General features: G+C 68.2%; 55 protein-coding genes and 1 riboswitch (2 of these 56 only partly in view). Of the genes, 26 read left to right on the top strand and 29 right to left on the bottom strand.

Annotation, left to right across the window (positions count from 1 at the left end; genetic code table 11):
- The 3 genes in view from L5G32_RS00935 to L5G32_RS00945 are tightly spaced (each overlapping or abutting the next) and all read left to right on the top strand, a layout consistent with a single transcriptional unit that may run on beyond the window.
- A protein-coding gene (locus L5G32_RS00935) for a condensation domain-containing protein (RefSeq protein ID WP_237009136.1) crosses the window boundary here: on the top strand, positions 1-976 show its 3' portion. The gene continues 449 nt to the left of window position 1, outside the view; the window shows 976 of its 1425 coding nt (coding positions 450-1425); its start codon lies off the left edge, out of view; the stop codon is at positions 974-976.
- Positions 976-3234, top strand: coding sequence for a penicillin acylase family protein (locus tag L5G32_RS00940; RefSeq protein ID WP_237009137.1), 2259 nt, complete (start codon positions 976-978; stop codon positions 3232-3234). The genes L5G32_RS00935 and L5G32_RS00940 overlap by 1 nt, the downstream gene beginning before the upstream one ends.
- Positions 3231-4628 (top strand): condensation domain-containing protein, encoded by a 1398-nt coding sequence (locus L5G32_RS00945; protein WP_237009138.1) that lies wholly within the window; start codon positions 3231-3233, stop codon positions 4626-4628. The genes L5G32_RS00940 and L5G32_RS00945 overlap by 4 nt, the downstream gene beginning before the upstream one ends.
- Before the next feature lie 7 nt (positions 4629-4635).
- Here L5G32_RS00945 and L5G32_RS00950 read toward each other — a convergent pair whose 3' ends face one another.
- The 7 genes from L5G32_RS00950 to L5G32_RS00980 form a co-directional block, all read right to left on the bottom strand.
- Complete coding sequence (locus L5G32_RS00950; RefSeq protein ID WP_237009139.1) at positions 4636-5574, bottom strand: PfkB family carbohydrate kinase; 939 nt, start codon at positions 5572-5574, stop codon at positions 4636-4638.
- Between the two features lie 245 nt (positions 5575-5819).
- Positions 5820-7073 carry a wax ester/triacylglycerol synthase domain-containing protein gene (locus L5G32_RS00955; RefSeq protein WP_237009140.1) on the bottom strand — a complete coding sequence of 418 codons (1254 nt, stop codon included), beginning with the start codon at positions 7071-7073 and terminating at the stop codon, positions 5820-5822.
- A complete protein-coding gene (locus L5G32_RS00960; protein ID WP_237009141.1) occupies positions 7070-7318 on the bottom strand; it encodes an acyl carrier protein in 249 nt (82 codons plus the stop codon). Before L5G32_RS00960 ends, L5G32_RS00955 begins: the two co-directional genes overlap by 4 nt.
- 12 nt (positions 7319-7330) lie before the next feature.
- Positions 7331-8143 (bottom strand): ABC transporter permease, encoded by an 813-nt coding sequence (locus L5G32_RS00965; protein ID WP_237009142.1) that lies wholly within the window; start codon positions 8141-8143, stop codon positions 7331-7333.
- The gene (locus tag L5G32_RS00970) at positions 8140-8946 is read right to left on the bottom strand and encodes an ABC transporter permease (protein ID WP_237009143.1); all 807 of its coding nucleotides are present in this window, start codon (positions 8944-8946) and stop codon (positions 8140-8142) included. Before L5G32_RS00970 ends, L5G32_RS00965 begins: the two co-directional genes overlap by 4 nt.
- Positions 8943-9932 (bottom strand): ATP-binding cassette domain-containing protein, encoded by a 990-nt coding sequence (locus tag L5G32_RS00975; protein WP_237009144.1) that lies wholly within the window; start codon positions 9930-9932, stop codon positions 8943-8945. Before L5G32_RS00975 ends, L5G32_RS00970 begins: the two co-directional genes overlap by 4 nt.
- 242 nt (positions 9933-10174) lie before the next feature.
- Entirely contained in the window at positions 10175-10612 is a 438-nt protein-coding gene (locus tag L5G32_RS00980) for a type II toxin-antitoxin system Rv0910 family toxin (RefSeq protein WP_237009145.1), read from the bottom strand.
- On the opposite strand from L5G32_RS00980, the gene L5G32_RS00985 reads away from it, so the two are divergent.
- A complete protein-coding gene (locus tag L5G32_RS00985; RefSeq protein WP_237009146.1) occupies positions 10590-11201 on the top strand; it encodes a DNA-3-methyladenine glycosylase in 612 nt (203 codons plus the stop codon). The two genes, L5G32_RS00980 and L5G32_RS00985, sit on opposite strands and share 23 nt — an antisense overlap.
- A gap of 67 nt (positions 11202-11268) precedes the next feature.
- Here L5G32_RS00985 and L5G32_RS00990 read toward each other — a convergent pair whose 3' ends face one another.
- Genes L5G32_RS00990 through L5G32_RS01000 form a run of 3 tightly spaced genes read right to left on the bottom strand, consistent with a single transcriptional unit; the run spans position 11269 to position 15220 of the window.
- A complete protein-coding gene (locus L5G32_RS00990; protein ID WP_237009147.1) occupies positions 11269-11502 on the bottom strand; it encodes an antitoxin in 234 nt (77 codons plus the stop codon).
- 14 nt (positions 11503-11516) lie between these two features.
- Positions 11517-14147 carry an HAD-IC family P-type ATPase gene (locus L5G32_RS00995; protein WP_237009148.1) on the bottom strand — a complete coding sequence of 877 codons (2631 nt, stop codon included), beginning with the start codon at positions 14145-14147 and terminating at the stop codon, positions 11517-11519.
- Complete coding sequence (locus L5G32_RS01000; protein WP_308192001.1) at positions 14144-15220, bottom strand: MBL fold metallo-hydrolase; 1077 nt, start codon at positions 15218-15220, stop codon at positions 14144-14146. Before L5G32_RS01000 ends, L5G32_RS00995 begins: the two co-directional genes overlap by 4 nt.
- A 160-nt stretch (positions 15221-15380) precedes the next feature.
- Between L5G32_RS01000 and L5G32_RS01005 the strand changes: the two genes are divergently transcribed.
- Positions 15381-16610, top strand: a complete 1230-nt coding sequence (locus tag L5G32_RS01005; RefSeq protein ID WP_237009610.1) for an alanine racemase — start codon at positions 15381-15383, stop codon at positions 16608-16610.
- The gene (locus tag L5G32_RS01010; RefSeq protein WP_372491598.1) at positions 16607-17911 is read left to right on the top strand and encodes a D-arabinono-1,4-lactone oxidase; all 1305 of its coding nucleotides are present in this window, start codon (positions 16607-16609) and stop codon (positions 17909-17911) included. The genes L5G32_RS01005 and L5G32_RS01010 overlap by 4 nt, the downstream gene beginning before the upstream one ends.
- A gap of 23 nt (positions 17912-17934) precedes the next feature.
- On the opposite strand, the gene L5G32_RS01015 is transcribed toward L5G32_RS01010, so the two are convergent.
- Positions 17935-18666: an enoyl-CoA hydratase gene (locus L5G32_RS01015; protein WP_237009150.1), complete on the bottom strand. Its 732-nt coding sequence runs from the start codon at positions 18664-18666 to the stop codon at positions 17935-17937.
- Between the two features lie 33 nt (positions 18667-18699).
- Positions 18700-19476 carry a TetR/AcrR family transcriptional regulator gene (locus L5G32_RS01020; RefSeq protein WP_237009151.1) on the bottom strand — a complete coding sequence of 259 codons (777 nt, stop codon included), beginning with the start codon at positions 19474-19476 and terminating at the stop codon, positions 18700-18702.
- A gap of 68 nt (positions 19477-19544) precedes the next feature.
- Between L5G32_RS01020 and L5G32_RS01025 the strand changes: the two genes are divergently transcribed.
- Positions 19545-20432, top strand: a complete 888-nt coding sequence (locus L5G32_RS01025; protein ID WP_237009152.1) for an ATP-binding cassette domain-containing protein — start codon at positions 19545-19547, stop codon at positions 20430-20432.
- Positions 20432-21208, top strand: a complete 777-nt coding sequence (locus L5G32_RS01030) for an ABC transporter permease (RefSeq protein WP_237009153.1) — start codon at positions 20432-20434, stop codon at positions 21206-21208. Before L5G32_RS01025 ends, L5G32_RS01030 begins: the two co-directional genes overlap by 1 nt.
- A gap of 60 nt (positions 21209-21268) precedes the next feature.
- Here L5G32_RS01030 and L5G32_RS01035 read toward each other — a convergent pair whose 3' ends face one another.
- Both L5G32_RS01035 and L5G32_RS01040 read right to left on the bottom strand, forming a co-directional pair.
- The gene (locus L5G32_RS01035) at positions 21269-21634 is read right to left on the bottom strand and encodes an FKBP-type peptidyl-prolyl cis-trans isomerase (RefSeq protein ID WP_237009154.1); all 366 of its coding nucleotides are present in this window, start codon (positions 21632-21634) and stop codon (positions 21269-21271) included.
- Positions 21635-21638: 4 nt separating this feature from the next.
- A complete protein-coding gene (locus L5G32_RS01040) occupies positions 21639-22949 on the bottom strand; it encodes a citrate synthase (protein WP_237009155.1) in 1311 nt (436 codons plus the stop codon).
- 170 nt (positions 22950-23119) lie between these two features.
- On the opposite strand from L5G32_RS01040, the gene L5G32_RS01045 reads away from it, so the two are divergent.
- The 3 genes from L5G32_RS01045 to L5G32_RS01055 all read left to right on the top strand — a co-directional run bounded on the left by L5G32_RS01045 (position 23120) and on the right by L5G32_RS01055 (position 26040).
- Complete coding sequence (locus L5G32_RS01045) at positions 23120-23797, top strand: 5-oxoprolinase subunit B family protein (RefSeq protein ID WP_237009156.1); 678 nt, start codon at positions 23120-23122, stop codon at positions 23795-23797.
- On the top strand, positions 23794-24678 hold the full coding sequence (locus tag L5G32_RS01050; RefSeq protein WP_237009157.1) for a 5-oxoprolinase subunit C family protein: 885 nt from the start codon (positions 23794-23796) through the stop codon (positions 24676-24678). Before L5G32_RS01045 ends, L5G32_RS01050 begins: the two co-directional genes overlap by 4 nt.
- 357 nt (positions 24679-25035) lie before the next feature.
- Positions 25036-26040, top strand: a complete 1005-nt coding sequence (locus L5G32_RS01055) for an oxygenase MpaB family protein (RefSeq protein WP_237009158.1) — start codon at positions 25036-25038, stop codon at positions 26038-26040.
- Positions 26041-26045: 5 nt separating this feature from the next.
- Here the strand turns inward: L5G32_RS01055 and L5G32_RS01060 are convergent, their stop codons facing one another.
- Together L5G32_RS01060 and pdxH are read right to left on the bottom strand one after the other, a co-directional pair.
- Positions 26046-27335 (bottom strand): MFS transporter, encoded by a 1290-nt coding sequence (locus L5G32_RS01060; RefSeq protein ID WP_237009611.1) that lies wholly within the window; start codon positions 27333-27335, stop codon positions 26046-26048.
- Positions 27336-27354: 19 nt separating this feature from the next.
- A complete protein-coding gene (gene pdxH / locus L5G32_RS01065) occupies positions 27355-28014 on the bottom strand; it encodes a pyridoxamine 5'-phosphate oxidase (RefSeq protein WP_237009612.1) in 660 nt (219 codons plus the stop codon).
- 143 nt (positions 28015-28157) lie between these two features.
- Between pdxH and L5G32_RS01070 the strand changes: the two genes are divergently transcribed.
- From L5G32_RS01070 to L5G32_RS01085, 4 genes are all read left to right on the top strand, one after another.
- A complete protein-coding gene (locus tag L5G32_RS01070) occupies positions 28158-28523 on the top strand; it encodes a DUF6054 family protein (RefSeq protein ID WP_237009159.1) in 366 nt (121 codons plus the stop codon).
- A gap of 91 nt (positions 28524-28614) precedes the next feature.
- A complete protein-coding gene (serC, locus tag L5G32_RS01075; protein WP_237009160.1) occupies positions 28615-29751 on the top strand; it encodes a phosphoserine transaminase in 1137 nt (378 codons plus the stop codon).
- A 134-nt stretch (positions 29752-29885) separates the two neighbouring features.
- Positions 29886-30752 carry a septation protein SepH gene (sepH, locus tag L5G32_RS01080; protein WP_237009161.1) on the top strand — a complete coding sequence of 289 codons (867 nt, stop codon included), beginning with the start codon at positions 29886-29888 and terminating at the stop codon, positions 30750-30752.
- On the top strand, positions 30753-31628 hold the full coding sequence (locus tag L5G32_RS01085; RefSeq protein WP_237009162.1) for a DUF6928 family protein: 876 nt from the start codon (positions 30753-30755) through the stop codon (positions 31626-31628).
- A 20-nt stretch (positions 31629-31648) separates the two neighbouring features.
- On the opposite strand, the gene L5G32_RS01090 is transcribed toward L5G32_RS01085, so the two are convergent.
- Positions 31649-32503, bottom strand: coding sequence for a TrmH family RNA methyltransferase (locus L5G32_RS01090; protein ID WP_237009163.1), 855 nt, complete (start codon positions 32501-32503; stop codon positions 31649-31651).
- Positions 32504-32573: 70 nt separating this feature from the next.
- Between L5G32_RS01090 and L5G32_RS01095 the strand changes: the two genes are divergently transcribed.
- The gene (locus L5G32_RS01095; RefSeq protein ID WP_237009613.1) at positions 32574-33776 is read left to right on the top strand and encodes a GNAT family N-acetyltransferase; all 1203 of its coding nucleotides are present in this window, start codon (positions 32574-32576) and stop codon (positions 33774-33776) included.
- A 160-nt stretch (positions 33777-33936) separates the two neighbouring features.
- Here the strand turns inward: L5G32_RS01095 and L5G32_RS01100 are convergent, their stop codons facing one another.
- Entirely contained in the window at positions 33937-35394 is a 1458-nt protein-coding gene (locus L5G32_RS01100; RefSeq protein WP_237009164.1) for an NCS2 family permease, read from the bottom strand.
- A gap of 79 nt (positions 35395-35473) precedes the next feature.
- Between L5G32_RS01100 and L5G32_RS01105 the strand changes: the two genes are divergently transcribed.
- Positions 35474-35722 carry a DUF2530 domain-containing protein gene (locus L5G32_RS01105; RefSeq protein WP_237009165.1) on the top strand — a complete coding sequence of 83 codons (249 nt, stop codon included), beginning with the start codon at positions 35474-35476 and terminating at the stop codon, positions 35720-35722.
- Here the strand turns inward: L5G32_RS01105 and L5G32_RS01110 are convergent.
- From L5G32_RS01110 to L5G32_RS01125, 4 genes are all read right to left on the bottom strand, one after another.
- A complete protein-coding gene (locus L5G32_RS01110; protein WP_237009166.1) occupies positions 35704-36300 on the bottom strand; it encodes a phosphatase PAP2 family protein in 597 nt (198 codons plus the stop codon). The genes L5G32_RS01105 and L5G32_RS01110 overlap by 19 nt on opposite strands.
- Positions 36301-36313: 13 nt before the next feature.
- The gene (locus L5G32_RS01115) at positions 36314-37453 is read right to left on the bottom strand and encodes an acyl-CoA dehydrogenase family protein (protein WP_237009167.1); all 1140 of its coding nucleotides are present in this window, start codon (positions 37451-37453) and stop codon (positions 36314-36316) included.
- 74 nt (positions 37454-37527) lie between these two features.
- On the bottom strand, positions 37528-40317 hold the full coding sequence (locus tag L5G32_RS01120) for a sacsin N-terminal ATP-binding-like domain-containing protein (protein ID WP_237009168.1): 2790 nt from the start codon (positions 40315-40317) through the stop codon (positions 37528-37530).
- The gene (locus L5G32_RS01125; protein WP_237009169.1) at positions 40298-41083 is read right to left on the bottom strand and encodes a DUF3027 domain-containing protein; all 786 of its coding nucleotides are present in this window, start codon (positions 41081-41083) and stop codon (positions 40298-40300) included. The genes L5G32_RS01120 and L5G32_RS01125 overlap by 20 nt, the downstream gene beginning before the upstream one ends.
- 89 nt (positions 41084-41172) lie before the next feature.
- Between L5G32_RS01125 and L5G32_RS01130 the strand changes: the two genes are divergently transcribed.
- Together L5G32_RS01130 and L5G32_RS01135 are read left to right on the top strand one after the other, a co-directional pair.
- Entirely contained in the window at positions 41173-43038 is a 1866-nt protein-coding gene (locus L5G32_RS01130; RefSeq protein WP_237009170.1) for an MFS transporter, read from the top strand.
- A gap of 29 nt (positions 43039-43067) precedes the next feature.
- Positions 43068-43664, top strand: coding sequence for a DUF2771 family protein (locus tag L5G32_RS01135; RefSeq protein ID WP_237009171.1), 597 nt, complete (start codon positions 43068-43070; stop codon positions 43662-43664).
- Between the two features lie 72 nt (positions 43665-43736).
- Here L5G32_RS01135 and L5G32_RS01140 read toward each other — a convergent pair whose 3' ends face one another.
- A complete protein-coding gene (locus L5G32_RS01140) occupies positions 43737-44159 on the bottom strand; it encodes a cold-shock protein (RefSeq protein WP_237009614.1) in 423 nt (140 codons plus the stop codon).
- A gap of 121 nt (positions 44160-44280) precedes the next feature.
- Between L5G32_RS01140 and L5G32_RS01145 the strand changes: the two genes are divergently transcribed.
- The 3 genes from L5G32_RS01145 (at position 44281) to L5G32_RS01155 (ending at position 46089) form a co-directional block, all read left to right on the top strand.
- Positions 44281-44490, top strand: coding sequence for a hypothetical protein (locus L5G32_RS01145; RefSeq protein ID WP_237009172.1), 210 nt, complete (start codon positions 44281-44283; stop codon positions 44488-44490).
- On the top strand, positions 44487-45002 hold the full coding sequence (locus tag L5G32_RS01150; protein WP_237009173.1) for a flavin reductase family protein: 516 nt from the start codon (positions 44487-44489) through the stop codon (positions 45000-45002). Before L5G32_RS01145 ends, L5G32_RS01150 begins: the two co-directional genes overlap by 4 nt.
- Before the next feature lie 252 nt (positions 45003-45254).
- Positions 45255-45461, top strand: a riboswitch (cyclic di-AMP (ydaO/yuaA leader).
- Between the two features lie 4 nt (positions 45462-45465).
- On the top strand, positions 45466-46089 hold the full coding sequence (locus L5G32_RS01155) for a transglycosylase family protein (protein WP_237009174.1): 624 nt from the start codon (positions 45466-45468) through the stop codon (positions 46087-46089).
- A 144-nt stretch (positions 46090-46233) separates the two neighbouring features.
- On the opposite strand, the gene L5G32_RS01160 is transcribed toward L5G32_RS01155, so the two are convergent.
- Complete coding sequence (locus L5G32_RS01160) at positions 46234-46422, bottom strand: hypothetical protein (protein WP_237009175.1); 189 nt, start codon at positions 46420-46422, stop codon at positions 46234-46236.
- Positions 46423-46491: 69 nt separating this feature from the next.
- On the opposite strand from L5G32_RS01160, the gene L5G32_RS01165 reads away from it, so the two are divergent.
- From L5G32_RS01165 to L5G32_RS01175, 3 genes are all read left to right on the top strand, one after another.
- On the top strand, positions 46492-48837 hold the full coding sequence (locus L5G32_RS01165; protein ID WP_237009176.1) for a helicase-associated domain-containing protein: 2346 nt from the start codon (positions 46492-46494) through the stop codon (positions 48835-48837).
- A gap of 64 nt (positions 48838-48901) precedes the next feature.
- Positions 48902-50539 carry a DNA repair helicase XPB gene (locus L5G32_RS01170; protein ID WP_237009177.1) on the top strand — a complete coding sequence of 546 codons (1638 nt, stop codon included), beginning with the start codon at positions 48902-48904 and terminating at the stop codon, positions 50537-50539.
- A 4-nt stretch (positions 50540-50543) separates the two neighbouring features.
- Positions 50544-51698 carry a pyridoxal phosphate-dependent aminotransferase gene (locus L5G32_RS01175; RefSeq protein WP_237009178.1) on the top strand — a complete coding sequence of 385 codons (1155 nt, stop codon included), beginning with the start codon at positions 50544-50546 and terminating at the stop codon, positions 51696-51698.
- 7 nt (positions 51699-51705) lie between these two features.
- Here L5G32_RS01175 and L5G32_RS01180 read toward each other — a convergent pair whose 3' ends face one another.
- From L5G32_RS01180 to L5G32_RS01195, 4 genes are all read right to left on the bottom strand, one after another.
- Complete coding sequence (locus L5G32_RS01180) at positions 51706-52335, bottom strand: alpha-ketoglutarate-dependent dioxygenase AlkB (protein ID WP_237009179.1); 630 nt, start codon at positions 52333-52335, stop codon at positions 51706-51708.
- 33 nt (positions 52336-52368) lie between these two features.
- Positions 52369-53250: an oxidoreductase gene (locus tag L5G32_RS01185; protein WP_237009180.1), complete on the bottom strand. Its 882-nt coding sequence runs from the start codon at positions 53248-53250 to the stop codon at positions 52369-52371.
- 14 nt (positions 53251-53264) lie between these two features.
- Complete coding sequence (locus L5G32_RS01190; protein WP_237009181.1) at positions 53265-54986, bottom strand: adenylate/guanylate cyclase domain-containing protein; 1722 nt, start codon at positions 54984-54986, stop codon at positions 53265-53267.
- Positions 54987-55083: 97 nt separating this feature from the next.
- Positions 55084-55632: a YceI family protein gene (locus L5G32_RS01195; protein WP_237009182.1), complete on the bottom strand. Its 549-nt coding sequence runs from the start codon at positions 55630-55632 to the stop codon at positions 55084-55086.
- A gap of 137 nt (positions 55633-55769) precedes the next feature.
- Between L5G32_RS01195 and L5G32_RS01200 the strand changes: the two genes are divergently transcribed.
- Positions 55770-56372: an NUDIX hydrolase gene (locus tag L5G32_RS01200; RefSeq protein ID WP_237009183.1), complete on the top strand. Its 603-nt coding sequence runs from the start codon at positions 55770-55772 to the stop codon at positions 56370-56372.
- A 25-nt stretch (positions 56373-56397) separates the two neighbouring features.
- Here the strand turns inward: L5G32_RS01200 and L5G32_RS01205 are convergent, their stop codons facing one another.
- Positions 56398-56957 carry the end of a Pumilio-family RNA binding repeat-containing protein gene (locus L5G32_RS01205; protein ID WP_237009184.1) on the bottom strand. The gene runs 2149 nt beyond the window's last position, so 560 of the gene's 2709 nt are visible here — the last part of the coding sequence; its start codon lies off the right edge, out of view — the gene reads right to left on this strand; the stop codon is at positions 56398-56400.

Consider the following 56957-nt stretch of genomic DNA (forward strand, 5'->3'; position numbering starts at 1 on the left):
GACGTTCGTGACGCTGCCGCAGTCCGACGGCCAGTCACGGCTGGCGGTCGTGGTCGCGATGCAGCACATCGTGTGGGACGGGATGACGTTGCCCGCGATGGCGCGCGACGTCGCACGGTTCTACGAGGCCGCGCGCGAAACTCCGGGCAAAGCGCTTGCGGTGGAAGCGTTGTCGCCGCAGGTCGCCGATTTCGCCGAGTGGGAACGAGACCGGTTCGACGACGCCGATCACGGCGCCGACGTCGCGTTCTGGGAGGACCAGTTCCGCGGTGACGTCGCCACCGCGGCGCTCCCCTACGACCGACGGCCCGAGCACTCGTCGGAAGTGAGTGCCCGCGCCGACCGAACGCTGAGCCCGGCAGCGGAGAAGAACCTGCGAGTGATGGCCTCAACGCTCAAGACGCCACCGTTCTCGGTGTTCCTCGCCGCGTACTACCTCGCGTTGCGTCGACTGTCGGGGCATGACGACGTGGTGGTCGGCAGCACCGTCGCGAACCGCGAGGAGCAGGGCGCCGAAGCGCTGATCGGCAACTTCAGCAATTCGATCGCACTGCGGATCCGCGGCAGCGACGACGACACGTTCGGCGGCCTCGTACGGCACGTCCGCGGCGTGACCGATGCGGCGTTCGAGCACCGCACGTTCCCGTTCGACGAGATCGTCGAGATCGCACGTCGCGTCACCGGCGACGAGAACGCGCATCCCTTCGACTCGCTCGTCCTGTTCCTCGATCAGAAGATCGACGGCATCCACCTGCCCGGCACGACGATGACGTGGGAGCTCGCCGACAAGGGACGGGTCGCGCTGCCGCTGACGGTCGAGGCGTTCATGCACCCCGACCACACCGAGGTGCAGATCGGCTACCAGGTGGACCTGTTCGACGCCTCAACCGTGCAGACACTCCACGATCACCTCGACGACGTACTGGCGACGATATCCGTCGACGCACCCCTGGCCGAACGACATCCGAGAGACTGATGACGACAATCCTCCGTGACGACCACGGCATCCCCCACATTCGCGCGGCATCGGCCGAGGAGACGATCTTCGGGCAGGGCTACGCGACCGGCATCGACCGCGCTTGGCAGATCGAGTTCCTGCGACTGCGCGCGGAAGGTCGGACGGCAGAAGTGTTCGGGGCCCCGTGCGTCGGCTGGGACACGTTCGCGCGGCGGGCCCAGATCGACCGCGCCGCCCGCCGGATCCACGATGCGTCGTCCGAGCGCACGCGAATGTTGCTGCGCGCCTATGCCGATGGCGTGACCCGCTCGCACGACGCGGCGGAGGCCGTCGAGCTGACCGAGTTCGACCACCGCCCGACCGCGTGGAGTCCGTGGACGCCGATCTCGGTGTTCATCGTCCAGCATCTGATGTTCGGCCGGTTCGCGACCAAGTTGTGGCGCCTGCACGCGCGTCGGATGCTCGGTCCGGACGCGCTCGCCCTGCTCGACACCGAATGGGCGGACAAGGGACGAGACCGCGTCCCCGACTTGCCGTCCGAGGAGTTCATGGAGGAGATTCTGCGGCAGATGCCGGTGACCGCAGAGGTCGGCGTCGAACCCGACGTTCCTGCTCTCGGCGATGCGATCTCCGGCAGCAATGCGTGGGGCGTCGCGGCGTCGGGCACCGACACCGGTGCGCCGTTGATCGCCGGCGATCCGCACCGGTTCATCGAGATCCCGGGTGTCTACCAGCAGTGCCACCTGGCGTGCGACGAGTTCGACGTCGTCGGCTTCGCGTTCGCCGGTGTACCCGGCCTTCCGCACTTCGCGCACGCGTCGTCCGTGGCATGGGGCATCACCAACGCGATGGCCGACTACCAGGACGTCTACGTCGAGAAGGTGAGCCGCGTCGACGACCTGATCACCGCGGTGACCCCGGACGGGCAGACCGCGTGCGACGCCTGGATCGAGAAGATCGCGGTCCGCGGCGGCGACGCCGTCGACGTGGAGATCATCGAGACCGAGAACGGGTCGGTGGTCTTCGGCGGTCCCGACGACCTGTGGGCCGTCAGTCTGCGCACGCCGATGCTGTCCGACGCGACGTCCACGTTCGACGCCGTGCTCGACTTGTTGTTCGCGTCGTCGATCGACGACGTCGAGCAGGCGTTGAACGGGTGGGTGGAGCCGCCGAACCGGATCGTCGTCGGCGACTCGTCTGGCAGTCTGCGCCACCACACGATCGGGCGTTATCCGGTGCGCGCCAACGAGAACTACTGGCTGCCGGTGCCCGGGTGGGACGAGAAGTATCGGTGGCGCGGCTACGCCGGGACGTCGCTACCTGGGCGCGATGCCGACGACGCTTCGAACTTCGATCCTGAGGTGGCCGGCCACACGGTCATCGCGAACCAGCGGATCGCCGACTGCCCGCCGATGCAGCCGATCACCACCGAGTGCGCCCCGAATGCGCGAGCGAAGCGGATCGACGAGCTGTTGTCGGCCGACGGAGAGGTCTCGGCAGACCGCTGTGCCGAAATCCACCGGGACGTCGCGAACGACCATGTCCGCGGTCTCATCGAACTACTGGCCGGGCTGACGGACCTGACCGACGAGGCCGCCGCACTCCGTGCGCGGCTGGTCTCATGGGACGCTCTGATGAGTTCCGACAGCGTCGAGGCGTTCCTGTTCGCCGAGTTCCGCAGCAGACTCGTCACCGCGGTCACCGACGACGACGCACTCACTCCGCTCAGCGCGCCGAACGGGTTCCCGCTGTGGATGACTCCCTACTTCGTCGCGGGGACGCGCATCGCTGCTGGACTCGACGCGGTGCTCGCCGGGGCGCCACGGCTCGGGATCGACGTACAGGCCGTCGCCGCCCGCGTCCTCGACGAGGTCGCTGTCAAGGCTGCGGAGACCACGACGGCGTGGGGCGACGTCCACGTGCTCGCTCCCCTGCACGGCATGGACTTCGCCGGAGTCACGGCGTCGTACCCGGAACTGTCGACGCTGGTGCGGCCCGAGCAGGTTCCGCTCGCCGGCGACGCCGAGTGCGTGCTCGCCAACGCGAGCGCGGTCGGCTTCTCGCACGTGTGCCGTCTCGGCTCCGTCGCGCGGTACGTGTGGGATGTCGCCGATCGAGACGCTAGTCGGTGGATCGTTCCCCTTGGGGCGCACGGAGACCCGTCGTCCGACCACTTTCAAGACCAGACGTCGACGTGGGCGCGCGGCGACCTCATCGACGTCGTATCCGACTGGGACGTGCTCGCACGCACCGCTGCGGTAGAGGAGATCTCGTGAGCATTCTGAACGACGCCCAACGCGACCTGATGCGTCAGCGGCTGGCCGCGGCAGGCATCGACGCCCCCGCGGAGACCGCCGCGGTCGCGCCGGAACCGGTGGCCGCCGACGGCTCACTGGGCATCGCCGAACGCCGCATGTGGAAGATCTACGAGATCGACCCCGAATCCGACTCGCACAACTTCGCGGTGCACCTGACGTTCGGGGCACCGTACACACTCGAGCAGATCGTCGCGTCAACGGCGAAGATCATCGCCTCGTCGGAGGTCGTGTGCTCGGTGATCGAGGTGTCCGACGACGGACCGCGGCGTCGACCCGCACGACGCGAGGGCCGGTGGACCGTGCCCGGACGGGTCTGGGAGTTCGGTGACATCGTCGCGGACGTCGACGCCTCCGCACAGGTCGTCGCGCAGGCACCGTTCGAGTTGACTCGCGAACAGCCGTGGCGCGTGCGCATCCGCACACTCGACGACGGCACGGTCTCGATGATCCTGGTGATCCACCACATCGGCGGCGACGAGACGATCCTCCCGCCGGTGCTGACGGCACTCGTGTCGGGGAACGCCGCATCGTGGTCGGGCGGCGGCACCGCGGTCGACGCGGCGACGCGCACCGGGGTGCACGCGGACGCTGCGGTGAAGCATGCGCGGGCGACGTGGGCCGCGGAGGGCATCGGCTACCCGCTGTCCGGGCAGTTGCCTGCCACCAGCCCCGAGGAGAGTTGGGTCTCGGTGATGGGCGAAGGCCGCGGCGCGCTCCTGCACCGACGACTGGACGACGCCGTCGTGGCGCGTCTGATCGCGTTCGCGCGGGACGTCGACGCGACGCCGAACTCGCTGTTCGTCGCGGTGTCGGCGTTGACGGTGTACGCGGTGACGGGCGCCGACGACTTCGTGGTCCTGGTTCCTGCCGACAACCGGGCGCCCGCCGAAACCGTCGACCGAGTCGGCTACAGCGGGAACATCGTGCCCATGCGGTTCCGGTTCGACTCGTCGGCCACGGCAGGCGACGCCGTCCGGTCCGCGGTGACGACGGTGTTCGAGGCGATGGAGCATTCGTCCGTCGACTACGGCACGCTTCTCACCGCGCTGCGCGGTGCAGGCGGACGCTTCCCCGTCGCCGAGATCATGACGCTAGTCAAGAACGCCCCGCTGCGCGGCGTCCCGGTTCCCGACGGGGCACACGTCACGTGCGAGACGGTGTTCAAGGACGTCGTGCACTACCCGCTGAGCATCTCGTTCGAGTTCGACGAGCACGACGCAGTGCACCTGGAACTCGAGTACCGGACGGATGTGCTCGACGAGGCGTACGCTGAACGGGTCGCCGACGTCGTCGAGTCGTTGGCGGCGACGCTGCCCGAGTCGGCGGACGTCGTCCTCTCGCGGTTGCCCTGACCGCGTCTCAAAGTTCGGTGGACCGCGGCGGGTCAGCGCCGGGACGCGCCACGGTGACCGCCGCCGCGCGCGCCGCGTAAGTGAGCACATCGGTCCAGGCGTCGTCGGACATCGATCGCACCCCGTCGACGGTCAGATCGTGCTCGGCGTCGAGGCGCGCGAGTAGGGCTCCGAGGACGGTGTCGCCCGCGCCGATGGTGTCGACGACCTCGGCTTTCACGCCGGGGACTCGAACGACGGCGTCCGCAGTCACGGCCGCGATGCCGTCGGCGCCGAGCGTCACGAGCGCGACGTCGACGCCCGCGTCGATCCACGACCGCACCGTCGGCAGGACGTCGTCGAACGACGAGGTGTCGGGAAGGTCGGCGAGCCACACGATGTCGTCGATCGACGATTTGAGGATCGTGGTGTGCGCCAGACGTTTCCGAAACTTGGTGCGGTAAGCGGCAGGGTCGTCGATGAGTGCGGCACGGATGTTGGGGTCCATGACGGTGACACGTCCGGCGGCGGCCTCGCGTTCGAGCACCGCGTCGTAGACGGACGCGCCGGGTTCGAGCACCATCGACACGGTGCCGAGCACGACGGCGCTGACCTCGTCGGACAGCGGTCCGGGATCGGCGACGAGTCGGTCCGCAGTCCCGTTGACGTAGAAGCCGTACCGCACCGCGCCGGGATCGGAGGTGTCGGCGACAGCGAGGGTCGTCAGTTCGTCGCCGCGCTGCACGAGGTCGAGGTCAACACCTTCGTCGCGGAGGCGGTCGACGAGTTCCCCACCGAAACCGTCCGTCGAGATCCGCGACAGAAAACCGGTGCGCGCGCCGAGTCTGGCGGCGGCGATCGCCGCGTTGAAGGGCCCGCCGCCGAGCGCGGGGCGCAGAGCTGGCCGCCCGTCCTCCGCGGTCACCGGCACCAGGTCGACCAGAGCTTCGCCACCCACAATGATCATGTGTAATACCCTTCTGCTGCTGGTCGAGCCGTTCTAACGCTGATCGAGCCCTTCGACTCCGCTCAGGAGAACCAGAGTCGAGATCCCGGCTCACCCAGCCTAACGGCGAGCACGGCACGCCGTCGCCACGGGCGAATCCTCGCGTGAGTGGTACCGCTCCGGGCATAGGGACCGAAATACGTCGGCTTTCAGCCCCAGCGGTACCACTCACGCGCGAAGTGCTCGACCAGCACGATGGGGAGCTGTCAGCTCGCCCCGATCACCTCGGTCAGCACGTCGACGAAACGCGCCGGATAGCCGGGAAGGGCCGCAGGGTCGGCGACGATGCCCAAGGTCGTGCGATTCCCGAGGACCAGTCCGGTCACCGAGAACGAGTAGCCGATGAGCGGCGACATCGCGGTCGACTCGACGATGTCGCGGCCGAGCATCGAGCGCACCCGGGTGAAACCCGGGTTGATGCCGATGTGGATGTCCGGACTCATCCGCTTCATCGATTCGGCGACGATCGTGCGCATGTCCGACCACTCGATCGGCGGGGCGCCGTCGACGGCGGCTAACGCGAGACCGAGGTTCTCATCATTGATGAGAGTCAGTTCGGCACGAGCACGCGCGATCTGAGCGTCGAAGTCAGGTTCGTCGCCAGGCAGGTTGAGCAACGACACGGCGACAGCGTTGCCGGTGTGGCGGAACTCCGGGTCGAGCGTCACCGGCAGCGTGACGCGGATGTTCGAGGCCTGCGGTCCGTAGGGCACGGGCGGAGCGATGCTGACGGCGCGTCCGATCGCTGCGACGAGGAACTCGTGGACCGATGCGCCGTGCGCGCGTGCGGTACGGCGCAGATCGCGGGTCGACGCCGAGAACGCAGCGGTCTCGCGGCGCCCGGACGAGGTGAGCGTCGGCCACGCGCGGCCGTCCTCACCGTCCGTCCATTGCTTCTCGAACGCCGCCCGAGCCTTCGCCAGCACATCGTCGTCGGGGGTGCCGACGCGGAATCGCGGACTAGTCGCGAAGCGGTCGAAACTCGCCAGATCGTCGTCGGATCCGTCGGCGAGCAATGCCGAGAACGCGGCGCCCGCGATGCCGTCCGACAGGCTGTGATGCACCTTCAACAGCACGTATTGGGCGGCAGGCGCGCTCAGCAGCGTCAGGTGCCAGTATGGCCGCGGCTGCGGCAACGGTTCGGAGAGGAGGGTCGCCACCTGCTCGTGGACGTCGCCGTCGACGTGTACCTCGGTGACGTGCGCGGGCACATCCACCTCGTCGGCGACGACGATCTCGGGTGCTTCGTCGCGTCCGCCGCGGACCCCGATACGGAACAGCTCGTACCGGCCCACTCGCTGCGCGACGCGCTCACGCACCGCGTCAAGGGTGAGCGTCGCACCGTCGCCCAGAGTGAGGAGCATGCCCCAATGGGCGGGCGCCCCGGGACCGTCCGAGTGCAGGTAGGTGAAGTCCGACGGCCCGAACTCGGCAACGCCGGGTTCTACGGCGGCAGTCATTGGGTGACGCTCATCTTCAAGCGGATGGCCTCTTCGAGGTCGCCGACAGTCTTGGCATCGTAGATCTCGCGTTCGGCGAGCTTCACACCGAGCTTCTCCTCGATCGCGACGACACCGATGGCGAACGCCACCGAGTCCATACCGAGATCGTCTATCAGCGACGACTCCTCGGTGACGCCGTCGAGCGACAGGTCGAGGTCCTCGTCGAGGATCTCCTTCAGCGACTCGCGTACCCGGTCAGACATTGACTACTCCTTCTAGTTGGATCCCTCAGAGGCCCGGCGGTACCCACGTACGGCCAACGGCCCGAAGACAGCGAGCAGACCGACGGTCCACACGATCGTCGCGGTGAGCGGCCCGGCGACCGGTCCGCCTTCGGTCAGGCCGCGGATCGCGTCGATCGCGGGGCTCATCGGCTGGTTGCGGACCACCGGCTGCAGCCAACTCGGATACTCCGAGATCGGCGCGAAACCGCTGTTGAAGAACAGCAGGAACAGGAAGACTCCGCCGAGGAACTGCACCGACTGCGTCCCCGACGCGACGGTCGCGAGTGCGATGACGGGGGCGGCGACGCCGACCGCGAAGATCATCGGCACCGCCCACGCACCAAGCGCCGACAGCAACCCCTGCTCGAACCCGAAGCCCATCGTCATCGCGACGAGGAACAGGACGACGGTGGCGAGTCCGGTGCGGACGGCTTCCGCGGCGAGTCGGCCGGCAATGAATCCCGATCGCGACACGGGGAGGGTCCATATCCGGGACAGCAGCCCGCTGTCGCGCTCGTGAATCAGTGTCATCGCGGTCGCGACCGTCCCGTAGAGGGCCGCGACCAGCGCGACGAGGCCGGTGTTCCCGTAGATGCTGTCGCCTGAGCCGAGGGCCGTCACCGACTTGCCGAATACGAGTTGGAACATCAGCAGCATGAACGTCGGGAACGCCACCGACTGCACGACGATGCCGGGGTCGCGGCTCCACGATTTCAGCAGCGTGCCCGTGTGGACGGCGACCTGCGCCACCGGTCCCACTGCCTGCCGCAGCGGCCACGTTTGGCCGGCGGCTCTTGTGCTCATCGGGTCGTCTGCTTCCGTGCGACGGCGGCCACCGCGACTCCGCCCAATGCGAGAAGTCCGACGGCCCAACAGATCACAGCGGTCGGGTCGAAACCGGCTCCGTTCGAGAGTGCGCGCAGCGCGTCGGAGAACACGGACAGTGGCTGGTTCCGCACGAACGGTTGGATCCACCCGGGGAAGCTGTCGGCCGGGACGAGTCCGGTGGACGCCATGATGAGGATCAGCTGCGGAATCATCAGGACACTCGCGACGGCGAGCGAACTCGCGGCGACCGAGCCCGCGGCGTCGGTGAGCAGGCTCAACGCGACGCCGAAGAGCACGACGAGGGCCAGGAAGCCGATCGTCGCGCCGACGCCGCCTTCGAAGCGGAACCCGAGCGCGAACCCGACGACCAGGCCGCCGCACACGGCGAGGCACATGCGCACGACGACCCAGGTCATCCGGCCGAGGATCGGCGCGACACGCGGGATCGGCAGACTCATCATCCGTTCGCGCACACCGGCGCGGGCGTCGGCGCCAGCGACCTCGGTTGCCGCGATCGCGGTAAAGATTCCGGTCTGCAAGAAGATGATCGGGGTCAGGAACTGGGCGTAGTCGCCGCCCGCCGCCTCGAATCGGTTGTGCAGCGGGACGTAGAAGCACAGGAAGAAGACGACCGGGCTCAGCGCCCCGAACAGCGCGTCTCCGGTCCGTATACCGGTAGACACCTTCTGACGGGCGAGCGTCGCCGTCGCCGACACCAGTCCGACGGAGCGGCGACGTACCGACGTCGGCACCGCGGGCGGCGCGAGGGTGGCCGTCACGGGGCATCGACCCCGGCGAGGCGATCCGACTCAGCCAGTTGATCCGACCCCGTCAACTGGAGGAACACTTCGTCGAGCGAGGGCTGTCGCAACCCGATGTCGACGACGTCGATGTCCGCGGTGTCCAAGCGGGCGATGACGTCACGGACCGTGGACTTCCCGTCCGCCGCACGGACGACGATCCGCGGGTGGGTCGCCGTCGACGCATCGTCGTGCTCGATGACGTCCAAACCAGCCAGGGCGGCGAGCGTGCGTTGGGCGTCGGACCGCTGCACCAGACTCAATTCGCACACGGCCGCGCCCGCCTGCTGCTTCAGGGTTCCGGGGGTGCCAGATGCGACGATCCGGCCGCCGTTGAGCATGACGATGTCGTCAGCGAGACGGTCGGCTTCTTCGAGGTATTGGGTGGTGAGCAGGACGGTGATGCCCTCGGAGCGGAGGCCGGCGACGGTGTCCCACACCGCGGCTCGACTGCGCGGGTCCAGACCGGTCGTCGGTTCGTCGAGGAACAGCACTTCGGGGCGGGTGATCAGTGCGCTCGCGATGTCGACGCGGCGACGCATGCCGCCCGACAGTGCTCCCACGCGGCGGGCGCGGACGTCGACGAGGTCGAATTGCTCGACGAGGTCGTCGATTCGGGACTTCAACGCTGCTCCGCGCAACCCAGTGAGGCGACCGAAGACCGAGAGGTTCTCCGCAGCGGTCAGACTGTCGTCCATCGACGCGTACTGCCCGGTGAGCGAGATCAGTTCCCGGACCTTCGGGGCGTCGGCGACGACGTCGTGTCCGGCGATCCGCGCGCTGCCCGCCGTCGGACGCTGCAGCGTCGACAGCAGGGTGACGGTGGTGGTCTTTCCACTCCCGTTCGGGCCGAGGAGTCCGAGGACGGTGCCCGGCTGCGCGTCGAACGAGATGCCGTCGAGAGCGGTGACGCTTCCGTACGTCTTAGTCAGGTTCTCCACTGAGATCGCGATGGGCGCTGACATGCGTACTCCCCTTCGTGGGCGGCCGATACCAGCACAACACTGGAATATAGGTGAGCCTAACCAATTGTATTCTGATCGGCCACGGAGGGGTGTGAAGGAGCGGAATTGCAGGCGACGGCTTCCGCGCGCAGAAGTAGGACGCTCGGCCAGCAGAGCTGTCTCGCAGACCCCGCTCGACCAGCGCGACTGTCTCGCAGACTGCGCTCGACCAGCAGAGCTGTCTCGACCAGCGAGAGGGGGCCTCAGCCGAAGATCGTGGTGAACTTCTCGAGGGAAGTATGGATGTCGCTCTTTACTGCGAGGGCAGCGGCTTTGCCGACCGGGCCCATCAGCGGGAGACCGCCGAGGTCGATGAGGAAACTGATCGTGGAGCCGTCGCCGTCGGGCTTGATCGTCAGGTTCAGCTTCGCTTTGACGCCGCCCTTGCCCGCGCCCTTCAAAGCGACTTCGTTGGGCCGATCGAACTTCTCGACCTCCCACGTGAACCGGACGCGCGTGCCCTTCGCTTTGATCACTGACGACAGCGTGGTGCCTTTGCCGAGTTCGTCGGCGGCGGGCAGGGCACTGCGCCAGCCGTCGTGCAGCACCAGCCACTCGTCGTAACGGGAGAGGTCGGCGGCCGCCGCGAAGGTATCCTCGGGCGACAGATCGACATGAATGGAGTCACTCGTCTTGGCCATGGTCACAGAGCCTAGCGTCTGCGCCGATGCCCGCGGACTCCTCGGGCGCATCCTCACCTCGCACGGCGTGTCCGCGGTGATCACCGAAGTCGAGGCGTACGACGGCCCCCGTGACCCGGCATCGCACGCCTACACACGAACCCCCAGGTCAGAGACCATGTACGGGCCGGCAATGCGGCTGTACGTCTACCGGATCCACGGCCACCATTGCGCGAACATCGTGACCAGTCCGGAAGGCGAAGGGTCGGCGGTACTCATTCGAGCAGGTCGAATCGTCGACGGCCTCGACGTCGCCCGACAACGGCGACAGACGATGGCCGAGGACGAATTCCTCGGGCGAGGACCCGGCAATCTTGCGAAGTCGCTCGGGATCACCATGGCCGACCTACGCACCGATCTGACCGAAACGGACGGCGTCCACCTCGGCGAACGCGTTCACGAACCCGTGCGGATCGCCGCCGGCCCCCGCGTAGGAATCAGGTTGGCCGCCGACGAACCGTGGCGCTTCTGGGTTGACGGCGAGCCGTCGGTGTCCGCGTATCGGCGTCATCCGAAGGCGGGGTCTCGACTCCGCTCGACCAACGGATAAAGGCTCGACCAACGGAAAGTAGCGCTCGACCGGCGGGGTCTCGACTCCGCTCGACCGGCGGAGGAAACTACTGCTGGTTCTGCTGACCGTCGGGGTTCTGACCCTGCTGCTGCTGGCCACCCTGCTGGTTCTGCTGATCCTGGGCGCCGACTGCCTTGCGGGCAGCACCCTGTGCCTTGTCGACCTGCGAGGAGTACTTGTTGCCGGTCGCCTTGTCGATCGCGTCGCCGCCCTTCTCGATGAGATTCGGGTTCGAGCGCAGTGCGTTCTTTGCCTTGTTAACCAGTCCTGAAAGATCCATGGGCCGAAGTATAGTCACCGACCGCCGCGCTCTGCTGGCCGACGGCGATCCAAAATCGCGCCGAGCATCCGCGAGCTCACCTCGACTGCGACACACCCGACAAGAGCACAGATTCCGGCGACCGCCATCATCCCGGCGTTCGACGAGTCGAGGTGGAACATCCGCTGCGTGAACGGCACCGTGAAGATCCCGACGTACGCGAGGACCGAGACTCCGACGAGCAGCAGCTTCCACCACGTGTACGGACGTGCGACGACGGCCAGAACGTAGACGGCGATCGCGATCATCGTCGCCAACGCGGCGGTGGCGGCCTGGGTCTGCTGGGCGCCGATCGCCTGCGACGCACTCGCGATCGCCGCGACCGAGTCGGACGGCGCCAACAGCACCTCCCCCGTGTAGCCCGCCAACGCGGCCGAGTAGTCGCGGTTCACGACCATGAAGCAGACGAACGTCGCGATCCCGATGATGATGCCGTTCGGGATGGCCTGAGTCAGGACGCGGCGGACGAATCCGGTCTTCGCGCGCTCGTTGTTCGGAGCGAGCGAGAGGATGAACGCCGGGATGCCGATCGTGAACCACGCGGAGATCGTCACGTGGATCGGCTGGAACGGGTAGCTGACCGCGTCCCACCCGAACGCTTTGGCGAGCAGGCCGGTGATGCCGACGAGGAGGGCCAGCAGTACGGCGTACACGGTCTTGGTGAGGAACAGGTTCGAGACGCGTTCGATGTTGCCGATGACGCGGCGACCCTCACCGACCACATACGGAAGGGTCGCGAACTTGTTGTCCAACAGGACGATCTGCGCGACGGAACGAGCCGCGGACGACCCCGACCCCATCGCGACACCGATGTCGGCGTCCTTGAGGGCGAGCACGTCGTTGACGCCGTCGCCGGTCATCGCGACCGTATGCCCCTCGCCTTGCAACGACGAGACCATCGCGCGCTTCTGATCGGGGCGGACACGGCCGAACGCGTCGGCCTCGTCGATCATCTGCCCGAGTTCCGGCTCCTGCGTCGGCAGCTTCCGCGCGTCGACGGCCGACTCCGGGTCGCCGAGGCCGAGCGACGCGGCGACCGCACCGACCGACAACGCGTTGTCACCGGAGATCACCTTGACCGCGACGTCCTGCGAATCGAAGTACTCGATGGTGCCGCGTGCGTCAGGGCGGACCCGCTGCTCGAGAACGATCAGGCCGGCAGGCGTGATCGCTCCGGGGAGGTTGGGGGGTCTCGACTCCGCTCGACCAACGTGCGGGGGTCTCGACTCCGCTCGACCGGCGGTGGGGGCTCGACCGGCGGTGGGGGGTCTCGACTCCGCTCGACCAGCGTGCGGGGGCTCGGAGTCGACAGGCATGTCGCAAGTGGCGACGAGAAGGATGCGCAGCCCGGTGGATCCGAGGTCCTGCGCGAGACGCGCGACGTCCGAGTCGGGGTCGAGTAGCACGTCGGGTGCGCCGATCAACCAGTTGCCGCGGTCGGCGCCGTCGGCGTCGACGAACGAGATTCCGGAGAACTTGTTGGCGGAGCTGAACGGCAGGATCGCGGACGTCGACCAGCTGGGTGCGTCCGGGTAGGCCTCGGCGAGCGCCTGAATACTGGCGTTGGGGCGGGGGTCGGCCGCGGCCAGCGCGGCCATCGCGGTCTGCACGTCGACCGGGTCGACGCCGTCGTCGACCACCCGGATCTCCGACAGGCGCATCCCGTTCTCGGTGAGGGTTCCGGTCTTGTCGGTGCAGACGACGTCCACCCGGGCCAGGCCCTCGATCGCGGGTAGCTCGTTGACCAGACACTGCCGTTGGCCGAGGCGGACGACGCCGACCGCGAACGCGATCGACGTCATCAGGACCAACCCCTCGGGCACCATCGGAACGAGGGCGGCGACCATGCCGAGCAGCGCCGTCTTGATTCCGTTCTCACTGATGAACAGCTGGTTGACGATCGTCAGAATGCCCGCGGGAATCAGTAGCCAGGTGATGACCTTGAGAATCTTGTCGATGCCCGACCGGAGTTCGGAGGAGACGAGCGTGAATTTGCTGGCCTCCGCAGCGAGCTGAGCGGCGTACGCGTCGGCGCCGACTTTCGTCGCACGGTAGGCGCCCGAGCCGGAGACGACGAAGCTGCCCGACATGATCTCGTCGCCGATCGCCTTGTCGACCGCGTCCGCCTCACCGGTCAGCAACGACTCGTCGATGTCGAGCGCCTCGGACTCGACCGCCTCGCCGTCGACGACGACCTGGTCGCCGGGCCCGAGTTCGATGATGTCGCCGAGCACTACCTGGTCGGGAGCGATCTCGGTCGCCGTACCATCGCGCCGGACGATGGGCCTGGTCTGACCGACGATCGCCAACCGGTCGAGAGTCCGCTTGGCGCGGATCTCCTGGATGATGCCGATACCGCTGTTGGCGATGATCAACAGCCCGAACAGACCGTTGATGAACGAACCGGTGAACGCGACGATCGCGAACAGCACACCGAGAATCGCGTTGATGCGGGTGAAGACGTTGGCCTTCACGATGTCGGCGACGCTGCGGCCGGACTTGTCCGGCACCGTGTTCGCCTGGCCTGCGGCAAGCCGTTCAGCGACCTCCGCAGAGGTCAGGCCGGGCATCCGGTCCGTCCCCGCGCTCGCCTTCGTCGTGCTCATGCGTGTCGCTCCCACCAAGTCGGATCGTCGATCGCGGTTCCGACACGCTTGACCGCGTCGAGGGTGGAACCGGGACGGGGCACGCAGACGTCGACCCCGGCCGCTTCCGCCGCGGGCAGCAGCCGTCGGACGGGATCGCCCCACGAATGCCGCGCAAGGTTGAAAGTACCCCAATGGATCGGGATCAGAAGACTGCCCCGCGCACCACCGTTCACCAGCCCGTGAACCGTCACAGCCTCTTCCGGATTCAGGTGGATGTCGGGCCACAGCGGGTCGTACGCGCCGATCGCGATGAGCGTCGCGTCGAACGCTCCGTGACGGTCCCCGACCTCGCGGTACTCGTCGGTGAAGCCGGTGTCGCCCGAGAAGAAGAACGAGTGCGACGGCCCGGTGACGCCCCAGCTCGCCCAGAGCGTCTCGTTCCTGGTGAAACCGCGGCCCGAGAAGTGGCGGGCCGGGTGCGCGTCGAACGTCAGAGGCGTGCCACGCACCGAGACGTCGACGCTGCCGTGCCAGTCGGCGGTGCGGATCCGGTCGGCCCCGACGCCCCAGTGTCGTAGATGGGCGTCGACGCCGATCGGTGCGACGAACAGCGCGTCCGGCTGTGTCCGCGCGATCCTCGTGACCGTTCCGGTGTCGAGATGGTCGTAGTGGTCGTGGCTGAGCAGCACCACGTCGACGGGCGGCAACTCCGCCGCCGCGACCGGCACGTTGTGCATGCGCTTGGGTCCGACGAGTTGCGACGGCGAGCAGCGCGCGCTCAGCACCGGGTCAAGCAGCACACGGACTCCGTCGACGTCGATGAGCGCCGTGGCGTGCCCGAGCCAGGTGATCGACAGCGCCGCGGGCTCGTCGGAGACGGCGGGCTGCAGCACGGGGATCACCCCTGCGGGTGCGCCCGGCCTGCGGAGCATGTCGACGAAGACACCAGGCCCCGGCCCGCTCCCCGCCGCCGGAGCGGCCTCTCGGTTGGCGAAGACACCGCCCGACAGGTTCGGCGAGCCTGCGGTGGCCTCGGCGATCGCAGCGGTCGATGCGCCCATCGCGCGCAATGGTCCAGGAATGAGAGTCACGGATCCAGAGTATGTCGCGGCGCCGACCGGCAGGCGCGGCGATTGGACCAGGGGGCGGCGGAACGCATGTCGGGAGTTCAGTCGACAATGAAATGAGAGCTGTGTCATGATTATCGCGAAAGTTGATCGATCGATCTACTTCGACGAAAGGGGAGGCGACATGCACCGCGACTACCGACCCGACTGGACCGCCGTCGACGACGCGGTCCGCCGCGCCGGCCTCGACTCCCCCGTCATCGCACTCGATCTCGACGCGCTCGACGCGAACATCGACGATCTCCGCCGCCGCGCGAACGGCGTCCCGATCCGCGTCGCGTCGAAGTCGCTACGGATCCGCTCGATGATCGACCGCGTCCTCGACCGCGACGGCTTCGCCGGCGTCCTAGCGTACGACGCCGCCGAAGCACATTGGCTCGCAACCGAATCCAAGATCGGCGACGTCCTGCTCGGCTACCCGACCTGCAGGCGTGAAGCCCTCGCAGCGCTCCTCGTCGACGAGCAGGCGTGCTCCCGAGTGACCCTCCTCGTCGACGATCCAGGACATCTGGACATCGTCGACTCCGTGCTGCCGCCAGAGCGTCGTCCGACCGTCCGCGTGGCCATCGATCTCGACGCGTCACTGCGGGCCGCGGGCGGACGCCTACACCTCGGCGTCCGTCGCTCCCCTGTCCACACCGTCGCCCAGGCGACCGCCCTCGCCCGCACCATCGAGTCGCGCGACGGCTTCCGACTTGTCGGCGTGATGTCGTACGAAGCGCAGGTCGCGGGCGTCGCAAACGACGTCGACGGCAAAGCCGCGATGAACAGTGCGGTCCGCGCGATGCAGGCGGTGTCGATGCGCGAGATCCGGCACCGGCGAGGCGCAGTCGTCTCGGCGTTGCGCCGGATCGCCGACCTCGAGATCGTCAACGCTGGCGGCACCGGATCGCTCGAAGAGACGTCGAAGGACGCCTCGGTGACCGACATCGCCGCCGGATCGGGCCTCTTCGGCGGCCACCTGTTCGACAACTACCGGCACTTCCGCCCGGCCCCGGCGATGGCGTTCGGCCTCGACGTCCTGCGGCGTCCTGCCGACGGAATGATCACGTGCGGCGGCGGCGGATGGATCGCGTCGGGCCCGCCCGGACTCGACCGGCTGCCGAAGCCCGTCTGGCCCGAAGGCCTCGAGTACGTCGGCACCGAGTCGGCGGGCGAGGTGCAGACCCCGCTCTCCGGCGCCGCCGCCGACGGTTTGTCGATCGGCGATCGAGTGTGGTTCCGCCACACCAAGTCCGGCGAGGTCTGCGAACGATCCGAGCGGGTGGCGTTGATCCAACGCGATGCGGGCGGCGACGCGCACGTCGTCGACGTCGTACCTACGTACCGAGGCGAAGGGAAGTGTTTCCTGTGACCGGAACCTGGACCAACTGGGGCGGCACCGTCTCGTATACACCCGCCGCGGTGATCACGCCCCGCACCGTCGACGAGCTCGCCGACGAGGTGCGCCGGGCCGCCGAGCGCGGCGGCACGGTGAAGCCGGTCGGCGCGGGCCACAGCTTCACACCGATCGCCGTCGCACCGGGAGTCCAGGTGAACCTGTCCGGGCTGCGCGGCGTCCGAGGCGTCGACGTAGACCGCAAACGCGTGACCCTCGCTGCCGGAACTCATCTGCACGAGATCCCCGCGATTCTGGAGCCGCTCGGCCTGGCGATGGAGAACCTCGGGGACATCGACCGTCAGACCATCGCAGGAGCCGTGTCCACCGGCACCCACGGAACCGGCGGACGATTCGGCGGCATCTCCACGCAGATCTGCGGGGTCCAACTCGTCGACGGCACGGGAACGATCCGGGACATCGGCCCGGACGACCCCGACCTGAAGGCCGCAGCCCTCGGACTCGGCGCGCTCGGCGTCCTCACCGAAGTGACCCTTCAGTGCGTCGACGCGTTCGCCGTCCGCGCCGCGGAGGGGCCCGCCGACGCCGACGAGGTGTTCGACGGATTCGCCGACCGCGTCGCCGAATTCGACCACTACGAGTTCTACTGGTTCCCGCACACGAGCAGGACGCTCACGAAGTCGAACACCCGACTGCCCGCGGACACCCCGGCCGACGGCCCGAGTCCGCTGCGCCGCTACATCGACGACGAACTCCTCGCCAACCGCACGCTCGGCGCACTGTCGGCCGTGGGATCACGGATTCCGCGCATCGTCCCGGCCGTCAATCAGGTGGTCGGACGGGCCGTGTCCGCCCGCACGTACACCGACCGCTCGGACAAGATCTTCGTCTCCGACCGCGGCGTGCGCTTCCGCGAGATGGAGTATGCGATCGGCGCGGCCGACGTGCCCGACGTACTCCGCCAGATTCGCTCGCTCATCGACCGCAAGCACCGGATCAGCTTTCCGATCGAGGTGCGCACCGCCGCCGCGGACGATCTGATGCTGTCGACCGCGACGGGTCGCGCGACCGGATACATCGCTGTGCACCGCTTCCACCGGGACGATCTCGCATCCTCGCAGGAGTACTTCCGCGACGTCGAAGAGATCATGATCGCTCACGGCGGCCGTCCCCACTGGGGCAAGCTGCACACGCGCGACGCCGTCTACTTCCGCGAGGTGTATCCCCGGTTCGACGAGTTCCTCGCCGTACGCGAACGCTTCGACCCGCAGCGGGTGTTCGCCAACCCGTACCTGGAGGCGGTGCTCGGCGCCTGACCGGCGCCTCTACTAGCCGCTGGCTACTCGCCGCGGAACACGGGAGCGCGCTTCTCCTCGCGGGCGGCGCGCGCCTCCTTAGCGTCGTCGCTCATCCACGCGGCCACCATCGCGTCGTACCGATCCTTCGGAGCCTCATCGCGCGCACCGTCGCCGGTGAGCACCATCTTGTAATGGCGCAGCGTGAGCGGCGCGAAGCCCGCGATGGTGTCGGCCCAGTGTCGTGCGTCGGCGAGATCGCCGATCTTATTGGCGAAGCCGAGTCCGTACGCGCGGTCGGCGGTCAGCGGATCGCACCCGATCAGGATGCCGCGGGCGGGCCCGCCGCCGACCAGTGACACGAGGCGACGGATGGTCCACTCGTCCAGCGCGACGCCGATCTTCGCCGCCGGGATGCCGACGACGGCGTCGGCGGCCATGACACGGAGGTCGGCAGCCATCGCGAGTTGGAGGCCGCCGCCGAGCGCCGGTCCGTTGACCGCGGCGATCACCGGGATCGGCGTCGACTCGATCTGTTCGATCACCTCGACGAGACGTTCGGGGAACTCCGGATCGTACACCGGCCCCGACAGGTCGGCGCCCGCGCTGAACACCGATCCGCGCCCGGTGAGGACGATGACGCGCGCACCGCTGTCGACGGCGTCGGTGAATGCCTGCGACAGGTCGCGCAGCATGTCGTAGTCGAGGGCGTTGCGCTTGCTCTCACGGGCCAGCTCGATGGTGGTGACGGGGCCGTCTGCGGTGCTCACGATCATGGAGGCAGAGTACCCAGACGGCACGCGGTGCGTTCAGTCGGTACTGAGCCCTCGCCTGCGCCAGCGGACCTCGAGTCCGTCGAGAAGCAGGTCGAGACCGAGACGGTAGTCGTCGTCCACGCCCACGTCATCCGCCCCACTCGGCCCCGGCTCACCGCCGACGTAGCCGCCGGAGAGCAGAAGCGGTGCGAGGTACGGCAGCCGGTCGACAGTCGCCACCCGACCGAGTTCGGCGATGGCGTCTGCTCCGAGCTCGAGATCCTCTTGACCGGCGAGATCTCGTTCGAGCCCGGCGAAGGACGCCACGTACGAGGAGAGCGCGAGAATCACCGAGATCTGTTCGCCCGCGCTGAGTTCCAGTTCCCGCAACGCATGCATCCCCCAGTCGGCGACGTACATCGACGCGGGCGTCAGCACCGATGTCGGACCGCGCGGGACGTCGAGCATCCACAGGTGGTCGCGGTACATGCCGCGGAGCAGATCGGCCCAGGCACTGAGTTCGCTGCGCCAGCCGCTGTCGGCATCAGGCTCGGCGCGGGCCGGCAGCAACGACTCCGAGCCGATCATGAGGAGCAGCAGTTCGTCCTTGTTGAGGACGTACCGATACAGGGACATCGTGGTGAATCCGAGTTCCTTGGCGACGCGCGCCATTGTGACGGCCCCGATCCCCTCCGCGTCGGCGATCGCGATGGCCTGCTCGACGATCCGCTGATGCGAGAGTCCGCGTCGCGGACCGTTTTGCGGCTGCACGTACGTGCCCCACGCGATCGCGACGGGCCTCGGCAGTCCGCTCTCGGTCTTTTCCACCATGGTCCCCACCCTAGTGCCCACGGAGATCAACTGTGTACGTCGCACTCTGTGTATGTCATACTCAGTTTATGACATACACAGCCACGCCGATCATCGAACTGACCCACCTCACCAAGCGCTACGGCGACCATCAGGTCCTGACCGACCTGTCGCTGACCGTGCAACCCGGAATCCACGCGTTGCTCGGACCGAACGGCGCGGGAAAGACCACCCTCATCGACATCCTCACGACGCTGCGACCCCACGACTCGGGCACCGCGAAGGTGCTCGACCTCGACCTACCGGCGGCAAACGCAGACATCCGCCGCCGAATAAGCGTGACCGGACAGTTCGCGACCGTCGACGAAGTCCTCACCGGGACAGAGAATCTGACCATGATGGGCAGACTCGTCGGACTCTCGCACCGGGCCGCCCGGCGCCGCGCAGACGAGCTCCTCGATCGCTTCGACCTGACCGACGCCGCAGGTCGACGTGCATCCACCTACTCCGGCGGCATGCGACGACGCCTCGACCTCGCCGTCAGTCTGATCTGGCCGCCGGAGATCCTCTTCCTCGACGAGCCGACCACCGGACTCGACACCCAGAGCCGCCTGGGACTGTGGCAGCAGATCCGTGAGCTCGCCGAGAGCGGCACCAACGTCTTCCTGACCACCCAGTATCTAGCCGAGGCCGATACACTCGCCGACGAGGTCTCGGTGCTGCACCACGGCCGGATCGTCGCGCGCGGCAGCGCCGCAGAGCTCAAGGAGCGAGTCGGCGGCGCGGTCCTCACCCTCGTCGACGACGGGATCGTCGTCGAGGAGATCCCCACCGACGGATCCGCGCACGACATCGCCCGACTCACCGCGGCAATCGCGGCCGATCGTCCGAACCTCGTCGTCGAACTGCGACGACCCACCCTCGACGACGCGTTCCTCCAGCTCACCGGACACGCAACCCGGCAGGAGGCCGCGTGATGACCGCTCGGGCGCCCGGCGTCAGCGCGGTCACCGCCTCCCGGATCTTCATCGGCCGCTCGGTGCGGCACAGCGTCCGCAACGTCGACGCGATGGTCATGGCCGTCGTCCTGCCGGTGATGCTGATGCTGGTGTTCGTCTTCGTGTTCGGCGGCGCGATCTCCGACACCGGCAGCTACCTCGACTACGTGGTCCCCGGAATCGTGCTGACCTGCGCCGGGTTCGGCGCGTCGAGCACCGGAGTCTCGGTCAGTCAGGACCTGCAGTCCGGAGCCATCGACCGGCTGCGGACCATGCCGGTGACCGCCGCGACCGTCCTCGTCGGGCACACCGTCGCGAGCGTCGTGCGGAACCTGCTCGCCACCGTGATCGTCGTCCTGGTCGCGGTGCTCCTCGGGTTCCGACCGAACACCAGCGCCGTCGAAGCAGTGGGCGCTCTCGGTCTCGTCGCGTTCTACATCTTGGCCATCACGTCGGTGTTCGCGATGCTCGGGCTAGTAGCGGGGTCGGCCGAAGCGGCGAGCGGCTACGGATTCGTCATCCTGTTCCTGCCGTACGCCTCAAGCGCCTTCGTCCCCCTCGACTCAATGCCCGGCTGGCTCCAGGTGTTCGCCGCGCACCAACCGGTGACCCCGGTCGTCGAAGCGGCGCGCGCACTGTTGAGCGGCCAGTCCCCCGGCACCGACGCGGCGATCGCCGTCGCCTGGTGCACCGGGATCATCGTCGTGGCGAGCGCGTTGATCGTCTGGTTGTTTCCGCGTCGATCCGCGCGGTGAGCGCACCAGACGCGAAAACGCCCGGAACCGAACGGTTCCGGGCGTCTCGCGTGCACTCTGTCAGGCGCCGAGCAGGTCGATCACGAAGATCAGCGTCTTGCCGGAGAGTCGGTGACCCGCGCCTTCGGGGCCGTAGGCCAGTTCCGGCGGCACGACGAGGCGACGGCGACCGCCGACCTTCATGCCGGGGATGCCTTCCTGCCAGCCCGGGATCAGGGCCTCGAGCGGGAAGTTCGCGCTCTGTCCGCGGTCCCACGACGAGTCGAACTCTTCGCCGGTCTCGAACTCGACGCCGACGTAGTGCACGTCGACCATGCCGCCGCGCTGCGCTTCGTCACCCTCGCCCACGATGAGGTCGGTGATCTGAAGCTCGGTCGGGGCCGGCCCCTCGGGGAACTCGACTTCGGGCTTGCTGTTCTCAGACATGTCTTTAACGGTCTCCCATGGCCACGTAGTCGCGCTCGGTGTAACCGGTGTACAGCTGGCGCGGGCGGCCGATCTTGGTGGTCGGGTCGTTGTGCATCTCACGCCAGTGGGCGATCCAGCCGGGAAGCCGGCCCAGTGCGAAGAGCACGGTGAACATGCGCGTCGGGAAGCCCATCGCGCGGTAGATGACGCCGGTGTAGAAGTCGACGTTCGGGTACAGCTTGCGCTCGATGAAGTAGTCGTCGCTGAGCGCGACCTCTTCGAGTCCCTTCGCGATGTCGAGGAGCTCGTCCTCCACACCCAGCGAAGCGAGGATCTGGTCGGCGGTCTCCTTCACGATCGCGGCACGCGGATCGTAATTCTTGTAGACGCGGTGACCGAAGCCCATGAGCTTCACGCCGTCTTCCTTGTTCTTCACCTTGTCCATGAAGGCCTTGGTGTCGCCGCCGGAAGCGCGGATCTCCTCGAGCATCTCCAACACCGCCTGGTTGGCTCCGCCGTGCAGCGGGCCCCAGAGTGCGTTGATGCCGCCCGAGATGGACGTGAACAGGTTGGCCTGCGACGAGCCGACGAGACGCACCGTCGACGTCGAGCAGTTCTGCTCGTGGTCGGCGTGCAGGATAAACAGCATGTCGAGGGCCTTGGCGACGTCGGGGTTCACCTCGTACGGCTCGGCCGGGAAGCCGAACGTCATGCGCAGGAAGTTCTCGACCAGGCTGAACGAGTTGTCCGGGTACAGGAACGGCTGACCCTGCGACTTCTTGTACGCGTACGCGGCGATCGTCGGCAGCTTCGCGAGGAGTCGGATGGTGGCGAGCTCGACCTGCTCGGGATCCTTGGGATCGAGCGAATCCTGGTAGTAGGCGCTCAGCGCGTTGACGGCGCTCGAGACGACGGGCATCGGGTGCGCGTTGCGCGGGAAGCCGTCGAAGAACCGCTTGAGGTCCTCGTGCAGCAACGTGTGGCGCTGGATGCGGTGGGTGAAGTCGTCAAGCTGAGCCGGGGTAGGCAGCTCGCCGTAGATCAACAGGTAGCTGACCTCGATGAACGTCGACTTGCCTGCGAGCTGGTCGATCGGGATACCGCGGTACCGGAGGATGCCCGCATCACCGTCGATGTACGTGATCGACGACTTGGTCGACGCGGTGTTCACGAAGCCACCGTCGAACGTGGTCAGGCCTGTCGTCGACAGGAACGAACCGAGTGCGACCGAGTCGCTGCCCTCCGAAGCCTTAAGAATAGGGAGATCGATCTTTCCACCGGGGTAGGTGAAAGTACCGGTCTGCTGTTCGGCGGCGCCATTCTCCACGGACACGCAAGCCCCTTAGCTATCGCGGGTGAGCAGTTGTTGGGTTACAACCTAGTCGTCCTTCGACCGGGCCGCCCAACGAGGGTGCCCCGGGATCACACGGGTCTACTCACAGGACGGCCTACGACTTTTCTCGTCGCCCGCTCAGCTTACTCACATCCCGATACCGTGACTTCATGCGCGAGTACCCGGCGGGAGACGACGCACTCCTCCTCGACTTCAGTGGGCAAGACTCTCCGGCCCGTGCGGCCGCCCGTGCCGCCGAAGCGTTACGCGCCGCGACGGCCGACGGACGACTCGTGGTCGCCGACGTCGTCGCGGGTGCGGAAACCGTTCTCGTCGAGGCACTTCCCGGTGTCGGCGTGAACGAGCTGGGGGTCCGCCGCGTGGTCCATGACCTGGTTGCCGACCGTTCCTCCGGCCGAGCCGCCGACTCGAATTCCGCCGGCCCGCTCCTCGTGCACACCGTGTACGACGGACCCGACCTCGAGGCTGCGGCGTCGATGGCCGGATGCTCGCCCGACGAACTGGTCCGTGCGCACACAGCGGTGCTCTGGCGAGTCCAGTTCATGGGTTTCGCGCCCGGGTTCGGCTACCTGGTACCCGACGATTCGAGTGACAAATCTGACACCGATCTGCTCGCCGAGATCAGGCGACGCAGCCAGTCCAGGCCCGCGGTCCCCGCTGGATCCGTCGCCGTCGCTGCGGGCTACAGCGCCGTCTATCCGCGCGATAGCCCCGGCGGATGGCATCTCCTCGGGCGGACGAATCGCCGGATGTGGGATTCGAGTGCGGTTCCGCCCGCCGTGCTCGCTGCCGGTTCGACGGTCCGATTCGAGCGAGCAGACCGATGACGGGCCCGCACACCGAGTTCATCGTCGCCTCGACCGGCCCGCTGGCGACGGTGCAGGACCTCGGCAGGCCGGGCCACGCGCACTTGGGCGTTCCGCGGTCGGGGGCGGCGGACCTCGAGTCGTTCGCGCTCGCGAACCGGCTCGTCGGGAACCTCGAGGACGCGGCGTGCGTCGAGGTGACGCTCGGCGGATTCTCCGCGCGGATCCATGGGACGGCTCTCGTCGCGATCGCCGGACCGACGACGGTGGTCCGCGTCGACGGCCACGAGGTCGGTAGCCATTCGGCGATCCCGCTCAAGAACGGTCAGACGCTGTCGGTGACTGCTCCGCGGCGCGGGTGCCGCAACTACGTCGCGGTCCGCGGCGGGTTCGACGTCGCCACCGAACTCGATTCGCGGTCGACGGACACGTTGTCCGGACTGGGTCCCGCCCCGTTGTCGATCGGCGACGAGCTGCCCGTCGGACGCCTGTCGGGCGCCTGGCCCGCGGTGATGCTCGCGCCGCCCGCACCATGCCCGGCGGCGCCCGCCGTCTCACTCACGGTGCGTTTCGGTCCGCGCAACGACCGGCTCGTCGCGCCACAGCTGCTGACCGACGGCGTCTGGGTGGTGAATCCGGCGAGCAACCGGATCGGCGTTCGTTTGGACCGCCCCGGCGACGGCGCCGAGCCCGCGCTCGCGCACCGTGACCTGCCCGAGCTGGCGTCCGAAGGCGTCCCTCTCGGCGGAGTGCAGATCCCGCGGAGCGGTCAGCCCGTCCTGTTCCTCGCCGACCACCCGGTGACCGGTGGATACCCCGTCGTCGCCGTCCTGACCCCAGCCTCCCTGCCCCGTGCTGCACAGTTGGTCGCCGGCGACCGGGTCCGCTTCTCCCTCGGCTGAGCTTCGCTGGTCGAGCTTCCGCCTTCGCTGGTCGAGCGGAGTCGAGGCCCGTCCGACGCTGGTCGAGCGGAGTCGAGGGCCTCACCTACCGCTGGTCGAGATCTCGACTCCGCTCGATCAACGGGGGCGACCGCCGCTCTCACTACCGGCAGCGGCGGGTGCGAGGCAGCGTTGCGGGATCTCGACTCCGCTCGATCAACGGAGTGGAAATCTCGATCAACGGGGCGACTCCGCTCGATCAACGGAGTGGAGGGCTCGATCAACGGGGCGACTCCGCTCGATCAACGGGGTGGAGGGCTCGATCAAGGAGGCGGAGACCATTGCTTTCCTGTTGAGACGAATCTAGAGTTTCGTCTCATGACGGATCTGCTGCCCGACCACGTGACTGAAGCCGAGTCGACGGCGCTGCCGCCGCTCGGTCCCGACTCGGTGACGTGGCGATACTTCGGCGACTGGCGCGGCATGCTGATGGGACTGTGGTCGGGGTCGATGCAGAACATGCATCCGAAGCTGGCGGCAGGCGTGTGGGACCACTCAGACTTCTTCGGGGAACGGTGGGAACGGCTGCTGCGGTCGTTGTATCCGATCTCGGGCGTCGTCTTCGATCAGACGCCGGAGACCGGCCAGCAGGTCCGCGACTACCACCTGACCATCAAGGGCACGATGGACGACGGTCGTCGCTACCACGCGCTCGACCCCGACGTCTTCTACTGGGCGCACGCCACGTTCTGGTTCGGCAACATCCGGTGCGCCGAAGCGTTCGGCCCGCCGATCTCCGAGGCCGACAAGCGCGCCCTGTTCGAGGAATCGAAGAATTGGTATGCGGCCTACGGCATCAGCATGCGGCCGTGCCCGGACACCTACGAGGAGTTCCTCGAGTACTGGGACCACATGTGCCGCCGGGAACTCCGCGACCACGACGCGGTGCGCACCGTCCTCGACATCACGTCCCTGCCCGCTCCGCCGTGGGCGCAGCCGTGGTTGCCGAACTGGGTGTGGAAGCAGCAGGTCACGGTGGTCCAGCGCCTCTTCATGTGGATCACGACGGGTCTGTATGACGAGCCGATCCGCGAGATGATGGGCCTCACCTGGACCGAGACCGACGAGCGACGATTCCGACTGTTCGGCACAGCCGTGAACGCGGCGGTGAACCTACTTCCGGCCCGATACCGTCGCCATCCGCGTGCCCGCGACGCCGACGATCGGGTGTCCGGTCGCGTGCCCGCGGACGCACCGCTGCTCGAGACGCCGACCCGCAACCTGCCGACCGGCGACGAACGCGACAACCCGATCCACTACTGCCCCGTCCACGCAGGCCGGCGCGCCAACCTGCCGTGGCAGGTCGACGAAGTCAACGACTGAGGACCTCAGGGCCGGACGTCGTTCTCCCGCAGTGACACCCGGTAGCGCCAGAATGCGGGGACGGCGAGCGCCGCGACGACGGTCCCGATCACTGTGAGGATGCCGCCGCCCGCGACCGCGGTCGCTGTTCCTGCGACGGCCGCCGCCCCGCCGTGGGCGACGTCGGCGATGCGCGGACCGCCCGCGACGATGACGATGAACACTCCCTGCAGTCGGCCGCGGACGTCGTCGTTGGCCGCCGACTGCAGCATCGTCTGACGGAACGCCGCCGAAGCCATGTCGGCGGCTCCACCGACCATCAGCGCGACGACGACCAGCGGCAGGACCGGAAGCGGCGAACCGTTCGCGAACAGGAGAAGCCCGCCGGAGACGGTGATCGACAGCCCCCATACGAGAATGCACAGAACGACGGCCCGCCCCTGCCGTTCCACCCGGGACACCCAGCCGGACAGCACGCCGCCGACCACAGCGCCGAGCGGGATCGCGATGAACAGCAACGCGAACGCGACGCCGCCGTCGCTCGGGCCACCGAAGTCTTCATGCGCCATCTGGGGAAACAGGGCGCGCGGCATGCCGAAGATCATGGCGATCAGGTCGACGACGAACGACATCAACAGCACCGGCTGAGTCTTCAAATAGACGAGACCGTCGACCACTGACTTGAGGCCCGGAGTCTTCGGCTTCTGCCCCTCGGGCAGTAGCGGCGGGAGCGCGGGCAGCGCAATCACCGCCCACAACGTGGCGAACAGGAAGATCGCGTCCACGAGGTAGAGCATCGAGAAGCCGAGAACGGGGATCAACGCGCCGCCGACCAGCGGGCCGGCGATCGCGCCGGCCTGCATCACCGTCATGTTCAGTGAGTTGGCGGCCGGGAGTTCGTGCTTCTCCAGGATCCGTGGCAGAACCGCGGTGCGCGTCGGTTGGTTGACGGCGAAGAACGCCTGCTGAAGCGAGAAGACGCACAACAGGATCCAGACGTTGTTCCAGTCTGCCGCCGCCTGCACCCAGAACAGGACGCTCGTCGCGATGAGTCCGACCGTCGTCACCATCAGGATGCGGCGACGGTCGAAGGTGTCGGCCAGAGCTCCGCCCCACAGTCCGAAGACGACCAACGGCACGAGGCCGAAGACACCGGTCAGCCCGACGTACGCCGAACTGCCGGTCATCGCGTAGATCTGGGCGGGCACCGCGACGACGGTCAGTTGAGCGCCGATGACGGTGACGATATTGGCCCACCACAGACGGCTGAAGTTCTTGTTCTTCAGCGGAGTGGTGTCGGCGAGTAGTCGCGCCACTACGCTCATGCCGCCATGATTACGGCTGCAGACGCTCGACGCGCCACGAATCGCCTGCTCGCACGGCCCGAATCCGGTTGTGCAACCGGTCGGCGCGTCCCTGCCAGAACTCGACGACGTCGGGAACGATGCGGTAGCCGCCCCAATTCGGCGGCACCGGGACCGGCCCGGCGTCGCCCAGCGACTCGGCGACGCGCGCGGCCTCGGCCTCCAGTGCTTCGCGCGACTCGATCGGGCGCGACTGGTCGGACGCCGACGCCGACACCTGCGACCCGCGCGGACGCGAATTCCAGTAGGCCGCGGTCTCCTCGGCGGACACAGTGACGACGCGACCGCGCACGTGGACCTGCCGTTCCATCGCGATCCACGGGAACGTCGCCGACGCATACGGATTCGCGGCGAGCGCCCGCCCCTTGTCGGAGTCGTACCCGGTGAAGAACACGATCCCGTCGTCGCTGACGCCCTTGCACAGAACCGTGCGGGTCGCCGGCCGACCGTCGGCGTCGACGGTCCCGACGATCATCGCGTTCGGCTCGGCGACGCCCGCATCGACCGCCGCAGCGAGCCACGACTCCAACAGCGCACGCCACGGCGGATCGCCCGTCAGCCACGTGACGTCGAGGTTCGCCGCGACCCCGTCACGTCCTGTCGCGTCGTCCGCGCCGTAACCGACCCGCATGTTCTGCAATTCGACCTGCCCGTTCACGAGAACCGATGATATTCCTGGACGCTACTACGACGGCGGTCGGCGCATCCCCGCGTCGTCGGCGAGTCCGGAATCGGACGACCGACCCACGCGCGATCGCAAGGCACACTCACCGCATGGCGAAATACGAACGAGTCTTCCGCGGCGACTTCGACGCCGTCGTCCGCATCGTCCACGACGGCGTGCTGGCAGCGAGTTCATCGGCGTCGTACGAGGACGGCTCGGCCATCGAACCCGCCGGCACCGACGTGCGGTGCGCTGTCCGCGTCTACGAGCGGTACAGCGCGTTCGGCGGCAACCGGGTCGCGATGAACGTGACGATCCTCGGCGTCGGTCCTCGGATCTTCGTCTCGGCGATCGCCGCGGGCGGAAGCCAGGCGGTGATGTGGAAGGTCAACACCGTCGGCGAGGAGAACTTCCTGGACACGCTCGTCGCGGTGGTCGAACCGCTCGCCCAGGCCGCCCCCGACACGGCGATGTGAACCCACTGATCTGTTCTGTTCATAGCGGGGTCGTCGGATGCTCATCGATCCGAATCGGTTCGGACCGGGCAGTCGTTCTACCATGCTCATCATGACCGAGAACGCCGCGATCACCATTCCCGCCGACCTCCTCCCCTCCGACGGCCGCTTCGGCTGCGGACCCTCGAAGGTCCGCCCCGAACAGTTGCAGTCCCTGGTCGACACGGGCGCGTCGGTGTTCGGCACCAGCCACCGTCAGGCGCCCGTCAAGAACGTCGTCGGCGCCGTCCGCAGCGGACTGACCGACTTGTTCTCGCTGCCCGACGGCTACGAGGTCGTCATCTCCAACGGCGGAACCACCGCATTCTGGGACGCCGCCGCCTTCGGCCTGGTGCGCGAACGCGCCCTCAACCTGACCTACGGCGAGTTCTCGTCCAAGTTCGCGACCGTCACCAAGAAGGCCCCGTTCCTGGCCGACCCGAAGGTCATCTCGACCGATCCGGGCACCGCTCCCGACCCGGCTGCCATCACCGCGGCCGACGTCGAGGGCGTCGACCTCATCGGCTGGGCCCAGAACGAGACGTCGACCGGCGTCGCCGTTCCGGTCCTGCGCCCCGAGGCTGCAGGCGACGCTCTGGTCGCCATCGACGCGACCTCCGGCGCGGGCGGCCTGCCCGTCGACATCGCGCAGACCGACGTGTACTACTTCGCTCCGCAGAAGTCGTTCGCGTCCGACGGCGGCCTGTGGGTCGCGATCATGAGCCCGGCAGCCCTCGCGCGCGTCGAGGAGATCAAGGAGTCGGGCCGCTGGTGCCCCGAGTTCCTGTCTCTCCCGACCGCGGTCGACAACAGTGCGAAGAACCAGACCTACAACACGCCTGCCGTCGGCTCGCTGCTGATGTTCGCGAACCAGATCGAGTGGATGAACGCCAACGGCGGACTGGACTTCTGCACCGGCCGCACCGCCGAGTCGAGCAACATCCTCTACTCGTGGGCGCAGGCCAGCGAGTACGCGTCGCCGTTCGCGGACGAAGCGCACCGCAGCCCGGTGGTCGGCACCATCGACTTCGCCGACTCGGTGGACGCGGCAGCCGTGGCGAAGACCCTCCGCGCCAACGGCGTCGTCGACACCGAGCCGTACCGCAAGCTCGGCCGCAACCAGTTGCGCATCGGCATGTTCCCCGCGATCGATCCGTCGGACGTGCAGAAGCTGACCGAATGCATCGACCACGTGGTCGGCAAGCTCTGACCTCACGACCCGAACACGCAGGTAGGTGAGGGACACGCGGACCAGTCCGCGTGTCCCTCACCTCTCCGGCGACTCAGTGTTTTACGCTGGAGAGTGATATCCGCGTACGTGGGACGCAGAGGAGGATCGATCGAGTGCGAAAGCTGAAGGCGCAACGCGTCGATCCTGACGGGGCGGTGATCTGCATCGACACCGAGTCCGGCGAAGAGTTCGCATTGACCGTCGACGACACGTTGCGCAACGCCCTCTCTCCAGCCGTACCGACGCCCGAGGTTCCGACAGAACCTGGAATCATGTTGAGTCCCAGAGAGATCCAAGCTCGAGTCCGAGCCGGAGCGACCGTCGACGAGCTCGCCGAGGTCACCGGGGAACGTCCCGAGAAGATCTACCGCTTCGCCCACCCCGTCCTGTTGGAGCGCTCACGCGCCGCCGAACTGGCGCGTGCGTCGCACCCGGCAGGCATCGACGGCCCCAGCCTGAACACGCTCGGCGAACTCGTCGCCGAATGCATCACCCTGCGCGGCAACTCGGCCGCAGACGCGTCATGGGACGCGTGGCGGCCCGAGGACGGCCGATGGGTGGTCCAGGTCGGGTGGCCGAGCAACGGCAACGACGAGTTCGCACACTGGCGGTACACACCTGGATCCCACGGCGGAATCACCGAGCCGTTGGACGACCTCGCGGTGGAACTGACCGAGCCCGAATTGGCGCGTTCGTCACGTCGCACCGTGATGTCCGTCGTCCCGGAGGCTCCCGAGCCGCCGCAGCACGAAGTCCTCCCGGACGGCCACGAACACGTCACAGTCAATGCAGACCGCATCATGGAACAGCAGTCGTCTCCGCTGGAATTGGAGTTCGACGACACCCCGTCCGCACAGCCGAGCGGCGGGGAAAAACAACACGGGCAGGGACCCCGGCATCGCAGCGGCAAGCGTGCGACACCGACCGTCCCGGCCTGGGAGGACGTCCTGCTGGGCGTTCGGAGCCACCCCGGAGAGTAAGTGTTCGCCCACACCACGACATTGTGGTTCGTCGCCTGCCCGGATCCCGCCGAACAACTTCGACGCGGATCCGTCGCTGACCCGAACCGGACCGACGACCTCATGCGCCGCGCCTACGTCGGCGACGTACCGTCCGCGACCGCCGTCGCCGACTTGTCGACGCTGCCCGACGCCGACGACGACACCGTGTTCGCCGCGCATTTCGGCGATGTAGCAGTCCTCGCCGGTCGGTCGTTGGCGACGGTGTCGCCCGAAGAGATCACCGAGTTCGTCACGGCTCTCGCGCCGGGTTGGACGGTGCTGCTCCTGTCGTTGAACCCGGAGACCAACACCGGAGTGTTCGCGCGGTGGGAGAACGGACGGCTGCAGCGCGCGTTCGCGGCGTCACCCGACACGATCCACGCCGACCACGGCGTCCCGTTCGGCTTCGAGAGCCCGTTCTGGGCCGGCGAACGACCGCTCCAGTACCTGCCGGGCGCCGAACCCGACCCGCTCGATCTGCCGTTCCATCCCGCCGAACTCGCGGAGGAGGCGAACCGCCAGTGGATCGGCTTCCGGTTCACCCCGCCGCCCGGCGACGGCGACACTGAGCCGTCGCGAATCCCCGTGTACGCGTATCGAATCCTGTCCGAGGGGGCGACGGCGACGCCGGCGTCACAGGTGAAGCCTGAGCCGCGGACCGATCGGGTGCCGACGCCCGGACCGCTGCCGGTCGACACGCCGGCGGCGAACGGGGCACCGGCTGACGAGGAGACGGCAGACGAGGAGCTGACGATGCCGATCGCCGTCACATCCCCACCCGACGCCGAGCGCGAGAGGGTGCCCCGGGCTCCCGGACCGATCTCCCGCTATTTCGGATTCCGCGGGCGCCTGTAGAACGCGGCCCGTACCGCTGACTAGCGGCTCAACGCCTCGTAGAACGCGACGGCAGCTGCCGTGGCGACGTTCAGCGAGTCGGTGCCGCGGCTCATCGGTATGTGCGCGCGGACGTCGCACGACCGCATCGTGTGCTCCTTGAGCCCGGGACCTTCGGCGCCGACGAGGAACGCCAGCTTGTCGGCTTGGACTGCCTTCCGCAACGGCACGCTTCCCTCGCTAGGAGTCAGGGCGATCGTCTGAAACCGGTTCTCGCGCAGGAATTCCAGGTCGCCCGGCCAGTCCTCCGACTTAGCGAACGGCACCAGCAACGCGTGTCCCATCGAGACGCGAACACAGCGGCGATAGAGGGGATCGGCGCAGCCGGTCCCGAAGATCACCGCGTCGACGCCGAGACCCGCCGCGTTGCGGAAGACGCTGCCGATGTTCTCGTGGTCGTTGACGCCCTCCAGGACGGCGACGGTCCGGGCCGACTCGATCACCGACGGCACGGTCAACGTCTCCGGTCGGCGTGCGGCCGCCAGCACTCCTCGATTGAGGTGGAAGCCGATCACCTCGGCCATCACTTCTTTCGACGCCCGGTAGAAGGGGACGCCGCCGACGCCTTCGACGACACCGTGTTCCAGAGCCGTGTCCGACAACTCCTCCAGGCGACGGTCCACCCCGAAGAGTGCGTGTGGGGCGAAGCGCGAGGCGATCATCCGTCGGACGACGAGGCCGCCTTCAGCGATCACCAACGCCTTGCCGATGCTTCCACCGGGCAGCGCGGGCAGATCGGGGCGGCGGTCCACGGAGTTGAGGTCCCGGAAGTCGTCGACGCGTTCGTCGGACGGATCAGTGATGTCGATGACCTCGACGGTTAGCGGCTGGTTCACCTTCAATACGGTGGCACACCCTAACCGTCAGACCCAAAATGGCAGAGTGGACACCGTGGACACGCTGAGGATGACCCATGCGAGCGACGCCGACTGGCCAGAGATCATCGATCTGGACGCCAGGGCGTTCGCCCTGCCGAGCCCGCTCCCCCGCGACGAGATCACGGAGTTCCGCGCCAAAGTCCCCGATGAGGCGACCTACCTGATCCGCGACGCCGGGACTGTCCCTGGGTCGTCGACGATCGTGGGTTTCTCCCTCTATTACGACCTGCCGTTGACGCTGCCGGGCGGCGCTGTCGCGTCGGCCGCCGGACTGTCGTGGGTGTCGGTGTCGGCGACGCACCGCCGCCGCGGCCTCCTTCGTCGGATGATCGACGCCCAGTTCGACGACTGGCGCGCGCGCGGACATCCGCTGGCGATCCTGACGGCCACCGAAGGCACCATCTACGAGCGCTTCGGGTTCGGCCCCGCGGCGTACGCGCACCGCGTTCACGTAGCTCCCGCTGCGGCGAGTTTCCGGACGACCGCCCCCGACGACTCCCGAGTGCGATACGGCACTCCCGAGGAAGTCGAAGAGCATGTCCCCGCCGTCCACGCGCGATGGGCGGCCGCTCGCTCGGGAGCCATCGGGCGCCCCGAGGCGTGGTGGCCGTCGCTACTGGCCGATCGCAGCTTCCGCCGTAACTCTCAGACGTCGGGACTGCATTACCTGCTGCACCCGGACGGCTACGCCGCGTACCGGATCGACGCCCGCGACCGGACCGCCCTCGTCGACGACCTCGTCGCCGTGACTCCGCAGGCGCACGACGACCTGTGGCGGGTCCTGACCAGCCTGGACCTGATCTCGTCGGTTCACGCGTCGATCCCCGTCGACGATCCGCTCCCCCACCTGCTCACCGATGCGCGCGCCGCGTCGTTCCAGGCCCGTCCGGACACGCTGTGGCTGTCGATCCTCGATGTGGTCGACGCGCTGCAGCTGCGGCGGTACTCGGAGGGAGGCACGATCGTCCTCGACGTGGCCGACGACTACTCCGACCGCGGCGGCCGCTACAAGCTGTCCGTCGTCGACGGGCGAGCCACGGTGTCCCGTACGGATGCCGTGCCTAGTGTGAGCATGGACATCTCGGTGCTCTCGAGTCTCTACCTCGGCGGCGTCCCGGCACGCGGATTCTCCGAAGCGGGACGGATCCACGTCGACTCCGCCGACTCCCTCACCCAGCTGGCCCGCATGTTCGACGTCGAACACGCCCCCTTCGCCGGCACGTTCTTCTAGGGCCTCGCCTCTAACCCTCTCGTTGGTGTCAGTGGGTGACACCGATGGGAGGGTTAAGCGATTCGGGGGTCTCGACTGCGCTCGACCAGCGGGAAGTTCGGGGGGTCTCGACTTCGCTCGACCGGCGGACAGGCTCGACCGGCGGGCAGAAGGCAGCGCGCTACGAGTTGATCAGGTTCTCGATGGGGCCGCGAGCGAAGTAGACGATGAAGAGGGCCGCGACGATCCAGAGCAGCGGGTGGATCTTCCTGATGTCGCCGCGCGCGGTCTGCATGACCACCCACGCGATGAAGCCGACGCCGAGGCCGTTCGCGATCGAGTACGTGAACGGCATGACGACGATCGTGAGGAACGCGGGCAGCGCGTAGTCGAAGCGACTGAAGTCGATCTCCCGCACCTGCCCCATCATCAGCGCGCCGACCACGATGAGCGCGGGCGCGACGGCCTCCATCGGAACGATCGTGTACAGCGGCGTGAAGAACATCGCGGCCAGGAACAGCACACCGCTCACCACGTTCGCCAGACCGGTCCGCGCGCCTTCGGCGATGCCCGACGACGACTCGACGAACACCGTGTTCGACGACGACGACGCCGCGCCGCCTGCGACGGCTCCGACGCCCTCGACGGCCAGCGCCTTGCCGATGCCCGGCAGGTTGCCGTCCTTGTCGGTGAGTCCGGCCTCCTTGCCGAGACCGGTCATCGTGCCCATCGCGTCGAAGAAGTTCGACAGCACCAGCGTGAACAGGAAGATGCACGCGATCAGGATGCTGACGTGCTCGAACGCTCCGGTGAACGCACCGAACAGGTCGACGTCGCCCACCAGCGACAGGTCGGGCAGGCCGCCGATGCCGTCGGGCATCCCCGGCACGTTCATCGCCCAGCCGCCCTGATCGCCGGACTTCAGGTCGAGGACGGCCTCGACGATGATCGACACGACGGTCATGATCACGATGCCGAGGAGCAGACCGCCGGGCACCTTCCGCACCACGAGGACGCCCATCACGAGGACGCCGATGCAGAACAGCATGGTCGGGACGGTCGCGATCGAGCCGTCGGAACCGAGTTGGACGGGCGGACCGTTCTCGACGCCGTGGGTGACGAACCCGGCGTTGGCGAGACCGACGAGGGCGATGAAGGCGCCGATGCCCGCCGCGATCGCCGCCTTCAACTCGTTGGGGACCGCGTTGAACACCGCGGTGCGCACTCCGGTCAGTCCGAGGACGACGATCACGATGCCGTTGAGCACCACCAGGCCCATCGCTGCGGGCCAGCTCATCTGCGGAGCGATCGTCACCGCGAGCAGGCTGTTGATGCCCAGTCCGGCCGCGAAGGCGAACGGGAAGTTCGCGATCAAGCCGAACAGCACCGACATGACACCTGCGACGAGAGCCGTCACCGCCGTCACCTGGGTGGGGTTCAGTGCATGCCCGAAGGCGTCGACGTTGGTGTCGGTCGCGGCGTCGCCGCCGATGATGATCGGATTCAAGACCACGATGTAGGCCATCGCGAAGAACGTGACGAGTCCGCCGCGCATCTCCCGCGCAATCGTCGACCCGCGTTCGGAGATCTTGAAGTAGCGGTCCAACACTCCGCTCGGCTTTCCAGCGGGATCGGTCATCGGTTCACCCTTCGCACATGGATGCTCGGTACGTTCGACGCGCGATCAACGCGCCACGGGAAAAAGCTACCCTGAAGTCATGAGTGATGAGACACCGATCCCGGAGCTGCCCGTACGACTCCGCGCTCCGGAACCGGTGATCGTCGTGGGAATGCTCGCCTGGCTGGTCGCGACGATCGTCGTGTGGGCTGCCGATCTGGGCGGCGACCGAGCGTTGACGGTGTGCTGGGTCGGCCTCGCGGTCGGCGTCGCCGGAACGATATTGGTGACCGTCCAGAGGACCGCCGTCCGGCGCGGTTCGCGCGGCGCTCAGGAAGGGCTCGACTGAGTCTTTCCGCGTCGTTGCGCAGCGCGTGCCGCCTGCCTGCGTCGTGACATCTGCACGTGCGCGGCCACGCACAACGCGATCCAGATGCAGCCGAACAGCCAGCCGAACAGCACGTCGCTGAACCAGTGGACGCCCAGATAGATGCGGCTGAACCCGATGAGCCCCACCAGGATCGGCCCGGCCGACAGCCACAGCACACGTTCGCGGACCTGCGGGTACAGCCGGTGCAGGATGATCACCGTCAGCCCGTAGACGACGACGCTGAGCATCGCGTGGCCGGACGGGAACGAATACCCGCCGATGTCGATCAGCCGGTCTTCGACGGGCGGTCGGTCGCGGGCGAAGGAGACCTTGAGCAGCGCCATCAGCGCCCACCCGACCAACGATCCGGCGACGATCACGGCCGCGAAGTCGATGCGCCCAGCCATCCACGCGAGCACGGCGACGCCGATCACGACGAGGGTCAACGTGAGCGTGTCACCCCACACGGTGATGAACTGCATGAACGACGTCCACGGCTCGCCACGGTGCGTCATGACCCAGTCGGTCACGGTGTGATCGGTGCTGAACGGCTGCATCGTCGCCGAGCCTCTACTTCGCCAGGGAGCGCCCGATGACCAGGCGCTGGATCTGGTTGGTGCCTTCGAATATCTGCATGATCTTGGCTTCGCGCATGAAGCGCTCCACTCGGAAGTCGCGGGTGTAGCCGTTGCCGCCGAGCACTTGCACGGCGTCGGTCGTCACTTTCATCGCCGCATCGGTCGCGACAAGCTTCGCCGTCGCCGCGGCACGCGAGTAGTCGCGTCCGGCGTCGCGTCGTCTGGCGGCGTCGAGGTAGGTCGCGCGTGCCGAGTCGACGGCCGCCGCCATGTCGGCCAGCAGGAACGACAGCCCCTGGTGGTCGATGATGGCCTTCCCGAACGTCTGACGTTCCTTCGCGTAGTCGACGGCGGCGTCGAGTGCCGCCTGTGCGAGCCCGGTGGCGCACGCGGCGATGCCGAGCCTGCCCGAGTCGAGGGCGGAGAACGCGATCTGCAGCCCCTGCCCCGGCTCGCCGAGGAGGCGGTCGGCTCCGACGAAGGCGTCGCTGTACGACGCGGCGGCCGTCGGCACCGCGTGCAGCCCCATCTTCTCCTCGGGCCTGCCGAACTCGAGTCCGTCGCTCGCGCGCGGGATCAACAGGCACGAGATGCCTTTGGAGCCCTCGCCGGTCCGCACGAACGTGTTGTAGGCGTCGGCGATGCCGCCGTGCGTGATCCACGATTTGGTGCCGGTCACCGCATAGCCGCCGTCGACCGGAGTCGCGCGACAGGCGACGGCCGCCGCATCCGAGCCGGCCTGCGGCTCGGACAGGCTGTACGCGCCGATCAAGCGCCCGTTCAACAGGTCGGGCAGCCACCGTTGCTTCTGCTCGTCGGTGCCGTAGGTGAACAGCGGGAAGCAGGCTAGGCCGTGAACACTGACCGCGACCGCCACCGACGCCCACTTGGCCGCCAACTCTTCGAGGACCTGCAGGTACACCTCGTACGGCTGGCCGCCGCCGTCGTGCTCCTCGGGATACGGCAGGCCGAGCAAGCCTGCGTCGCCGAGCGCCGCGAACACACCCTCCGGGTAGGTCTCGTCCTTCTCGTGGGTGTCGACGATCGGCTCGAGCAGTCGGTCGCCGACGTCCCGGACCAGGTCGATGAGGTCGTGCGCCTCGTCCGACGGCAGTAGGCGGTCAACCGGCATGCTCAACCTCTTCTCGTGACGGATGGCGAATCGTCTCAACCGTACCCAGTCGCGTGCGGGCAGATCAGATGAGATCAGGACCCGAGACTCACGTGGACGGTCCCGGTGTCGTCCTCCCAGTACGGTACGTCGACGCGACGTTCCGTGCCGTCGACGACGACGGCGACGGTCAGCGGGCGGTGCACGAGCACCCGCCCGGTCAGAGCTCGTCCGGTCGTCGCAGCGAGCGTGACGAGCTCGGCGGAGTCGGCGTCGACGGCCTCCCCGTCGCCCACCGGGACCCCGTGGCATGTCTGCGACGCGAGATCGGCGTCGAGGACGTCCGCGAGGAGCGCTGCATCGTCGGGGTCGACGGCCGGCCCGGGCACCACGGCACGGTCGGCGGGGAGCGCGCTCGTCCACCACGAGCGGTCGACGACGATCGGCGCATCGGTCACCGTCCCGGCGAGCGTTCGGGCGCCGTCCGGCGGCCGGAGGTCGTCCACGGCGACGAGACCGTCACGGACCGCGCCGACCACGGCGGCGTGGGCGCGGACTGCGACCCCGGGTGCGACGTCGAGGTCGGCGTCGCCGAGTCGGTCGAGCCAGACCTGCGCATCGTCGGCGTCGTCGGGTCGGTCGGCGACGAGAAGCGGAGCCGCGGCGGCCGGGACGTCGTGCAGCGCGTCGAAGAGTCCGGCGAACCCGCGATGGTCAACGGCCCGTCGATGACGCAGCGCCGTCCCGTCGACCTCGGCGTATCGCCGCAGCCACCACCGGGTGTAACCGGCGTCGAGCAACGGAGCCGTCGCGTCGTCGGCGAGCAGTGCGAGCGCCGCGCGCCACCGGTCGGGATCGACGAGGTCGAGGTCGCGTATCGCGTGGACGGTCTCCGGCGGCACATCGAAACCGTCCCACCACTCGTCCTCGTCGGGCAGGTCGTGGTCGGGCCCGGTCGGCAGGTCGTCGTGCACGACGGTGAATCCCCAGCCGACGCCGATCGCCCGCAACGCCTTGGGCCCGTACCGCTCGACGAGTGCCGGATCGACGGTGCCGAACGGAGAGTCGGCCACAAGCACGTCTCGCAGCGGGGCGCCGGGAAGGAGGAGTTCGTCAGCAGGCCAGTCGTCGCCGTCGTCCGCGCGCAGTTCGAGAGCTCCCAAACCCGATGACGCGAGACCTGATGTCTCATCGAGGTCGCCGAGGGCGACGAGGTCCAGGACTGCGGCCGACAGATCCGCGTGCGAGTCCGCGGCGTCGATCGCCGCGATCAGCGCGGGATCGGCGAGCGCGTCGGCGACACTGCAGTGCTCGAGGCCGAGCCGGTCGAGCAACGGATCGTAGGCGTCCGGGTGCACGAGCGGAAGCCAGTCCGGGGCCGCAGCCTCACCGGCGCCGGACACGAGTCCGTCGAGGACGTAGAGCCCGCGCGCACCGCGGTGGGTCCGGCCGTCGGTCCGCGGGATCGGCAGCGCCCCAAGTTCCGCGGCGTCGTCGCCGGTCTGCACGAGGACCGCGAGCGCGGCGTACAGGCTCTGCCACCAGGACGGCGGCCGCCGCACACCGGACAGTTCGTCGGCGAGGTCGGCCAACCCGATCTGGCGGGCGCCCAACCGAACCAGCGCTGCGGCGCCGGGACGGTCGGAGACGGCTGCGTGCGCGAGCGGATCGAGGACGTCGGCGAGAACGGGGCCGAGCCGGTCGGGCAGGCCGGGCAGCACCCACGCGCGCTCGGGCGCGAGGACGTCGCCGCCCACGGTCGGCACCCAGCGCGCGACGCCCAGGTCGGCGAGGATCTGTTCGTGCAGTCGCGCCGCTATCCGTCCCGCCGACAGGGTCGGCTGCGGGATCAGTCGGTGCTTCTGGTCGTCGGGGGCCAGCGCGACGAGATCGGTGTATCCGGCGGCCGCCGACGCGATGTCGGCGTCGGGGTGGACGTCGCGCCGGTCGGGCGTCAGCGGCAGGCGGGTGATGACCCGGGCGGGCAACGCGAGGTGCACGCCGGTCGCCGTCGGGCTGCGCAGAACGTCGTCGGTGAGCGGTGAGATCGAGTCCTCCCGCTGATCGAGCTCGGTCGCCGCCATCCACGTGTTGGAACCGCTGCGCGCGACGAGCCACCGCGCGACGATCTCGCCGTCTCGGACGATCGACACGTGGTCGCCGTCGGTCTGCCGCTCGAACGATTCGTCGCCGACGTCGATCCGACGCAGGGCAGGCAGTTCGAGGAGGAGGTCGGGCACTTGGCCCGCGAATCCGGCGTACAGGTCCGCCGCGACACTCCCCGCGTCGACGGACACCTCGGTGGTGAATCCCTGCGGCGGCACCGCGTCCGACGGCCACGCCAGCCGTTGCGCGGGAACGGTTTCGCTTGTCCCTGCTTGTGGTGTCCCTGCTTGTGGTGTCCCTGCTTGTGGTGTCCCTGCTTGTGCCCGCACCGCATCGATGCTGCGCTGCCGATCGAACTCGATGGCCCCGCTGGTCGACGCTATCTGCACACGATCGGCGAAGGCGGTCGATCGGAAACCGACGCCGAAGTGGCCGACGGTCGGTCCGCCGAGCGATGGTTTCGGCGAGACACGCAGTGCCGTCAGAGAGTAGACGCCGTCGCGAGTGAGCGGCGCGCCGGTGTTCGCGAAGCGCAGCACGGCGCCGTCGAGTGCGATCGCCAGGCGACCGTCGCCGTCGACGGCCGCATCGGCGGCGTTCGCCGCGAGTTCAGTGAGGAGCCGTCCGCGATAGCCGATGTCGGAGAGTTCGCGTTCGGCCGCCGCGTCCTCGGCCATCCGAGTGTGCGACGACTGCCACGAAGCGAGCGTCGCCGCACGCAGCGCGGTCAGCCCGAAGGGGTCTGGGATACCGGAGGCGTCAGGCGTGCGACTGGCCATCGGATCCGACGGGCTCGGCGGGGCGGGCGACCACTTCGATCGCTCCGTCGTCGAACGCGTCGTAGGCGGGGCTGCCACCACCCTCGGGTGCCTTCACATCCGAGTGGGCACCACACCCGTACTCGGCGGAGACGACGTGCCCGTCCGCGGAGAGCTCGTTGGCGCACACCCCGAATCCGGCGTGCAGGGCTCCGGCGACCGGCAGGTAGAAGCCGCAGGTTCCACAGGCGTGCCGAGCGTTGCGCGCCATCGTCGACGTCGGACCGAAGTCGCCGTCGTACCAGCGCTGCGCGGCGTCCGCACGGCCTTCGAGGGACAGCAGGCGTCGACGCCCCAACCCGATCTCGGCGGACACCTGGCCGACCTCGTCGGCGTCGAGTGGGCTCACGTCCTGCGTGTCGACCTGGCCCGAGACCAGCCGCGGATCGTCGTCGGGCGCGGCGAGCAGGTCACCGGGACCAAGATCACCTGGAGCCACTCGTTTGACCCACGGCACCCAGTCGGGCGCCAACAGCGCATCACCGGCGGGGAGCAGCGCGACTTCGCTCACGGTGACCTCGGACGAGTCCGGAGCGCCGGCGACGACGACGCACCACTGCCAGCCCCGATAGCCGGGGACCTGGGCGTCGAAGTAGTGCGCAGCGGCGTAGTCGCCCTCCGCCGCGGACCCGGTGTGGGCACCGGGATTCTCGCCTTCGGCGACGAGAGCAGCGCGGGCGATGTCGACGGCGTCGACGAGTCGGGGCGAAGAGATAGCAACACTCACATGTCCAGTGTGCAATAGCCGGGCCCCTCGACGCACGTCAGGCACGTCCCTGCGGCACGATGTCCGGGCGATGAGGAACAATCGAAGTCGTGAACACCCGTGGATCTCATGACGACCGCGGGGCAGGCGGTCGCCCGCGTCCCGCTCCGGAGACGCCGCACAGAGGGGACGCGCAGGCCCGGCGGTCGCGTCGCCCTGCCCCGCACCCAGGACAGGCCAACTACCCGGCCGACGGTCCCCGACGAACGCCGCGGACACCCACACGCAAGTTCGACGCGCCCGCAGGCGGGCACGATCGACCTGCCAGCGGCGCCTATCTTCCGCCGCGCACCCACAATCCGCATCTGCCGCCGTTGTCGCACGAGGACCCGCACGACGCCGAGACCGAGGCGTTCGACACCGACCGCCGCGGACGCAAGAAGCGCCTGACGGACGGCGCCGAATACGTGCCACCGGAGAAGGTCACCGTCGTGCGGGTGATGGCACGTCGCTCGCGGTACTTCACTCGGGTCGGAGCCAAGATGGTGCACCGCGCGGCGACGGCCGACGGCGCCGACCGTTCCGGGCTCACTGCGCTCACTCTCCCGGTGATCGCGAACACGGCGGTCGACGCCGCGATGGCGATCGCCCTCGCCAACACCCTGTTCTTCGCCGCGGCGACCGCCGATTCGAAGGTGAGCGTCGGCCTCTATCTGGCGATCACGATCGCTCCGTTCGCGTTCATCGCGCCGCTCATCGGCCCGGTCTTGGACCGGTTGCAGCACGGTCGACGGATCGCGATGGCGACGACGTTCGCGCTGCGCCTGGTCCTCGGCCTGTTGATCATCGTCAACTCGTCGTGGAACTCGGACACGATGCAGCTCGAGTACAAGCCGTGGGTTCTCTACCCGTGCGCGCTCGGGCTGATGGTGCTGTCCAAATCGTTCGGCGTGCTCAAATCGGCGGCCGCCCCACGCGTGCTGCCACCGTCGATCGACCTGGTCCGAGTCAACTCACGTCTGACCGTGTTCGGCCTCGTCGCAGGCACGATGGTCGGCGGCGCGATCGCAGGAGCCTTGGAGTTCGTCCTCGGCAAAGCGTTCCCGTTCCATGTACCCGGCGCGATGATCTGGCTGTGCCTGGTCGCCGCGGTCGGCGCGTACTTCTGCATGAAGATCCCCGCCTGGGTCGAGGTCACCGAAGGCGAAGTTCCGACCACCCTGACCTACCGCGGCGATCCGTCCGCCGAAGAGACCTCGCCGTCGAAGGGCGCGAGCTTCTCCCGCGAACTCGCTGCCAAGATGCGGCAGCCGCTCGGCCGAACCGTGGTCGTCGGCTTGTGGGGCAACGGCACGATCCGCATCCTGACCGGATTCCTCACCCTGTACATCGCGTTCTACGCGAAGGCACAGCCCGATACGACGGGCTTGCAGCAGATGCTGATGCTCGGCGCCGTCGGTGCGGCTGCGGGTGTCGGCAACTTCCTCGGCAACGGTCTCGGCACTCGCTTGGAGCTCAAGAGCCCGACCCGGATCGTGATCATGGCGACCGCCGCAACCTTCGCCGCATGTGTGCTCGCCGCGGTCTTCGGGTCCCTGCTCCTCGTCGTCGTCGCGGGTTTCACCGGTTCGGCGACGAGCGCGATCGCGAAGGTCTGCATGGACTCGGCGATCCAAGACGGCCTGCCCGACGAGTCGCGGGCCTCGGCGTTCGGCCGTTCGGAGACCGTCCTGCAACTGTGCTGGGTCCTCGGCGCCAGCCTCGGCGTAATCCTGCCGACCGATATCTGGATCGGCTTCACCGTCGTGTCCGTCCTCGTCGGTGTAGGTTTCGTCCAGACCCTGCTCACCAGCCGCGGTTCGACGCTGGTGCCCGGCATCGGCGGCCGTCGTCCCGATCATGCGGCTCCGACCGTCCCGTTCGCCGCGCAGGGGTCGCCGCCGCCCAGCGCCGCACCGACGCGCCGCGTCCGCTGACCCGCCGATAAGCGAAAAGGATTTCTCTCGTGCTTCATTCCGGAGACAAGAAGGTGCTGGCGAAGCTCGCTGCGGCGGTCGCCGTCGTGGTCGTCGCCATCGCCGTCGTCACCACCGTCCTGATGGCGACCGCCGACGACTCCGAGACGCTGCCCACGGTCTCGGTGCAGGCAGGCGATGAGTTGGTGCGGGCCGAACCCAGCTATTGGTGCGCCCTCGACATGACCGACTGCCGTCCCACAGATCCGCGGCAGGTCGAGACTCTTCCGGTGAATGTAGTGCGGGCGCCCGCACCGATCGGCAGCACCGTCTTGGTGTCGGTGCCCCACGAGGTGGCCGAGGGGCCGTGGATGGCCATCGCGCAGTATGCGACGCCTCGCGGCGTGTACCGCGCCATCGACGTCGAGCCGTCCGAGCGCACCTACACGAAGAAGTTCCCGACCCGGCCCGACGCGGTGCTGCTCGGCGTCGAGGTGTGGTCGGTCTCGACCGTCCTGCAGAACGCCCCGGACGGGATCGAGTCGCTCGACGGGTCGATCCTGATGCGGGGGACGTACACGATCGACACGGTGCCCGATCACTTCCAGATCCCGAACTCGACCGAACTGCCCGACCGCCGCAACTGACCACACACGAGAGCGCGGCCCCGTCCTCGACGGAGCCGCGCTCTTATCTGTGCTGTCGTGTCTACTGCTCGATCAGCGGTCCAGTTCGCGCGTGACTCCGCGGACCACTTCGGAGATCCGCTGCGAGGTCTTGCGATCGGGGTAGCGCCCGTTGCGGAGGCCCGGCTGCACCGTGCCCTCGAGCAGGGTGATCAGGTCGGCGACCAACCCGTGCAGTTCGTCCGGGCTCATCCGCTTGGCGTCCGGACGCTTGTCGCGTCGGGCCTCGCGGTTGTTCTTGACGACGCTCGGCGCAGGCTCGAGCACCGTGACGCGCAGCGCCTGAGGACCGCGGCGGCCGGCAGCCATGTCGAACTCGACGCGCTGTCCGGCTTTCAACTCGGGCGCGTCGTCGCCGAGCGCCGACGCACGGACGTACACGTCCTCGCCTTCGTCCTGGGACAGGAATCCGAAGCCCTTGTCGGCGTCGTACCACTTCACTCGGCCGCTTGGCACAGCACTCACCCTCAACTGGTTAATCTGCCTAAAGAATCACGTAAGCGCCCGACGTAGCCGCTGGCAGTACGACTCGAGGCGCGTGGTGTCCGATTCTACCGCCTGGATTACCGTGGACTGCATGCAGACCCAGAAGTCCTCCCGCCTGTTGGCGACGGCCGTGGTGCTGTTCGCCGTCGGAATGATCGCGTCGATCGCACTCCTTCTCCCCGCGGTCCGCGACAGCAACCAGGCGATCGTGGTGACGGTGTATCTGCTCGCGCTGTGCGCCCCGCTCGGTTTCGTCCTCGGACTGGTCTTCGCGCTGCTGTCGGGCAGGCGCAGCCGGTGACGGGCTCGTCGCCACTCACCCCGGTCTCCGCAGAAGGCGCACTCAAACAGGCGTACAGCTGCTTCCCGACCGGCGTCGTCGCCGTATGCCGCCGGACCGCTGACGGCGACGTCGGGATGTCGGCGAGCGCATTCACGACGGTGTCGCTCGACCCGCCGTTGGTCTCGGTGTGCGTGCGCGACGGATCGTCGACGTGGCCGCGGCTGGCGACCGCCGACCGACTCGGCGTCAGCGTCTTCGCGTCCCATCAGGGCGACGCGTGCCGCCGCCTGGCGGGCCCTCCGGAGTCACGATTCGATGACGTACATCGTTGGTCGACGGACTCGGGCGCACTGTTCGTCGCGGGAGCCGCCGCCCATCTGGAGTGCTCGGTGGAACACGTGGTGCCGGCGGGCGACCACCACGTGGTACTGCTCCGGATTCATGCCCTACGCAGCGATCCGAGCGTCGATCCACTGGTCTTTCACGCGTCGACGTTCCGCGCACTGGAGGCGCGGCGGGCACGATCGTGAGCCGACTTCGTGGTCCGCGTCTCAATTATTGCGTGATCCTCATCACATAACAGTGTGATAACGAACCGGACACGGGCCGGGTATCAGTGGCGTGAACTGCGCAGACGCGCGACAGAGCCCGAAATGCGCCGATAGTGCCACCGAATCCGCCACGAGCAAGACCGTGAAATCGACCGCTACTCACCCGTAGTGTTCAGGACGGTCATCCACCAGGTGATCGACCCGAACCCGATAACTCTTTCTGCCGCGCCAAACCTCGCTCCGCTGAAAGAGAACGCATGACAGGACTTTCAGGAGCGAGGACGGGGGACCCACCATCTCCCTGTGAGACCCGGCGGACGAGCGATCGACCGCCTTGGGGTTAAGTACCCGGGCATCGGCCACCAGCCGAACCCGGCGACCGGGCACCTCTCGCCCGAACCCGACAGCTCACCTCGTAGGCGCGTGGAGAGAGGAAAAACACATGTCCGGACGTCACGCCAAGCAGACGACCAATACCAAGACCTTCGCCAAGATCGCCGCGACCTCCGTCGTACTCGGCGGCATCGGCGGCGGCGCAGCCCTCCTCGGCGCAGGCCAGGCATCCGCCGCGACCGACTCCGAGTGGAACCAGGTCGCGCAGTGCGAGTCGGGCGGCAACTGGTCCATCAACACCGGCAACGGCTACCACGGCGGCCTGCAGTTCAGCCCGAGCACCTGGGCTGCCAACGGCGGCACCCAGTACGCTCCGACCGCCGACCAGGCTTCGCGTGAGCAGCAGATCGCCATCGGCGAGCGCGTCCTCGCATCGCAGGGCGCCGGCGCATGGCCGACCTGTGGCGGCGTCCTCTCCGGCCCGAGCCAGCGCACCGCGCCCGCTCCCGAGAAGGCCCCCGAGGCCCCGAGCCAGCAGAACGGCTCGCAGAGCGGCTCGACCGAAGCCAAGACCAGCGACGAGGTCAAGAGCCAGGTCGACGAGACCATCGAGAAGGCCGACGTCAGCCCCGAGGTCCGCAAGGCCTGGAAGGCTGCCAAGGACAGCGGCTACGACCTGACGCCCGATCAGATCAAGCTGTTCAACCAGAACAAGCACCTGCTGCCTTCCTAAGCAGAGCTAGCTCTTCCGAGTAGGCCTCCACTCACGCGAGTGGAGGCCTACTTTTTTGCCCCGCACGCCCGGGCTACGACAGCTACGCGCCAGGCCCTGCTCATTCGAGCAGGGCCTGGCGCGTAGGTCTTCGCTAGAAGCGGATCAGCGGTTCACGACGGTCTTCGCGTGTACGTATGGAAGGTCGTCCACCGGCAGCGGGAACTCCGTGTCGCCGAACGGCGAGAGAGCGCCCGACACGTGCGCGAGGAACTCGGTTACTGCGTGGTCGTCGCCGGTCTCTTCGGGCCAGCCGTTGTCCACGTATCCATTCTTCTTAGCCACGGCGTTCATTCTGCCATGAGTGCACCACACAGGCCTACGCACCCGGCACATCGGACGCCGGTCAGTAAGATGGATCGAATGAGTCCGGACCACCCGTTGCGCAGCTGCGCCGAAGAGTTGGCGAGCCGGCCGGACGACCGCCTCGCCGAACTCCTGGTCCGACGACCCGATCTCGCGTCGCCACCGCCGCGGGGAACCGGGGTCCTCGCACAGCGGTCTCTGGCAGCCGCATCCATCTCGTTGGCAGGCGAAGACCTCGACCTCCTGGCCGTCGCCGTCGTCGAAGCATTCCTCGACGTCTCGTCCGCTTCGCGCCGCGGCCACGGGCTGCTCGGACCGGTGACCCGCGACGACATCGTGGCGAGGCTGGGCCGGCGCGCACGCCGCCCCGACGTTGACGCCCGGCTCGCGCTTCTCGCCGACCGCGCTCTGATCTGGCCGAGCGGATCCTCGACCGGCAAGAAGGCGACGAGCTGGGTGGCGGGGGTCCACCTGGCGTCCGCGTTGCCGTGGCGGACGCCGCACCTGATCACTCCCATCGCAACGACCGAGCCAGACGAGATCTCGAGCCGGATCGACAACCTCGACGACCGACCGCGTGAACTCCTCACGACGCTCGCGAACGGTCACGCACTCGGTCGCTCGCGCGACGCGGCCCCCGACGCCGACCCGGCAGCCCCTGTCCCCCGCCTCATCGCATCGGATCTCCTGTCCCGCGTCGACGAGCAGACCGTCGAACTGCCGCCGCAGGTCGGTCAGATCCTGCGCGGCGAGCCGCCGCTGGCCACGACGAGTCTGACGGCGCCGGAGCTCTCCGGCACGCCGTCGCGCTTCGACGCGGCCACGGTCGACGCTGCCGGTGCGGGCGAGGCTCTCGAGTTCCTCCGCCACACCGGCGATCTGCTCGCCGCTCTCTCCGAAGCTCCCGCGGCCGTGCTGCGCGCGGGCGGCATGGGCGTCCGCGAACTCCGACGCCTCGCCAAGGCGACCGGTCTGTCTACGACCCGCGTCGGGCTGCTCGTCGAACTCTCCGCCGCAGGGCACCTGATCGACGCGGGTGTCCCCGAGTCGATCGACGTCCTGTCCGGTGACGACGTGTTCGCTCCGACGACGTCGAGTGACACCTGGCTGCACTACGAACCGGGCCGCCGGTGGGCGCACCTGGCCGACTGCTGGATCGACCTGCCTCGGTGTGCGTGGCGCATCGGCGAGACCGACCGCGACAGCGCGATCATCGGTGCACTCGCCTCCACTGCGTTCGATCACTCGGCGCCCCTCGTCCGACGCACGATCCTGACGCCGCTCACCGAGGTCGAGCCTGCGGTGGGAGTCAGCGTCACCGCGCTCACCGCGCTGCTCGGGTGGCGGCACCCACGGCAGTTGCGTCGCTTCACCACCCGCCTTGTCGGCGAGACGCTGCGCGAGGCGACCGAACTCGGGCTCGTCGCACACGGAGCCCTGACCGCGGCAGGCCGCGCACTGCTCGCCGTCCCGACCTTCGACGAGGACGATCCCGACGGGGGCGATCGGGGCGATCTCGTCGACGTGATGACCGCGGCGCTCCCCGAGCCCATCGACTACTTCCTCGTGCAGGCCGACTTCACCGTCACCGCGCCCGGTCCGCTCACTCCGGAGTTGGCCGAACGACTCGCGCTGGTCGCCGACCTGGAGTCCGGCGGCGCCGCCTCGGTGTACCGAGTCACCGAGGACGGGATCCGCCGCGCGCTCGACACCGGCCGAACGGCCGCGGAGCTGACTGCCTTGTTCACCCAGCACTCCAAGACACCCGTCCCTCAGTCGTTGACCTACCTGATCGACGACGTCGCGCGCCGACACGGACAGCTTCGCGTCGGGGTGGCGTCGTCGTTCGTGCGCTGCGAGGACGAGGCGACGTTGACGGCTGTGTTGCGCAGCTCCGCCGCAGGCGACGTGTCGCTGCGTGCGCTGGCGCCGACGGTCGCGGTGTCGGCGGCACCGCTGCGCGACGTCGTCGAGCGGCTGCGTGCCGCGGGCTTCGCCCCTGCGGGCGAGGACTCGTCCGGCGCGCTGATCGATCTGCGCAGCCGCGGAGTGCGGGTCCCCGCGAGAACCCGCCGGGCACCGATTCCGGCCCGTCGCGGACGGATCGGCCCCGGCCAGGCCGCCACCGTCGTCGGCCGCATGCGCGTCGCCGACCGTGCGGAGGCTCCGGTGTCGACCGCCACGTCGACCGGTTCGGGCGCGACGACGTCGGCCCTCATCCAGTTGGCTATGCAGACCGGGCGCAGGCTGCGCATCGGATACGTCGACGCGCACGGCGGCGCGAGTCGTCATGTCGTGAAGGCCCAATCGCTCGCCGCAGGCCAGCTCGTCGCCGTCGAAGAGATCGGCGGCGAGGACCTGCGGTTCGCGCTGCACCGCATCACCCGCGTCGAACTCCTGTAGTCGCCGGTGCCGTCAGTCGCCGCCCGGTGTGGCCGAGAAGCCCGCAGGCCTGGACAATGGACGAGTGACCGACGGACCGCTGATCGTGCAATCGGACAAGACCCTCCTGCTGGAGGTCGACCATCCCGCCGCCGCGCAGGCACGCGCGGCGATCGCGCCGTTCGCCGAACTCGAACGCGCGCCCGAACACATCCACACCTACCGGGTGACCCCGCTGGCACTGTGGAACGCGCGGGCCGCAGGCCACGACGCCGAGCAGGTGGTCGACGCCCTCGTCACCCATTCCCGGTTCCCCGTGCCGCAGCCGCTGCTGGTCGACATCGTCGACACGATGGGCCGCTTCGGTCGTCTGCAACTCGTGAAGCACCCCGCGCACGGGCTCACCCTCGTATCGTTCGACCGCGCCGTCCTCGAGGAGATCCTCCGCCACAAGAAGGTGGCTCCGATGCTCGGCACACGTATCGACGACGACACCGTCATCGTCCACCCGTCCGAGCGCGGTCGACTCAAGCAGATTCTACTCAAGGTCGGCTGGCCTGCCGAGGACCTCGCGGGTTACGTCGACGGCGAGGCGCACCCGATTGAGCTCGTACAGGACGACTGGTCGCTGCGCGACTATCAGGAGATGGCCACGGACTCGTTCTGGGCGGGCGGGTCGGGCGTCATCGTCCTGCCGTGCGGCGCCGGTAAGACGATGGTCGGCGCGGCCGCGATGGCCAAGGCCGGTGCGACGACTCTGATCCTCGTGACGAACACCGTCGCGGGACGCCAGTGGAAACGTGAACTGATCGCACGCACGTCGCTCACCGAGGACGAGATCGGCGAGTATTCGGGCGAACGCAAGGAAGTCCGCCCCGTCACGATCGCCACGTACCAGGTCATCACCCGAAAGACGAAGGGCGAGTACAAGAATCTCGACCTGTTCGATTCGCGCGACTGGGGCCTCATCGTCTACGACGAGGTGCACCTCCTGCCTGCCCCGGTCTTCCGGATGACCGCCGATCTGCAGTCGCGGCGCCGACTCGGACTCACGGCGACACTCGTCCGCGAGGACGGCCGCGAAGGCGACGTGTTCAGCCTCATCGGGCCCAAGCGCTACGACGCGCCGTGGAAGGACATCGAGGCGCAGGGCTGGATCGCACCGGCCGATTGCATCGAGGTCCGGGTGACGATGACCGACGAGGAACGGTTGCAGTACGCGGTCGCCGAGGCCGACACGAAGTACAAGCTCTGCTCGACGGTCCACTCGAAGGTCAACGTCGTCAAGAACATTCTCAGTAAGCACGGGAATTCTCAGACGCTCGTGATCGGCGCCTACATCGACCAGCTCGAGGAGCTCGGTCGTGAGCTCGACGCTCCGGTCATCCAGGGATCGACGCGCAACGCCGAGCGCGAGAAGCTGTTCGACGCGTTCCGGCGCGGCGAGCTCTCGACGCTCGTGGTCTCCAAGGTCGCGAACTTCTCGATCGACCTGCCGGAGGCGTCGGTCGCCGTCCAAGTATCGGGGACGTTCGGCTCCCGCCAGGAGGAGGCGCAGCGTCTCGGACGTCTTCTGCGCCCCAAGTCCGACGGCGGTCAGGCGCACTTCTACTCGGTCGTCTCCCGCGACTCCCTCGACGCGGACTACGCCGCGCACCGGCAGCGTTTCCTCGCCGAGCAGGGCTACGCGTACCGGATCGTCGACGCGGCAGACCTGGTGTAGACGCATGCCGATGGTCAGCCGGATGCGCCCGTTCACGTCGACGATCTTCGCCGAGATGTCGGCGCTGGCCGTCGAGCACGACGCGGTGAACCTCGGGCAGGGATTCCCCGACTCCGACGGCCCTGCGTCGATGCTCGAGGCCGCACAGCGAGCGATAGCCGACGGACACAATCAGTACCCGCCGGGCCCCGGCATCCCGGCCCTGCGTGAAGCCGTCGCCGCACAACAACTCGACGATTACGGACTCGCCTACGATCCCGACACCCAGGTACTGGTGACCGTCGGCGCGACGGAGGCCATCGCGGGTGCGATCCTCGGCCTGGTGGAGCCCGGCCGCGAGGTCGTCATGATCGAGCCGTACTACGACGCCTATGCGGCCGCTGTCGCGCTGGCCGGCGGGGTGCGTCGCACCGTCCCGCTGGTTGCGGACGGCGACGGCTTCACACTCGACCGAGACGCGCTGGCCGCCGCGATCGGGCCGGACACGGCCGCCGTCGTGGTGAACTCCCCGCACAATCCGACCGGGACCATCGTGTCGGACGACGACCTCACCGAGATCTCCCGACTGTGCGTCGAGCACGACGTGATCGCTATCGCCGACGAGGTCTACGAGCACCTCGTGTTCGACGGGGCCGCCCACCATCCGCTCGCGACGTTCCCCGGCATGGCCGAGCGGACCCTGCGGATATCCGGGGCCGCGAAGACTTTCCATGTCACGGGGTGGAAGGTCGGCTGGATCAGCGGTCCGGCCGACCTCGTCCAGGCGGCCCGCGCAGCCAAACAGTTCTTGACGTACGTGGGCAGCGGACCGTTCCAGCCCGCCGTCGCGCATGCGCTGCGCACCGAGATGGACTGGGTGCGCACCGACGCTCAATCCCTGGGGCGCAAACGCACTCGCCTGTCGAACGCACTCGCCGCCGCCGGTTTCACCGTGCACCGCAGCGACGCGACCTACTTCGTGTGCGCCGATCCGCGTCCCCTCGGGATCAGCGACGGCGCGGCGTTCTGCCGAGAGCTCCCCGCCCGCATCGGCGTGACCGCGGTCCCGGTCAGCGCGTTCGTCGACCACCCGCAGCCATGGCGACACATGGTCCGGTTCGCATTCGCCAAGGACGACGACCTGATCGACGAGGCCGCGCGGCGGCTGGCGCGGTTGTAGCGCCCGACTAGAACACGCCCGAGGGTCGGAACTGGACGCTGACCCGCGGGCCGACGCCGCTCGCCTTCGGCACGGCGTGCTCCCAGGTCCGTTGGCAGCTGCCGCCCATCACCAGCAGGTCGCCGGAGCCGAGGACGAACCGGCGGGAGGCTCCCCCGCCGTACGGACGGAGCAGCAGTGGGCGCGGTGCGCCGAGCGACAGGATCGCGACCAGCGTGTCGTGGGTCCGCCCTCGTCCGATCCGGTCCCCGTGCCAGGCGACGCTGTCGGTTCCGTCGCGGTACAGACACAGGCCCGCCGTCTCGAAACCACCGGGCAGCGCCGACCGGTAGTGGTCGCTGAGCGCGTCGCGGGCCACGTCGAGGATCGGGTGCGGCAGTCGGTCGTCGCCGAGGTACATCGCGAGTAGACGCGGCACAGCGACCGTCGCGGCGTACATGCGCCGTTCCTCGGCCCGCCACGGCACCTGTGTGCGCAGCGCGTCGAAGACGTCGACGGATCCTTGGAGCCAACCGGGACGGACATCGACCCATGCGCCGTCGGAGAGCTCGGTGCGACGGACTCCCGTCGTCAGCGACGTCAGTACAGGGCCGGCATCAGTGGCGTCGAAGAGGCTCGTCTGCAGTCCCGCCGCCATAGCCGAAATCGTACACCTGTTCGAATGTCGGCACTAGACCTCGAACACCTCTCCGGTCAGCCGCTCGGACTCGGCCCACAGCAGATCCCGCAGACCCTGGTCGTCGGCAGCGCGGCGCACCCGAGCCTTCGTCGGATAGCCACGGAAGCCGCCGGGGCCGTTCGGGCCGTAGAAGTCGCCGTTGCGCACATCGGGCATCGTCGCCGCATACAACGTCGGGAGGGCTCCGCGCTCGGCAGGCTGACCGACCCGAAGCCAGGTCGCCAGATCCATCACGGCGTCGAACCTCGTCTGCGACTTGCCGGTGAGACTGGTGGAGGCGTAGCCCGGATGCGCGATCACGGCGCGCTTCCTCGACCCCGCCGCCCTCAGACGACGCGCGAGTTCCCGCGCGAAGGCGAGGTTCGCCAGCTTGGAGTCGCCGTAGGCCTCCCACCGGTTGTAGGTCCGGCGCTCCCAGTTCACGTCGTCGAACCGTTTCCGCGACCCGTACTGCATGAGCGACGAGACGACCACGACCCGGTCGGTCACCTTCGGGAGGAGCAACGAGGTGAGGACGAAGTGACCGAGATGATTGGTGCCCATCTGCATCTCGAAGCCGTCGACGGTGCGCCGGAACGGGACCGCCATCACGCCGGCATTGTTGACCAGGACGTCCGCCTCGTCGACGCTGTCCGCGAACTCACGCACGGACGCCAGATCGGAGAGGTCGAGCCGAGCCACGGTCGCCGCGGGACCGATGTCGCGCGCCACCGCGTTCGCCGTCTCCTGGTTCCGGCACGCCAACGTCACCCGCGCACCCGCTGCGGCCAGCGCTCTCGCCGTGGCTGCGCCCAACCCGCTGTTGGCTCCGGTGACGATGTACCGACGGCCGTTCTGCGGCGGAATGTCGCTCGCGTCCCACTTCGCGACCACTGAGCCTGCCTCTCCTACGGTTTCGCCGTGCGCTCACCGGGGCGCGCGAACTTGACCAAGTCTGCCAGCACGCTCCCGAGCGACGGCGGGGCCGGTCTCGTCAACAGCCCGACGGGCGCATGGATCTCGGTGACGTGTGCACGGCCCCGTAGCACTTGGCGGTCCACCCGCTGCCAGAGCTCGCTCTCGTGGTCGGCCGCGGCCTCGATCGCCACTCGACTCGCATACACCGGCGAGTAGCCGATCTTGGCGAGATCGGACAGGCGGGCCGACTCGTTCACCGCGTCGCCGATCACCGTGTACTCGTAGCGAGTCCGCGCACCGATATTGCCCGCGAACACGCTGCCGAACGCGACGCCCATCCCCCATTCGAGGGGAAGCTTCTCGCTCAGTTCCGCTCCGAGTTCTCGTGCTGCCGACAACGCCTGCAGCGCAGGGTCTTCGAGGGCTGCGGGCGCACCGAAGACGATGAGCGCGGCGTCGCCCTCGAACTTGTTGATGAAGCCGCCGTGGCGGTGGACGATGTCGGCGACGATCGAGAAGAAGGCGTTCAAGACGACGGCCGTCTCGCGAGGGTCCCGGTCGGCGGCGAATGCGGTGGATCCGGTGATGTCGACGAAGATGACGGCGACGTCGGTGTTGGTGCCGACGAGTTCGCCGTCCTGTTCCAATGCCAGCTGGGCGACGCCGTCGCCGACGTGTCGGGAGAAGATGTCGCGCATGCGTTCGCGCTCGGCGAGGCCGTCGAGCATCGAGTTGAGTCCGGCCTGCAGAACGCCGAGTTCGGAAGAGTCGTACACGGCGACTCGCCGACGCAGGTCGCCGCCCCGCGTCGCTTCGACCACTTCGCGCATGTCGTCGAGCGGATCGGCGATGGCGCGGTTCACCAGGCCGACGACCCGGGCGCCGGAGGTCAACGAGATGACGGCCAACAGGATCGTCGCCCAGTCGATGGATCCCGCGGCGGGCGGAACCCAGCCGAGTCCGCGGCCGACGTTCATCAAGATGAGGCCGACCATCGGCACCGCCGACGACACGACCCACACGACGACCATGCGTTCGCGGACGCCGTGCATGACGCCGTCGACCGACGATCCGCGCAGCGCCAGCGCCGCGAGCGGACGTGCCGCGCTCTCGGCGAACAGATACGTCAGACATCCGGACGTGACCGCGGCGAGCCCGAAGGCTCCGGCCACCGCCAGGACGAAGACCAGGCGTACGTCCGAGACCAGCGCGTAGACGCCGAAGGCCACCGCCCATCCGAAGGCGTCGGCGAGCACGAGCCGTCGAGGAATAGCGCGGATCGCGTCGCGTCGCCTGTCGTCGGCGGGCTCGGTGGGTCCGACGCTGATGAACCAGCGGAACTGCGGAGTCAGGAAGACGAACGACGCGACGACGCTCGTCAGTGTCCCGAGCACGAGCGACGCGAGCACCGTCCCCATGAGCGGCCGGTAGGCGGAATCGGTGTACAGGTCGAGTCGCCCGCCGTTGAACGTCAGGAGCACGGCGACGAACGTCTCGATGCCGATCAGGATTTTGGCGCCCGCGACGATCACACCGCCGACGAACATTCCCCGTCTGGCGAACGACCGTCGTGTCTGGGTGTCGAGCTCGAGGAGTTCAGCGTCCCCGCGCGAGCGGCCGCTGCCGCCGAGCCCGACGACCGACTCCGGACTGGTGCGGGCGTCGATCCAGTCGGCTATGCGATGTGCGGTCGCGCGGTGTCGCCCTCGCATGCACATCACCTCCCGGTTCGGCGAATCTCACTGAGACTACCTGGGAACCGGGAGGTGAATGTGCGTCGCGGCAACCGGCGACGACGAGGAGCCTAGATCAGGCCTCGGCCTTGCCTGCTTCGATCTCGAGCGTGATGGTGATCTTGTCGCCGACGACCGAGCCGCCGGTCTCGAGGGGCATCTCGATGTCGATGCCGAAGTCCTTGCGGTTGATGACGGTCTTGGCGTCGAAGCCCGCGACCGGGCCCTGGCCCATTCCGGGGTTCACGCCGTTGAACTCCATCTTCAGGGTCACCGGCTTGGTGACGCCGTGCAGCGTGAAGTCGCCGTGGACGAGGTAGTCGTCACCGTCGGACTCGACCGAGGTCGAGACGAAGGTCGCGTTCGGGAAGTTCTCGGCGTCGAAGAAGTCTGCCGAGCGGATGTGCTGGTCACGCTGATCGTTTCCGGTGCTGATCGAGGTCACGTCGATCTCGGCCTTCACGCTGGGCGTGCCGTCTTCGCCGATCTCGATGGCTCCGGTGAAGGCGCCGAACACGCCGCGGACCTTCGAGACCATCAGGTGGCGAACGGTGAATCCGACCTGCGAGTGGACCGGGTCGATGGTCCAGGTGCCTGCGGTCAGTTCTGCGGGGGTGATGCTCATGGGAGATCCTCCTTCTCGGCGGCTTCGTGCCGTCGTCGTCTGTTTGCCTGCGGCCTGCTGTGTCCGACCGTCTACACAGAGGATAACCGGACCACGGTCCGGTTTCTTCCTGATGTGACCGGGATAACATGAGAGGCATGCTCACCCGTGCTGACGTCCAGACCCGACTCGACGCGTTCGACGTCCGGCGATTGTCGCTCGACGAGGGCATGCGGGCGGCGTCGGTGATGGTGGTGATGGCGCCGCACGACGGTCGACGCGGTGTCTGGCTCACCCGCAGGCCCGCCCGGATGAATCGCCACGCGGCCCAGTTCGCGCTCCCCGGCGGACGGCTCGACGACGCCGAGACCCACCATGAAGCGGGTCTGCGTGAGCTTCACGAAGAGATGGGCATCGCGCTCGGCGCCGATGCGATCCTCGGCGATCTGGACGACTACCGCACGCGCTCGGGCTTCGTCATGACGCCGACGGTGGCCTGGATGGACGACGAGGTGGATCCCGCGCCGAACCCCGACGAGGTGGAGCACGTCTTCCTGATCGACCTCGAGGAACTGGCCCACGCAGAACCGCTGTTCGAGTCGATCCCCGAGTCGGAGCGACCGGTGATGTCGTTGCCGTTGATCGGCAGGCGCATCCACGCCCCGACCGCCGCCGTCCTGTTCCAGTTCGCGGCCGTCGCGCTGCGCGACGAACCGGTCCGCGTCGCGGCCTACGATCAGCCGCTGTTCGCCTGGCGGTAGCGCAGCGCTCGCCGATCGAGCAGGTTCAGTCGGCGGAGCGGTGCCGCGCGCGACGGGTCTGGTACTGCGGCTCGACGCGGTCGCGAGGCATGCTCTCGGGCGTCTCGAAGCCGATGGAGTCGCTCTCGGGATGCTCGCCGGTCCCCGCGTCGATCCAGCTGTGACTGCCGGTGGCCGCGGACTCGAGGTACTGCGCTTCGACCTCGGGCGCCTGCCTCGCGTCGTGGGTCACGGTGCGCGTCTCGCTGCCCTCTTCGAGGACTCGCTCCACCTCTCGTTCGACGACCTTGCGAACGATCACCGGCTTCTCGACGATCACCTCGACGATCTTCTCGATCGGCTTCTCGATGATCTTCTCGACCTCGCGGTAGACGGGGCGTTCGACGACCTTCTCGACGAGGTGCTCGACCGGCTTCTCGACGATGCGCTCGGAGACGATGTTGATCTGTTTCTCGATCACCTTCTCGACGAGGATCGGCGTCTGAACGAGCTTCTCGAATTCGCGGTAGACCGGCTTGTCGACGACCTTCTCGACGATCTCCGGACGTTCGACGATCTTCTCGACGACGTGATCGACGGGCTTAT

It is taken from the genome of Gordonia zhenghanii (assembly GCF_021738965.1).
GTDB lineage: Bacteria > Actinomycetota > Actinomycetes > Mycobacteriales > Mycobacteriaceae > Gordonia > Gordonia zhenghanii.

Coding starts and splice junctions, on each gene's coding strand:
- L5G32_RS00940 (WP_237009137.1), top strand. CDS start 976: ATGACGACAATCCTCCGTGACGACCACGGCATCCCCCACATTCGCGCG.
- L5G32_RS00950 (WP_237009139.1), bottom strand. CDS start 5,574: ATGATCATTGTGGGTGGCGAAGCTCTGGTCGACCTGGTGCCGGTGACC.
- L5G32_RS00955 (WP_237009140.1), bottom strand. CDS start 7,073: ATGACTGCCGCCGTAGAACCCGGCGTTGCCGAGTTCGGGCCGTCGGAC.
- L5G32_RS00960 (WP_237009141.1), bottom strand. CDS start 7,318: ATGTCTGACCGGGTACGCGAGTCGCTGAAGGAGATCCTCGACGAGGAC.
- L5G32_RS00965 (WP_237009142.1), bottom strand. CDS start 8,143: ATGAGCACAAGAGCCGCCGGCCAAACGTGGCCGCTGCGGCAGGCAGTG.
- L5G32_RS00975 (WP_237009144.1), bottom strand. CDS start 9,932: ATGTCAGCGCCCATCGCGATCTCAGTGGAGAACCTGACTAAGACGTAC.
- L5G32_RS00985 (WP_237009146.1), top strand. CDS start 10,590: ATGGAGTCACTCGTCTTGGCCATGGTCACAGAGCCTAGCGTCTGCGCC.
- L5G32_RS00980 (WP_237009145.1), bottom strand. CDS start 10,612: ATGGCCAAGACGAGTGACTCCATTCATGTCGATCTGTCGCCCGAGGAT.
- L5G32_RS00990 (WP_237009147.1), bottom strand. CDS start 11,502: ATGGATCTTTCAGGACTGGTTAACAAGGCAAAGAACGCACTGCGCTCG.
- L5G32_RS00995 (WP_237009148.1), bottom strand. CDS start 14,147: ATGAGCACGACGAAGGCGAGCGCGGGGACGGACCGGATGCCCGGCCTG.
- L5G32_RS01005 (WP_237009610.1), top strand. CDS start 15,381: ATGCACCGCGACTACCGACCCGACTGGACCGCCGTCGACGACGCGGTC.
- L5G32_RS01015 (WP_237009150.1), bottom strand. CDS start 18,666: ATGATCGTGAGCACCGCAGACGGCCCCGTCACCACCATCGAGCTGGCC.
- L5G32_RS01020 (WP_237009151.1), bottom strand. CDS start 19,476: ATGGTGGAAAAGACCGAGAGCGGACTGCCGAGGCCCGTCGCGATCGCG.
- L5G32_RS01025 (WP_237009152.1), top strand. CDS start 19,545: ATGACATACACAGCCACGCCGATCATCGAACTGACCCACCTCACCAAG.
- L5G32_RS01030 (WP_237009153.1), top strand. CDS start 20,432: ATGACCGCTCGGGCGCCCGGCGTCAGCGCGGTCACCGCCTCCCGGATC.
- L5G32_RS01035 (WP_237009154.1), bottom strand. CDS start 21,634: ATGTCTGAGAACAGCAAGCCCGAAGTCGAGTTCCCCGAGGGGCCGGCC.
- L5G32_RS01045 (WP_237009156.1), top strand. CDS start 23,120: ATGCGCGAGTACCCGGCGGGAGACGACGCACTCCTCCTCGACTTCAGT.
- L5G32_RS01050 (WP_237009157.1), top strand. CDS start 23,794: ATGACGGGCCCGCACACCGAGTTCATCGTCGCCTCGACCGGCCCGCTG.
- L5G32_RS01055 (WP_237009158.1), top strand. CDS start 25,036: ATGACGGATCTGCTGCCCGACCACGTGACTGAAGCCGAGTCGACGGCG.
- pdxH (WP_237009612.1), bottom strand. CDS start 28,014: ATGCGGGTCGGTTACGGCGCGGACGACGCGACAGGACGTGACGGGGTC.
- L5G32_RS01070 (WP_237009159.1), top strand. CDS start 28,158: ATGGCGAAATACGAACGAGTCTTCCGCGGCGACTTCGACGCCGTCGTC.
- serC (WP_237009160.1), top strand. CDS start 28,615: ATGACCGAGAACGCCGCGATCACCATTCCCGCCGACCTCCTCCCCTCC.
- L5G32_RS01095 (WP_237009613.1), top strand. CDS start 32,574: ATGACCCATGCGAGCGACGCCGACTGGCCAGAGATCATCGATCTGGAC.
- L5G32_RS01100 (WP_237009164.1), bottom strand. CDS start 35,394: ATGACCGATCCCGCTGGAAAGCCGAGCGGAGTGTTGGACCGCTACTTC.
- L5G32_RS01105 (WP_237009165.1), top strand. CDS start 35,474: ATGAGTGATGAGACACCGATCCCGGAGCTGCCCGTACGACTCCGCGCT.
- L5G32_RS01110 (WP_237009166.1), bottom strand. CDS start 36,300: ATGCAGCCGTTCAGCACCGATCACACCGTGACCGACTGGGTCATGACG.
- L5G32_RS01115 (WP_237009167.1), bottom strand. CDS start 37,453: ATGCCGGTTGACCGCCTACTGCCGTCGGACGAGGCGCACGACCTCATC.
- L5G32_RS01120 (WP_237009168.1), bottom strand. CDS start 40,317: ATGGCCAGTCGCACGCCTGACGCCTCCGGTATCCCAGACCCCTTCGGG.
- L5G32_RS01145 (WP_237009172.1), top strand. CDS start 44,281: ATGCAGACCCAGAAGTCCTCCCGCCTGTTGGCGACGGCCGTGGTGCTG.
- L5G32_RS01155 (WP_237009174.1), top strand. CDS start 45,466: ATGTCCGGACGTCACGCCAAGCAGACGACCAATACCAAGACCTTCGCC.
- L5G32_RS01160 (WP_237009175.1), bottom strand. CDS start 46,422: ATGAACGCCGTGGCTAAGAAGAATGGATACGTGGACAACGGCTGGCCC.
- L5G32_RS01165 (WP_237009176.1), top strand. CDS start 46,492: ATGAGTCCGGACCACCCGTTGCGCAGCTGCGCCGAAGAGTTGGCGAGC.
- L5G32_RS01175 (WP_237009178.1), top strand. CDS start 50,544: ATGCCGATGGTCAGCCGGATGCGCCCGTTCACGTCGACGATCTTCGCC.
- L5G32_RS01180 (WP_237009179.1), bottom strand. CDS start 52,335: ATGGCGGCGGGACTGCAGACGAGCCTCTTCGACGCCACTGATGCCGGC.
- L5G32_RS01190 (WP_237009181.1), bottom strand. CDS start 54,986: ATGCGAGGGCGACACCGCGCGACCGCACATCGCATAGCCGACTGGATC.
- L5G32_RS01195 (WP_237009182.1), bottom strand. CDS start 55,632: ATGAGCATCACCCCCGCAGAACTGACCGCAGGCACCTGGACCATCGAC.
- L5G32_RS01200 (WP_237009183.1), top strand. CDS start 55,770: ATGCTCACCCGTGCTGACGTCCAGACCCGACTCGACGCGTTCGACGTC.